Origin of the sequence: Clostridium sp. ZS2-4, assembly GCF_026719745.1 — a bacterium.
Taxonomy (GTDB): domain Bacteria; phylum Bacillota; class Clostridia; order Clostridiales; family Clostridiaceae; genus Clostridium_H.
Window position 1 is genome coordinate 1 of record NZ_JAPPRQ010000046.1, and the last position, 43,661, is coordinate 43,661.

At 30.3% G+C, this 43,661-nt stretch carries 44 protein-coding genes, 1 pseudogene and 1 riboswitch; of the genes and pseudogenes, 32 read left to right on the forward strand and 13 right to left on the reverse strand.

All coding sequences use genetic code 11. From position 1 onward, the window contains the following. The first annotated feature begins 115 nt into the window (after window positions 1–115). Together OIO11_RS08315 and OIO11_RS08320 are read left to right on the forward strand one after the other, a co-directional pair. Window positions 116–550 (forward strand): LytR/AlgR family response regulator transcription factor, encoded by a 435-nt coding sequence (locus tag OIO11_RS08315; RefSeq protein ID WP_268070985.1) that lies wholly within the window; start codon window positions 116–118, stop codon window positions 548–550. 41 nt (window positions 551–591) lie between these two features. Next, the gene (locus OIO11_RS08320) at window positions 592–1,857 is read left to right on the forward strand and encodes a sensor histidine kinase (RefSeq protein WP_268070986.1); all 1,266 of its coding nucleotides are present in this window, start codon (window positions 592–594) and stop codon (window positions 1,855–1,857) included. On the opposite strand, the gene OIO11_RS08325 is transcribed toward OIO11_RS08320, so the two are convergent. Then, window positions 1,846–1,983: an AgrD family cyclic lactone autoinducer peptide gene (locus OIO11_RS08325; RefSeq protein WP_268070987.1), complete on the reverse strand. Its 138-nt coding sequence runs from the start codon at window positions 1,981–1,983 to the stop codon at window positions 1,846–1,848. The two genes, OIO11_RS08320 and OIO11_RS08325, sit on opposite strands and share 12 nt — an antisense overlap. Continuing rightward, window positions 1,973–2,551, reverse strand: coding sequence for an accessory gene regulator ArgB-like protein (locus tag OIO11_RS08330; protein ID WP_268070988.1), 579 nt, complete (start codon window positions 2,549–2,551; stop codon window positions 1,973–1,975). Before OIO11_RS08330 ends, OIO11_RS08325 begins: the two co-directional genes overlap by 11 nt. A gap of 622 nt (window positions 2,552–3,173) precedes the next feature. On the opposite strand from OIO11_RS08330, the gene OIO11_RS08335 reads away from it, so the two are divergent. The 5 genes from OIO11_RS08335 (at window position 3,174) to OIO11_RS08355 (ending at window position 7,737) form a co-directional block, all read left to right on the forward strand. Further along, complete coding sequence (locus OIO11_RS08335; protein WP_268070989.1) at window positions 3,174–4,010, forward strand: hypothetical protein; 837 nt, start codon at window positions 3,174–3,176, stop codon at window positions 4,008–4,010. Between the two features lie 150 nt (window positions 4,011–4,160). Next, window positions 4,161–4,709: a hypothetical protein gene (locus OIO11_RS08340; protein ID WP_268070990.1), complete on the forward strand. Its 549-nt coding sequence runs from the start codon at window positions 4,161–4,163 to the stop codon at window positions 4,707–4,709. Window positions 4,710–4,720: 11 nt separating this feature from the next. Continuing rightward, on the forward strand, window positions 4,721–5,143 hold the full coding sequence (locus OIO11_RS08345; protein ID WP_268070991.1) for a hypothetical protein: 423 nt from the start codon (window positions 4,721–4,723) through the stop codon (window positions 5,141–5,143). 214 nt (window positions 5,144–5,357) lie between these two features. Continuing rightward, window positions 5,358–6,284, forward strand: a complete 927-nt coding sequence (locus tag OIO11_RS08350; RefSeq protein ID WP_268070992.1) for a hypothetical protein — start codon at window positions 5,358–5,360, stop codon at window positions 6,282–6,284. 241 nt (window positions 6,285–6,525) lie between these two features. Then, window positions 6,526–7,737 carry a PAS domain-containing methyl-accepting chemotaxis protein gene (locus OIO11_RS08355; protein WP_268070993.1) on the forward strand — a complete coding sequence of 404 codons (1,212 nt, stop codon included), beginning with the start codon at window positions 6,526–6,528 and terminating at the stop codon, window positions 7,735–7,737. A 59-nt stretch (window positions 7,738–7,796) separates the two neighbouring features. Here OIO11_RS08355 and OIO11_RS08360 read toward each other — a convergent pair whose 3' ends face one another. Next, window positions 7,797–8,834 (reverse strand): FAD:protein FMN transferase, encoded by a 1,038-nt coding sequence (locus tag OIO11_RS08360; RefSeq protein ID WP_268070994.1) that lies wholly within the window; start codon window positions 8,832–8,834, stop codon window positions 7,797–7,799. 169 nt (window positions 8,835–9,003) lie between these two features. Here OIO11_RS08360 and OIO11_RS08365 point away from each other — a divergent pair, with 169 nt between their 5' ends. The 6 genes from OIO11_RS08365 (at window position 9,004) to OIO11_RS08390 (ending at window position 13,971) form a co-directional block, all read left to right on the forward strand. Beyond that, window positions 9,004–9,384 (forward strand): NusG domain II-containing protein, encoded by a 381-nt coding sequence (locus OIO11_RS08365; protein WP_268070995.1) that lies wholly within the window; start codon window positions 9,004–9,006, stop codon window positions 9,382–9,384. Between the two features lie 10 nt (window positions 9,385–9,394). Beyond that, a complete protein-coding gene (locus OIO11_RS08370; protein WP_268070996.1) occupies window positions 9,395–9,895 on the forward strand; it encodes a Gx transporter family protein in 501 nt (166 codons plus the stop codon). A gap of 409 nt (window positions 9,896–10,304) precedes the next feature. Beyond that, entirely contained in the window at window positions 10,305–10,958 is a 654-nt protein-coding gene (locus tag OIO11_RS08375) for an aspartate/glutamate racemase family protein (protein WP_268070997.1), read from the forward strand. A gap of 250 nt (window positions 10,959–11,208) precedes the next feature. Then, on the forward strand, window positions 11,209–12,159 hold the full coding sequence (locus tag OIO11_RS08380; protein ID WP_268070998.1) for a DUF6263 family protein: 951 nt from the start codon (window positions 11,209–11,211) through the stop codon (window positions 12,157–12,159). Between the two features lie 166 nt (window positions 12,160–12,325). After that, window positions 12,326–13,558 (forward strand): peptidase T, encoded by a 1,233-nt coding sequence (gene pepT, locus OIO11_RS08385; RefSeq protein ID WP_268070999.1) that lies wholly within the window; start codon window positions 12,326–12,328, stop codon window positions 13,556–13,558. A 74-nt stretch (window positions 13,559–13,632) separates the two neighbouring features. Beyond that, a complete protein-coding gene (locus OIO11_RS08390; RefSeq protein ID WP_268071000.1) occupies window positions 13,633–13,971 on the forward strand; it encodes an arsenate reductase family protein in 339 nt (112 codons plus the stop codon). A gap of 56 nt (window positions 13,972–14,027) precedes the next feature. On the opposite strand, the gene OIO11_RS08395 is transcribed toward OIO11_RS08390, so the two are convergent. The 4 genes from OIO11_RS08395 to OIO11_RS08410 form a co-directional block, all read right to left on the reverse strand. Then, on the reverse strand, window positions 14,028–14,273 hold the full coding sequence (locus OIO11_RS08395; RefSeq protein WP_268071001.1) for a metal-binding protein: 246 nt from the start codon (window positions 14,271–14,273) through the stop codon (window positions 14,028–14,030). Window positions 14,274–14,465: 192 nt separating this feature from the next. Next, a complete protein-coding gene (locus OIO11_RS08400) occupies window positions 14,466–14,657 on the reverse strand; it encodes an H-type small acid-soluble spore protein (RefSeq protein WP_268071002.1) in 192 nt (63 codons plus the stop codon). 203 nt (window positions 14,658–14,860) lie between these two features. Continuing rightward, a complete protein-coding gene (locus tag OIO11_RS08405) occupies window positions 14,861–15,325 on the reverse strand; it encodes a chemotaxis protein CheX (RefSeq protein ID WP_268071003.1) in 465 nt (154 codons plus the stop codon). Further along, window positions 15,316–16,188, reverse strand: a complete 873-nt coding sequence (locus tag OIO11_RS08410) for a response regulator (RefSeq protein ID WP_268071004.1) — start codon at window positions 16,186–16,188, stop codon at window positions 15,316–15,318. The genes OIO11_RS08405 and OIO11_RS08410 overlap by 10 nt, the downstream gene beginning before the upstream one ends. A gap of 219 nt (window positions 16,189–16,407) precedes the next feature. Then, window positions 16,408–16,538, forward strand: a riboswitch (FMN riboswitch). 295 nt (window positions 16,539–16,833) lie between these two features. On the opposite strand from OIO11_RS08410, the gene ribD reads away from it, so the two are divergent. The 11 genes from ribD (at window position 16,834) to OIO11_RS08465 (ending at window position 25,923) form a co-directional block, all read left to right on the forward strand. Beyond that, complete coding sequence (ribD, locus tag OIO11_RS08415) at window positions 16,834–17,937, forward strand: bifunctional diaminohydroxyphosphoribosylaminopyrimidine deaminase/5-amino-6-(5-phosphoribosylamino)uracil reductase RibD (RefSeq protein ID WP_268071005.1); 1,104 nt, start codon at window positions 16,834–16,836, stop codon at window positions 17,935–17,937. A 144-nt stretch (window positions 17,938–18,081) separates the two neighbouring features. Next, window positions 18,082–18,735, forward strand: coding sequence for a riboflavin synthase (ribE, locus tag OIO11_RS08420; protein WP_268071006.1), 654 nt, complete (start codon window positions 18,082–18,084; stop codon window positions 18,733–18,735). Between the two features lie 14 nt (window positions 18,736–18,749). After that, window positions 18,750–19,976: a bifunctional 3,4-dihydroxy-2-butanone-4-phosphate synthase/GTP cyclohydrolase II gene (locus OIO11_RS08425; RefSeq protein WP_268071007.1), complete on the forward strand. Its 1,227-nt coding sequence runs from the start codon at window positions 18,750–18,752 to the stop codon at window positions 19,974–19,976. 1 nt (window position 19,977) lies between these two features. Beyond that, window positions 19,978–20,439: a 6,7-dimethyl-8-ribityllumazine synthase gene (ribH, locus tag OIO11_RS08430; protein ID WP_268071008.1), complete on the forward strand. Its 462-nt coding sequence runs from the start codon at window positions 19,978–19,980 to the stop codon at window positions 20,437–20,439. A 64-nt stretch (window positions 20,440–20,503) separates the two neighbouring features. Then, window positions 20,504–21,163: an HAD family hydrolase gene (locus OIO11_RS08435; RefSeq protein ID WP_268071009.1), complete on the forward strand. Its 660-nt coding sequence runs from the start codon at window positions 20,504–20,506 to the stop codon at window positions 21,161–21,163. A gap of 394 nt (window positions 21,164–21,557) precedes the next feature. After that, window positions 21,558–21,788, forward strand: a complete 231-nt coding sequence (locus tag OIO11_RS08440; RefSeq protein ID WP_268071010.1) for a hypothetical protein — start codon at window positions 21,558–21,560, stop codon at window positions 21,786–21,788. Beyond that, a complete protein-coding gene (locus OIO11_RS08445) occupies window positions 21,769–22,080 on the forward strand; it encodes a YbjQ family protein (protein WP_268071011.1) in 312 nt (103 codons plus the stop codon). Before OIO11_RS08440 ends, OIO11_RS08445 begins: the two co-directional genes overlap by 20 nt. Before the next feature lie 249 nt (window positions 22,081–22,329). After that, entirely contained in the window at window positions 22,330–22,905 is a 576-nt protein-coding gene (locus OIO11_RS08450) for a nucleoside recognition domain-containing protein (protein ID WP_268071012.1), read from the forward strand. Window positions 22,906–22,949: 44 nt separating this feature from the next. Further along, window positions 22,950–23,471, forward strand: a complete 522-nt coding sequence (locus tag OIO11_RS08455) for a spore maturation protein (protein ID WP_268071013.1) — start codon at window positions 22,950–22,952, stop codon at window positions 23,469–23,471. A 60-nt stretch (window positions 23,472–23,531) separates the two neighbouring features. After that, the gene (locus OIO11_RS08460; protein WP_268071014.1) at window positions 23,532–24,257 is read left to right on the forward strand and encodes an ABC transporter ATP-binding protein; all 726 of its coding nucleotides are present in this window, start codon (window positions 23,532–23,534) and stop codon (window positions 24,255–24,257) included. Continuing rightward, window positions 24,250–25,923: a putative ABC transporter permease subunit gene (locus tag OIO11_RS08465; protein ID WP_268071015.1), complete on the forward strand. Its 1,674-nt coding sequence runs from the start codon at window positions 24,250–24,252 to the stop codon at window positions 25,921–25,923. The genes OIO11_RS08460 and OIO11_RS08465 overlap by 8 nt, the downstream gene beginning before the upstream one ends. A 262-nt stretch (window positions 25,924–26,185) precedes the next feature. Here OIO11_RS08465 and OIO11_RS08470 read toward each other — a convergent pair whose 3' ends face one another. The 3 genes from OIO11_RS08470 to OIO11_RS08480 are packed head-to-tail and all read right to left on the reverse strand — an operon-like array spanning window position 26,186 to window position 29,910. Then, window positions 26,186–27,262 (reverse strand): GerAB/ArcD/ProY family transporter, encoded by a 1,077-nt coding sequence (locus OIO11_RS08470; protein WP_268071016.1) that lies wholly within the window; start codon window positions 27,260–27,262, stop codon window positions 26,186–26,188. Window positions 27,263–27,272: 10 nt separating this feature from the next. Continuing rightward, complete coding sequence (locus OIO11_RS08475) at window positions 27,273–28,430, reverse strand: Ger(x)C family spore germination protein (protein ID WP_268071017.1); 1,158 nt, start codon at window positions 28,428–28,430, stop codon at window positions 27,273–27,275. Beyond that, window positions 28,417–29,910, reverse strand: a complete 1,494-nt coding sequence (locus tag OIO11_RS08480) for a spore germination protein (RefSeq protein ID WP_268071018.1) — start codon at window positions 29,908–29,910, stop codon at window positions 28,417–28,419. The genes OIO11_RS08475 and OIO11_RS08480 overlap by 14 nt, the downstream gene beginning before the upstream one ends. 322 nt (window positions 29,911–30,232) lie before the next feature. Here OIO11_RS08480 and thrB point away from each other — a divergent pair, with 322 nt between their 5' ends. Then, a complete protein-coding gene (thrB, locus tag OIO11_RS08485) occupies window positions 30,233–31,123 on the forward strand; it encodes a homoserine kinase (protein ID WP_268071019.1) in 891 nt (296 codons plus the stop codon). Window positions 31,124–31,386: 263 nt separating this feature from the next. On the opposite strand, the gene pdxR is transcribed toward thrB, so the two are convergent. Both pdxR and OIO11_RS08495 read right to left on the reverse strand, forming a co-directional pair. Continuing rightward, window positions 31,387–32,820: a MocR-like pyridoxine biosynthesis transcription factor PdxR gene (gene pdxR, locus OIO11_RS08490; RefSeq protein ID WP_268071020.1), complete on the reverse strand. Its 1,434-nt coding sequence runs from the start codon at window positions 32,818–32,820 to the stop codon at window positions 31,387–31,389. A 31-nt stretch (window positions 32,821–32,851) separates the two neighbouring features. Then, window positions 32,852–33,754 (reverse strand): D-alanine--D-alanine ligase, encoded by a 903-nt coding sequence (locus OIO11_RS08495; protein ID WP_268071027.1) that lies wholly within the window; start codon window positions 33,752–33,754, stop codon window positions 32,852–32,854. 444 nt (window positions 33,755–34,198) lie between these two features. Between OIO11_RS08495 and OIO11_RS08500 the strand changes: the two genes are divergently transcribed. From OIO11_RS08500 to OIO11_RS08510, 3 genes are read left to right on the forward strand one after another with little or no spacing between them, the layout of a single operon-like run. Continuing rightward, window positions 34,199–34,576 (forward strand): GntR family transcriptional regulator, encoded by a 378-nt coding sequence (locus OIO11_RS08500; protein ID WP_268071021.1) that lies wholly within the window; start codon window positions 34,199–34,201, stop codon window positions 34,574–34,576. Between the two features lie 4 nt (window positions 34,577–34,580). Beyond that, window positions 34,581–35,477 (forward strand): ABC transporter ATP-binding protein, encoded by an 897-nt coding sequence (locus OIO11_RS08505; RefSeq protein WP_268071022.1) that lies wholly within the window; start codon window positions 34,581–34,583, stop codon window positions 35,475–35,477. Then, on the forward strand, window positions 35,458–36,570 hold the full coding sequence (locus OIO11_RS08510) for an ABC-2 transporter permease (protein WP_268071023.1): 1,113 nt from the start codon (window positions 35,458–35,460) through the stop codon (window positions 36,568–36,570). The genes OIO11_RS08505 and OIO11_RS08510 overlap by 20 nt, the downstream gene beginning before the upstream one ends. Before the next feature lie 99 nt (window positions 36,571–36,669). Here the strand turns inward: OIO11_RS08510 and OIO11_RS08515 are convergent, their stop codons facing one another. After that, window positions 36,670–38,022 carry an MATE family efflux transporter gene (locus OIO11_RS08515; protein WP_442781256.1) on the reverse strand — a complete coding sequence of 451 codons (1,353 nt, stop codon included), beginning with the start codon at window positions 38,020–38,022 and terminating at the stop codon, window positions 36,670–36,672. A gap of 180 nt (window positions 38,023–38,202) precedes the next feature. On the opposite strand from OIO11_RS08515, the gene OIO11_RS08520 reads away from it, so the two are divergent. The 4 genes and pseudogenes from OIO11_RS08520 to OIO11_RS08535 form a co-directional block, all read left to right on the forward strand. Further along, window positions 38,203–41,421, forward strand: a complete 3,219-nt coding sequence (locus OIO11_RS08520) for an SNF2 helicase associated domain-containing protein (RefSeq protein ID WP_442781258.1) — start codon at window positions 38,203–38,205, stop codon at window positions 41,419–41,421. A gap of 41 nt (window positions 41,422–41,462) precedes the next feature. Then, window positions 41,463–41,924, forward strand: coding sequence for a hypothetical protein (locus OIO11_RS08525; protein ID WP_268071025.1), 462 nt, complete (start codon window positions 41,463–41,465; stop codon window positions 41,922–41,924). A gap of 458 nt (window positions 41,925–42,382) precedes the next feature. Continuing rightward, window positions 42,383–43,522 (forward strand): acyl-CoA dehydrogenase, encoded by a 1,140-nt coding sequence (locus OIO11_RS08530; RefSeq protein WP_268071026.1) that lies wholly within the window; start codon window positions 42,383–42,385, stop codon window positions 43,520–43,522. Between the two features lie 32 nt (window positions 43,523–43,554). Beyond that, a pseudogene (locus OIO11_RS08535) lies at window positions 43,555–43,661 on the forward strand (electron transfer flavoprotein subunit beta); the annotation flags it as partial.

Sequence of the window (43,661 nt, forward strand, 5' to 3'; positions counted from 1 at the left end):
TTATGCCTATAGCTGGTATAACCATCTTAGACCTCATTCCTTCAATAAAGGATTAACTCCTTTTGAAGCTCGGTACAGCTCATAAAAATATTAGGCAAAAGTGTTACAATTTTACTTGACCAGAACAGTTTTAAAACCTTATGATAAAGATCAGGTAATAGCTATGGTAGAAAAGCTAATTTCTCATACTACTAGAAATAGTTCTAATAAACATGAAAGAAAATATGTCATATTTGACTTGAAAAATGGCATCAGTGTAAAGCTGTATATTGATGAGATATTATTTATAGAGGTCAGACTTAGAAACTGTATCATTCATACACCTAAAAAAGCATACACAGTAAATAAATTATCACTTAAAGAGGTTCTTGAATTTATGGATTGTGAGGATATTATTCAGTGCCATAAGTCTTTTGTTGTAAATGTAAAATATATAAGAGAAATAGAAAAAATAGATGGCAAAGTAAGTCAAATTCACTTTGAAAGCTATGATGAAAGAATTCCTTTAGGTTATAAATTTAAAAGCATAGTAATGGACAAGTTTAAATAAATTACTCTATTTTAAATTTATAACAATGAGGAGTGTTAGAAATGTTAAAGATAGTACAAGAATTTTTCATTACTTTTATTGAGCTAACGATAATTATGATTTTATGGAGCAAGTTTTTTCTAAAAGAAAATAATAATTGGTTTAAGAATGTATTCATAATGGCTATTAGCGCATTTATAGCAGTTATGTTGTCTTATACAAAGCTGTATTATGATATGATTATAGTTTATTTTAGTATTATTCTTTTGGTTAAATTTGTGTATAAGAGGTCATTAATTAAAACATTATTGGAATTTTTAGTGATTGCTTGTATGAGTATACTATTACAAGCAGTTAATTTAGTAATTATAAATTTAATTGGAAGTAAATATTCAGATAACTTCATGATTAATATGACTTGTCTTTTAATAGATTTATTTTTAGTTATTTTAACAAGTTTTTTTATTTCTCACAAAAAAACAATAGAAACTCTTAATTTAGATAATAATGCATTATATTATTTTATAGTTAATTTAGGGGTATATGTAATATTATCTAAACTTATATGGGAAAAAAACAAGAACTTGATACTGAATAATCTATTTATATTTATCTTAATCTTTTCATTAATTGTAATATTAAGTTTATCTTTATATTCTTATATAGTTAAAATAACTGAAGAGAAAAAAACTTTAGAAGTGCAGGATAAATATAACCCTATATTAACAGATATAATTGAAGATATAAGACGAAGGCAGCATGATTTTAAGAATTATTTAAACACAATAAATGGAATAGTTGAAGTGACAAGTGAAAAAGAAATTAAACATGAATTGAAGAAGTATATTAAGTCAGTGAATTCTTCAAATAGGATCATAGAAGATATTATGCATATAGATAATATCGTAATTAAATCTATAATATATAATAAGTTATGTGAAGCGGATAGGTTAAATATAAAGTTTTCATTTAATATAAGAAATAACTCTTTAGATGGAATTTTAAATGATTATGAGATTTCAGATATACTTAATAATCTTCTTAATAATGCCTTTGAAGAAGTTAAAAAAGATAGTGACAAGGATAAAATTGTTATATTGAATATACTTACAGAAGAAAATAAAAGTATTTTAGAGGTTAGAAATACTGGTACACCAATACTGGAAGAGAATATAAATAATATATTCAAAAGAGGCTTTTCAACTAAAAAAGGTAAAAACAGGGGATATGGACTTTATAATATAAAGAAAATAGTTGAACGTAATGGAGGCAAAGTTCAACTATTCTTTGAGGATAACTATACTGTTTTTAGAGTATCATTTAAGTAAACTTTCTGGAGGAGTAGGCTCTCCAAGAAAGAAAAGACAAGATGACTTACTTATAGCTCCTGCTAGGACTAGTAAACATAAGCCTAAAATGTGTGTTGCTGATTTGAATTTGATGTTACTTTTCATAATTATTCTCCTTTCTAGTTGGTATGACTTGGATTATTTCTAATATAATAGTTAAAAAGCCACAGTTTAAATAAGCTGTATCTTTTACGTAAAACAATAAAATAATTGACCATGATATAGTAAAGAAAGTAGATAGGTATTTTAAAGTCTGCTTTCTTTTTTGGTTTTTTATAGGTCTATACTTATTTGGAAATGGTGCATTAAATATAACTATAAGTACACTTAATATTGCTGCTAAATAATAAATTAAAATATTCAATTTAGGAAGCAGTGGACCTACTAATGAAGTGATTAAGAACATTATAATGGATGCAAATAAGCAGCTCATTGTAGTATTGCAATGATATCCACCGAGAAAAATTCTTGTAGTAAATAAAATTGCCATGGAGAATAAAAGATAATTTATTCTTCCAATGATCAAAAATAAACTTATTAAAATTACTATTTTAAATGTCTCACCTAAAACAGCTTGCAATGCATAGTTTATTTTCGCTAGATTGTCAGTATCATGGATATTACTATTTTTTTCTATATAACCTGTTATTTTAGAGGATAACGTATTTATCATTTTAAATCACCATATATGTTTTATTATAAGTTAATATAGCATATATTTACAGTTAAATAAACAAAAAATACATGAAAGGTAAAAAAATGAGCATGAAAAGAAATATTAGTAAAATATATTCTTTTCATGCTCAAAATTGGACGTTTTATGTATTTAGTATTGAATTATGATTTTAAAATTATATAATTTAACTTGTAATTGGGATAAACTTAAGTTTTTGGTAGATCTACAAGTATTTAAAAGAACTTAAAATGTCTAGGGTTATTTTCTTTAATAGAAGTTTCCATAGTAATTGAATTCGTGGAGTAATGTTAGTTCGCTAGATAAATTTAATATCTTAATAATAGTTCAATTTCATATATGGAATTATCTTTTGGACTATGAATGAAATTATGATTGAAGAAAGATACTTGTTGTTGGACAAGCACTTAAAGAATAGTAGGTAGTATAGAAGGTTTCAAGAATTAATACTTTTAGGCTAATAGGTTATTCAAATAATTTTATAAATTTAGTTTAGCTATTTCAAAACAGCCTACGACTTCTTAATAAGCATCACAAATGTGAATTTGATTTTTAAAATTAATCATAAAAATGAAAATATTAATATGGGAGTGATAATTTTATGAAAAAGAAATTAATTTGTTCTTTATTAACAGCGATTGTGCTTTTAACACCTACTGCAACTACTTTTGCATCAATAAATACAAATATTTCAAAAGAAACAGTTGTAGAAGAAAATTCTAAAAATGAATCAAAAATTAAATTAAATGAAAGAGAAAAACAGGCTTTATCTGAATTAAATATTTCAGAAGATGATATTATAGTTTTAGACAAAAACAGCGTTTTTTCAAACGAAGATTTGAAGAAAATAGAATCAGCTGAAGCTAAAGATGAAACTGATGGATTTAAAAAAGTTGAGGAGATAACATTTCAATTAAAGAAATCTAGAAGAACTCGTAGATCTGCTTCACATCCAGATGGAATTAAGAGAATAGACAAAGTTAGATTATATGTAGATGGTCCTACTAGAATGAATACAAATAAATATGGAATGAGACATTGGTTAAATGTTGGTTTTACTTTAACAGTTGGTGGTATTAGTCAGAAACTAGGTACAGCAGCTACTATTCTAGGAATAAATGCTTCTGATTTTTTACCGACAGCAATACCAGGAGAGGCGTTGACAAAAACACATACTAAAGTCTATCATGATTATTATTATAAGAAATATAATCCTGTACAAAAAATAGAATGTATCTATGTAAAAACAAGTTCATTAGAAGTAAAAACTACTGTAGATATTTACACAAAAGATAAAAAAAATCATCCTTATACAAATCGTCAAGAGACTATAAAAAACTTTTATACTAAACATTATGGTGATGGCTCTTGGATTTATAGTGAAGTAAATAGAAGATGTAGCACAAATATGCAGGTTTATTATATAGATCAATTTTAACTAAAAATAATATCCTTTTAAATTTTACATAAGGCATTTTAAAAGGATAGTGTTTTTTAATATTAATTAGTATAATGTATTAGAAATAATGTCATCCTATACTAAAATAATTTGTGATCAAACAAATACATCATCAAGGAGAATTTTACTATGAAAAGAGTACGTGCAAGAACTATATTAGTAATCTTATTTGTAGTTTTAGTTTTAGCTTATGTATATATAGCTTTCCCAAGAACATATAATAAGACTTTTCAAGGCATAAAATACAGATTAGGAGAAACTAATAATCAATTTACTGAGAAAGTAACTATTTCAATTAATGGGAAACTATCAAACGACTTTATATTTGGAAAAAAATTTGTAGGAAAAATAAAAATTAATGATTTAGAATTTCCTAAAGAAAACGAATTAAAAGAAATAAAATTAAAATTTGATAAATATAATAGATCTAATATTCAATACTATTTTGTTAATAAGGCACAAACTTTTTCACAAGTAACATACGGGCCAATATACATAAATGATGATTTTAGTCAATTAACTATTAATATAATGGAACCCCAGAATTTATATATACCTAATAAAAAGTGGATTGGAGATAATGGACTAATGATAGCCGCTCCTGCCTCTAATAGAAAAGAGGCTTTGCAAATATCCAACAGTTTAATGAAATATATTTTAAGTAAAGAGTTAGAATAAATAAATCAAAATTGTTAAAAGTACTGTTAGTAATAATAGTAGTATCTATGCTGCATATATATTCAATGGAGTCTAGAGAGTTTGCAATGCAATTTGAAGTAGTACATACATATCAACAAACTCAAAAAGGTAAAAAAATAAAAAAAGATATAATTTCAAATGCAAAAATCAGAGAATTTTATAATGGATTATTAAGTGGAATTAGTGGGGATTTTCTCATAGATGATAAAAATGTTTCATTTAATGCAATAAAGGTTAATTTAAAGGGTAATTTAAATGATAAACAAAATCATTCATACAAGGGAAGTGCTAAATATAAAAATAAGAGATATAATTTAGATATTACTATAAAATGGAATGGGATTGGGGCCACGATATTTGGAACTTTATATGATAAGTCAAACAAAAATCAAATAGAATTTGAAATAAATTAGAAAACAATAACTAGAAGTTTCTGTTTACGTATTTATTTGGTTAAATAGAAGGGACTGTCCCAAAATAAAATTCATGAATTTTATTTTGGGACAGTCCCTTCTATTATCATAAAATATTTAAAATTATAATAAGAATAAATGTATATGATTAATATTTACATAAGCAATATTTTCTAAATATGAATTCTAGAAAAGAAATACAGGAGGAAATATTATGGTAACATCCAACAAAAATCTGGAAGCAACAAATTTGTTAGATCAAGTTAGAATTAATGATGGTATAGAGGAATTAAGCAAAGTTTTTAAGAAAATGGTTATGTGTGATATAAAATATGCCATGGATTTAATCAATGCTGAAGGCTTACAGTTCACTTCATTATTTGTACTGAGAGATGATATAAAGAAGTTATATATTTTTGACAGATTGAACAAGAGAAATCAAATGGCTTTAGATATGGTCAATACTATGTTAGCTAATGACAAAAAAGATGAGTTTGCCTGTTATTGTTCTTGGATACATGATGCTCAGATGGTTATCTTTGTTTTGAGATGGATGATGGAAACAGGAAGCAGTGATGATGGATTTAGTGAAGAGTACACTAAAGTGATGGACAGTACAGCAGCAATTTTAACAACTGTATTTGCAGACAAAGCATCGTTACAGCATACTGTGGACTTAATTTTTCAGCGTTGGGAAAAAGGAAGGTTTATTGACTATCTGGTATGGGCATTTTTTCAAGCAAGGGAGCCCTATAGTTTAGTTATGATTGCAGAGTACCTAAAATCTACAAAAATAAAAGAAAAAGAATTAGCTTGCCGCCTTCTTGCTTTTGCACAATCTGTACAGATAAGTGATGAGATTGATGGAGAAGAACAATATATGATTTTCCAAGAATGGCTTGAAGAGAATAATCTGTATCTGTATTTTCAGGATGAAAGCTTTCAAGAAAGCAGTCATCCAGTACCTTATGTGGTGATATGGAAGGCAAAATACATGGGAAAGACTGTATCGGTTGATTCAGGTGAGATAATAGGTTCCTTGACAGAAGAAGAAGAACTGATATTAGAAGAATTTGAAAGTTTGGATGAAGAGACAAAAATTAGTCTTGCAGAATATTCATCTTTGATGCGTATCAAATAGGTCCTCTAACCTAATGTAATAATTTAAAATTAAGATTCAGGCTGTTGACATATTGTCAGCAGCCTGAGTTTTTCTTTAAAAATATTTAACAAGTATAAATAAGGTTTAGTTACAATTTTGATAAAATAATATATAATGTAGATATTATAGAAAATTAATACATTAAGGGTAAAAATATATATTTAATTTATCTACAAACAATAACTATATTGAAAAAAATACAGGGGGTTAGTAAAATACTATGTTTGACAACAAAAAAATAAAAGAACTAAAAGAAGAATTAAGTGAAAAAGATAAAGAAATTTTAGAATTAAAAAGACAGAATAATATTTTGAAAGGAATTCAATCAGCTATGCCTGATCCATATTATGTTAGAGATATGGATTATAATATAATTTTATGGACAAAAGCTATGGAAAAATTAACAGGCTATAGTGAAGAAGAAGCAAAAAAAATTAAATGTTACGATATATTTAAAGCTGATGTATGCAAGGATTGTGCTACCCAAAAATGTGTATTAAGCAGACAGTTTTTAAAAGATGCTGCTGTAGATATATATAACAAAGATAACGATTCTATTACTACTTTAGTATCAAATGCTGGAGTATACGATGACAATGGAAATCCTGTAGGAGCTGTAGAGATAATAAAGGATAGTACTAGATATAAAGATTTAATAAGTTCAGTAGAAAGTAATTCTGAACAAATAAGTTCTGTGGCTGAACAGCTTGCAGCATCTTCTGAAGAGGTTGTGGCACTATCAAATGAAATAAATGAACAAGCATTAGAAATTAGTAATGAAGCAAAAAAAGGAGTAAATACTGCAGATGAGGTTCAGCATAAGACTAGTAACTGTACTGAATTTGCTAATAATGTTATGCATAATATGCAGACTATTAATAAATCTATGAAAACATCTGTTGCAAAAATAAATGACTTAAAAGAAAAATCAGAACTTATTGTAAGTATAGTAACAACTATACAAGGAATAGCTTCTCAGACCAATTTGCTTGCTTTAAATGCTTCTATTGAAGCAGCCAGAGCTGGTGAACACGGCAAGGGATTTGCAGTTGTAGCAGATGAAATAAGAAAATTAGCAGAAGGGTCAAATGATTCTGCTGGAGAAATAAATAAAACTATTGATGATATCATAAATGTTGTTAAAGAAACAGTAATATTTAGTACAGAAACAGAAAAGAGTTTGGAATCAGGTAGAGCTGATATTGAAAGGCTGCTTCAATTTATAGAAGGTATAAGTCTATCCTCAAATCAGATGCTTCAATTGGTAAAAAATATAGAAGAAGTTACTTCACAAGGTTCTGAAAGTAGTAAAAATCAGAAAATGGCGATGGAGGATATTGCTAGAGCCAGTCAACATTTAGCTGATATTGCACAGACATTAAAAAGTGATTTTGAATCAGAGATTAAGAAAGTAAGTTATGATAAAATGTAACTTTATTAAGATATTTAAAAAGACTATGAAAGAAATCATAGTCTTTTATTTAATGTGACTTAGTTTTTTAACTTAAACTTAGTATTAGTAATTTTAAAATTATCTTTAAGTCCAGAAGTAACATATACATCTGAATCCTTTGTTACAAAAATAGCATCTACATTTTTCAGAGATTCTGTTAGTTTTAAACCCTTCTCTAAGCCTAAAGCAAAGGCAGTAGTAGATAGTGCATCACCATCTATGGATTTATCAGCAATTATGGATACACTGACAAGAGAATTATCAACAGGATATCCATTTTCAGGATTTAAAATGTGGTGATAACGCTTGCCGTCTTTTTCAATAAATCTTTCATAAATACCAGAGGTTATTACTGATTTATCAGATACTTCAACAGTTCCTAGATATTCTCCTCTAGAGTCAAAAGGATTTTGAACTCCCAGCTTCCAAGCTTTGTTGTCAGGCTTTGAACCTAATGCTACAATATTTCCACCTAAGTTTATAATAGCGTGCTTAACACCATTTTCCACAAGAACTTTTTCCACTTCATCACCGGCATAGCCTTTGGCTATAGAACCCAGGTCTATAATCATACCTTTGTTTTTTAACATAACTTTATTTTCTTTTTCATTTAGTAAAATATTTTTGTGATTAATCAAAGGTAATTTATCTTTTATTTCTTCAGGTGAAGGTACTCTTGCCTTATCAGTACCTATATTCCAAAGCTTTACTATAGGTCCTATGGAAATATCAAACTTGCCTTTAGATAATTCAGAATAGTAGTTTCCTTGTTTAATTACATAAAAAGTATCAGGTGATACTTTAACATAATCTAGTCCAGCATTTGAGTTTATATTAATGATTTCACTACTGGCTTTATTAATTGTCATTTTATTTTCAATTTCATTTATTCTGTTAAAAGCCTTTTCTAAAACATCTCTAGAGGATTTATTATATATAGTAATCTTACAGTAGGTTCCTAAGAAAAGTCCTTCTTTCGAGATTGGTTCTGGCTGTTTTCGTGTGCAGCCTGAGAGTAAAAATACTAAAATTAATGATGTAAGAATCAGCGGTAAACCTTTTTTACACTTAAACATTTTCTTCCTCCAATGTTTATTAAATAATAGTTATTTGACTCCCTAATTTTACCCGTTAGATGAATAAAAGTCAATTTGCGACAAAGTTCTCATTGTACAAAAGATTTGTTTAAAGGTATAATACTATTGACAGTTCATAGGCTGTATACTTTTAAAAGGAGTAGATTCTGTGAAAAAATTTGATAAAATAATAGTGGCTTTTTTTATTTGTTTAGCTGTAGGATTAGGGATTTTCTTTAAAGTAAATAAAAAAGCTGATTATTCAAATAAGTATGTGGAGATATATGTAAAGGGTAATTTGTATAAAAAGATAACTCTAACTAAAGAAATGAAAAAAGAAAGAATAGATATTAAGACTGATTTAGGTGAAAATATTGTAGAAATAGAGATGGGTGGAGTTAGAATTATAGATGCAGATTGTCCAGACAAGATATGTGTTAACGATGGTTTTAAAGATAAACCAGGAGATATTCTTGTATGTCTCCCGCATAAGGTTATGATACAAATTAAAGGAGAAAAGAATACAGATATAGATGAAGTTTCCTATTGAGGTGAATCTAATGAAAAAAACACAAAAACTAACATTTATTTCTTTATTTGTAGCACAGGGGTTAGTACTTTATATGGTTGAAAGAATGATACCAGTACCCTTTATTACACCAGGTGCAAAATTAGGGCTTACAAATATAATTGCAGTATTAGCTTTGTATATGTTTGATTTTAAAGATATATTTTTAATTATTGTTTTGAGAATAATTTTATCTACCTTATTAGGAGGAGGTTTATCTAGTTTTTTATACAGTATTGCTGGAGGAATATTAAGCTTTTTGGCAATGTATTCTGTGAAAAAGTTAGGTAAAGATGAGGTAAGTATTATAGGAATAAGCATTATAGGCGCAGTTTTTCATAATATAGGACAGATAATAGTTGCAGCTTTAGTAATAGAAAATGTAATGATAGTTACTTATCTGCCAGTTCTTATAGCAGCGGCATTGGGAACGGGGTTTTTTGTAGGATTAACTTCAAAATACTTGCTGCCGTTTATTAAGAAAATTGCATAGCAATTTTCTTAATAGGTACAAGGAATAAGGTACAAGGGAAAAAAGGTGCTAGGTACTAGGAAAGGAACATTTTCTTCCTTAGGTCAGAAAATATTTGAATATAAATTAAAAGAACAAAAAGCTAGTGAAAAATTTTTCACTAGCTTTTACAATTATTAGCACCTAGTACCTAAAATAAAACTGATTTTCATTAATTAAAAGGTTAATTCATGAAACAAAGGATTACAATAAAACTTATGGAATAATATAATATAAAGTATTAACTGGCAATCTTTTAAGTTGTGGGGACAGCATTAGTTTAATGCTAGATAAAAGATTGGCTATGAAAAATTTTTGTAATATACTGAATTGAAAAAAATTTTCAATCAGTACTAATACTTTTAGTTTAAATTATATAGGGGGCATATATATGAATAGTATTAAAGTTGCAGTTATTGCTGGAACTCCTGTAGATACTCAAATGGGGGTAGATTTTTTAATATCAAAAGGAATTAACGCAGTGGGTTATCCGGTATCTTCATCTCCGGAAGAACAATCAAAGCTGCAAATATTATCTCCTTTTGAACTCAGGGATATAATAAAAAATATGATAAAAAGAATAAAATATGAAAAAAATGATGCAATAATGATATATTGTAATTCTTTAAGTAGTGCAGTAGATATGGACAAACTATCAGAAGAAGAAGATATAATAATTATTACTCCACTTACGGTTTATAAAAAAATAGCTCATAACTATACAACTATTGGGGTACTAACAGCTAATAATCAAAGTTCAGCAGGTATTGAAAAGACTGTACAAAGTGTAAATTCCAATTGTAATGTTATTGGAATGGGAATATTGCCAGTAGTTCTGGATATAGAAAAAGGCATATCAGCCGAAAAGATAGTTCAAAAATTTTCATTGAAAAATATCATAGAATTTTACAACTTCATAAAGGTTGATGTAGTTATTTTGGGATGCACACATTTGCCTTATTTACATAATGAATTGAATAAGTATGCGTCTATTCCTATTCTTGACCCAGCAGAGTTAATGTATAAAATCATATGTAATATTTAATTCTAGTAACCAGTCGCCAATTCCCAGTCACCAGTAAAAGATGTTTTGCTAATGCAAAACTAAAATTAAAATAAAAAATAAAAATGAAATAGACTTAAAAGTAGAGATAATCTATCTTTAAGTTTATTTCATTTTTATTTTATTTAACTTTTTTTAATTCATTTTCTTTATATATTTAATAATTCATGGAACACTAAGTATAAGAGAATATGTTATACAGCAGATAAATAAGTTAGGAGGCAGTTGTAATATGAAGAAAAAAAGAGTGAGTTTTATTATATTTGTTTTAATTAGTATGATATTGTTTAATGGATGTATACAAAAAAAAGTAAAGCTTTCATTGAAATTGAAAAAAGGAGATTCTTTCAAAATTGATATGCTTTTTGAACAGAAGGTTACTCAAGAGATTAAAGATAGAAAAACAGAGGTGGATTCTAGATGTAATATAGGATATTCTTGCTTTGTAACAGATGTTGATGAAAATAAAAATGCTACTGTTCAAGTGAGTTTTGATTCCTTAAATATTAAAAGTATGGCAAATAACGGACAAACTTTGGAATATAATTCTGGAGATCCAACTGCAGATATGAGTGACTTAAGTAAGGTTTATTCTACATTAATAGGTGAAGAATTTACAGTTAAAATAAGTGAAGATGGAAAGATAAAAGAAGTAATGGGAATAGATAAAATTATAGAGAAAGTTTTAAAGGAATTGAACATAAAGAATAGCAAACAACAAGAGGAAATTCAAAAAATGATTGTGGAGCAGTTCGGTGATGAAGCATTAACGAAACAAGTTCAGAATATTACAAGTGTTTATCCTGATGAACCAGTTAAGTCTGGAGATACATGGGAAAAGAAAACAGATGTATCATCAGAATATCCTCTTCAAGCGGAAAGTAAATATACTTTAGTGGAAAGCAAGGACAAAATGTCAGAAATAACGGTAGATTCTAAGGTTAAGACAAAAGATAATGCTGAACCATTAATTTTAGGAAATATAAAAATTAGTTATGATATTGAAGGAACACAGAAGGGTACATTAAATGTGGATGAAGAGAGCGGCATAACTAAACATGTTGAAATGACTCATAAATATTCAGGAAAGATTAAATTTACTTCTGAAGATCCTAACATAGGAGCGCAAACCTTTCCTATGACTGCAGAAGGCAGAACAGTAATAAGCATATCTGGAAAATAATCTAGTACATTGCAATAATGTGCATTATAATGATAATAGTAGAATAATTAAAATTAGTCCCCAGTAACCAATCCCCAGTAACTAGTTTTAACATGTTCTGTTTTTATGGTGATTGGTGACTGGGGATTGGAGATTACATATATGACGTGAAGGGAGAAGATTGAGGATGGAAGCAGTAGTAGAAAAGTTTCTTAAATATGTTAAATTTGATACTAAATCAGATGAGGAAAGTGGAGTTACTCCAAGTACAGAAGGACAGAGAGTTCTTGCACAAGAATTGGTAAAAGAATTAAATGAAATGGGTATGAGCGAGGTATTTTTAGATGACAAAGGATATGTTATGGCGACTTTACCGGCTAATACGGATAAAGAAATTCCTACAATCGGTTTTATAGCTCATATGGATACAGCTCCAGATATGAGTGGAAAAGATGTTAAACCTAAAATTATTGAAAATTATGATGGAAAAGATATAGTACTTAATGAGGAACAAAATGTAATGTTAAAGGTAGAAGATTTTCCAGAAATTAAGGAATATGTGGGAAAAACTTTGATAACTACAGATGGAACAACTCTTTTAGGTGCTGATGATAAGGCTGGAGTAGCAGAGATTATGACTGCTGTGGAATATTTAATAAATAATCCAGAAATAGAGCATGGAACTATTAAAATTGCATTTACGCCAGATGAAGAAATAGGTGAAGGCGCAGACCACTTTAATGTTGAAAAGTTTAATTCAGACTTTGCATATACTGTGGATGGTGGAGCTATTGGAGAGCTTGAATATGAAAACTTTAATGCTGCAGGAGCTAAAATAACCATAAAAGGAAGAAATGTACATCCAGGCAGTGCAAAGAATAAAATGATTAACTCTATGATAATCGCAAATGAACTTATTTTCATGCTTCCAGATGAGGAAACTCCAAGTCATACAGAAGGGTATGAGGGTTTTTATCACCTTACTTCAATAAAGGGAGAAGTTGAAGAGACAAAGCTTAGCTATATAATAAGAGACTTTGATAAAGATAAATTTGAAGAAAGAAAGTATTTGCTAGATGTTATAGTTAAAAGTTTAAATAAAAAATATGGAGAAGGTACTGTAGAACTAGATTTGAAAGATCAATACTATAACATGAAGGAAAAGGTTGAGCCGGTAAAATATATTGTAGATACTGCATTTAAGGCTATGAAAGAGTGTGACGTAGTTCCAAAGGTAGTTCCAATAAGAGGCGGTACAGATGGAGCAAGACTTTCATTTATGGGACTTCCAACACCAAATTTATTTACTGGTGGACACAATTTCCACGGAAAGTATGAATTTATTCCTACTTTTGCAATGGAAAGGGCAGTTGATGTTATTCTTAAAATAGTAGAATTATATAAGAATGGTATAATGTAGGATTCTTGGTTTAGCGTTATAGAGAATAGTTTATGGCTAAGGTATATTACTAAATTTTAAGGAGAACATGAACAATGAATATTCAAATTTATGGAGTTAAAAAGTGTTTTGATACAAAAAAGGCTGAGCGCTATTTTAAAGAGAGAAGAATTAAATATCAATTTATTGATTTAACTATAAAGGAACTAAGCAAGGGAGAATTACAAAGTGTTAAATCAGCAGTAGGTCTAACGAATTTAATTGATAAAGAATCAAAGGAATATGAAAGATTAAATATTCAACACATTATGAACAGCAGTGTCAAGGAAGAGCTACTGTTAAATAATCCAAAGCTTTATAAAACACCTATAGTGCGTAATGGAAAAAAAGCAACAGTAGGATATGAACCTGAGGTTTGGAAGACTTGGGAATAATGCATATACAAAAAATCCTAATGAGAAGTAAGCTTTTCATTAGGATTTTTTATTCTTTACTGCATACTCTGTTTTGCCAGTCTAAGTACTTCTTGGTCTTGCGCAAAGGGAGCACAAAAGGTGAATATTTTTTCGTGTCCACATTCAGGACAAACACAGATACAAACATCATAAGGAACATCATCTATTATATGAATTTCTAAATCCTCAGCTATATATGAACCTCCGCAAATTGGGCAAGGAGTAGAATTAATGATTCCATATTCACTTTCAATGTATTTCATAATATCACGTAATACCATTTTATTCCTCCATAATCTAATGATAGGATAACTTAACATAGATAATGGTATCATTACAGAAGGTTATTTTCAACTATAACTAATGTTAGATTTTCGAAGTTAGCTATCCAAATAAAAAAACTGCCTCTTTCTAGTTTAGAAAGGGAAGTTTTTTAAAAAAGGAGTTGTTTGATTACAAAGAATATTTAGTTATCAAAGAATTCTTCCCGTTTCAGTCAAATCAGAAACAGGTACTACCATGCAGTTATTATCTCTCAAATTTCTAACTTGAGCTGTGTTTCTTTTATCATTTATATCTTCAATCCATACAGGAACATTACTATATATAACTTCAAGATTTGAATTAGACTCCATTATTTTTCTTGCTCTATCTATGCTTAACAAAATAAACACCTCCATACAGTTAGTATTTATATTAATTGATGAAATATACATACTGGAAAAATGTTGCGACGCAACATTTTTCCAATTGAGAATTGAAAATTGACAATGTTGGATTTTTAAACTTGGTTATATACATTGTTATTTAAGAAAAGAGGCATTTTAAAAAAAGATATAGTCTGTTTTACTATAGACAATCCTTTATTTTAAATATTTTCCAAAGCGATATTCATTTCGATAAGTATACCATCTATCTCAATACCTATACATAAAATTGAATTTGTATTCATCTTAGCTTCAAAATCACTTCCATATATCATTGTTGGTGTGGAAATATTAATATTTATCCCATCATTAGAAAAGATAATACTTGCATTAGCTGTTAACATATTTGAAAGTTCTGATAAAGCACTTTGTGCCATGTCATCTAACTCATTAACAGGCATTCCCATCATCATAACAGAAGCAATTTTTTTAGCACCTTCAATATCTAAACAATAAATAACATTTCCTTTAATATCCCCAACTATTCCTAAATTCAACATTACTCCCAAACTTTTTATGTTTTTTTCTTTAATACTTATACCTTGTTTCTTTATTTCTTTAAAACCAAGCTGAGGCATTACATTTAAAATAGAATTAACAAAAGGGTTTATATATCTTACATCCATTCTGAATCCCCCCTTGTAAAGCCTATATTTATATATATATCGCCAAAAATAGTTTCTGCAACTACTGATTGAGAATTAACTATAGTTTTTGATATTTTTAAAGAATTACCATGGAATATAGCTGGTGGAGCTACACGTAGTCCAAAAGCTTTATTTTTCCTATTTAATAAAGAACAAGCATTTCCTGCTATAATATTAGCAAACTCAGCCATCATAGCTAGTCCCTCTTCTTTATTCTTTAGATTTCTTTTTAATATATGTTTTGCTAAATCATCTACCGTTTCATAAGAAGCATCAATAACCATACTTCCACAATGTCTTCCTATAATTCCTACAATGATAGAAACACCTCTTGAGTCTATTGATTTTTCATTGATATCTAATTTAGTTTCAGTGGAGAGATTAGGAAGCGTTTTTGTCATTCTATTTATATTATCTAAAAATGTTTCTTTAAATATGTCGAAATAAATACCTTCTAATTCATGAAACATCTCTTCGCCTGACATTATTCTTTGTATTAATATTGACAATTCATCAGAATCTACAGGCTTTTGTATGTATCCAGATACTTTATTTTGTTTTGCTTTTTTAACAATTTCATCGTCCATCATAGAACTTACAACAACTACTTTAATATTTGGATCTATTTCATGAATTGCTCTAGTACATTCAAGTCCATCTGTTCCTGGAAGAGTCATGTCCATTGTTACTAAATCTGGTTTTTTATTTTTAACAACTTCTATAGTTTCTTCTAAAGAAGATGCATCTCCAATCACCTCAAATCCTTTTTCTGTTAATGTATCTCTAAGAATACTTATTGAAAAAGGTGAATCATCTACTATTACAATTTTAATATTTTTCATTTAAAATCATCTCCTTAATATTTTAATAAATTAACTACAAAAATTATGGCATTTTTTATCATATTGTAAAAATATTCGTTGTTTTTTGAAAAAACTAAATATTTTTATTGAAATTTATTTCAATAATGTTCATTTAATTAGAATAGTTTTATATTGACAATAAGCTAAAAAAATGATAATCTTTACATGTAAATGATTTAAAATTTAATAGAGGATAACTTAATCCTTCAGGGCAGGGTGAAATTCCCGACCGGCGGTTATAGTCCGCGAGTAATAGTACAAGCTGTATTATTGCTGATCTGGTGTAACTCCAGAACCGACAGTAAAGTCTGGATGGAAGAATGGATTAATGGATTTATATGTATATACAGCTTTTACAGCTGTGTGTTAATTCATGTATTTTTATTTGTATATTTGAGCCCTGAAAATATTATTTTCAGGGCTTTTGTTTATGGATAAAAGTGTGGATAAGTTAACAATTTTAAATCCTAGGTGTTAATATTTATGCCCATACATTTTAAACTTTTAATATGGGTATCATATCTAATAATCAATTAATTATTTTTCCATCAAAAAAATTCCCTAAATTAAAGTTATTTATTCTTATTTGATATAAGTTAATTTCATAAAATACGAGGTGATTTAATGGATCAAGAGTACATGAGAAGAGCCATTGAATTAGCAAAAAAAGGTGAAGGATATACCAAGCCTAATCCTTTGGTTGGTGCTGTTATTGTAAAAGATAATAAAGTTATTGCAGAAGGGTATCATCAATTCTATGGAGGACCTCATGCAGAAATAAATGCCTTTAGAAATGCTTTAGAAGATGTTAAGGGCGGAAAAATGTACGTTACTTTAGAGCCATGCTCTCACTATGGAAAGACACCACCTTGTGCACTGGCTATTGTTGAAAGTGGAATAAAGGAAGTAGTAATTGGAATGAAGGACCCAAATCCACTGGTGGCTGGACGAGGCATAAGGATAATGGAAGAAGCAGGTATAAAGGTAACTTGTGGTGTACTTGAAGATGAAGTAAAAGAGTTAAATGAGATTTTTATAAAATATATAACTAAAAAGCTGCCTTTTGTAATAATGAAAACTGCTATGACACTGGATGGAAAAATAGCGGCGCATACAGGAGATTCAAAGTGGATTACAAATGAGTTATCAAGGCAGTATGTTCACAGAATAAGAAATAAGGTATCAGCAATAATGGTTGGTATTGGAACAGTATTGGAAGATGACCCTATGCTTACTACAAGATTGGAAGACAAAGAAGGAGCTGACCCAATAAGAGTAATCGTGGATAGTCGTGGAAGAATACCATTAGAATCAAAGGTTTTAAATATTGATTCAGAAGTAAAAACTATTATTGCAGTTACAGAAAAGGCTAGTAAAGAAAAAATTAGGGAAATAGAGAACAAAGGAGCAGAAGTCTTAATAATACCTGAAAGAAATGACAAGGTAGACCTTAAATATCTGATGAAGGAATTAGGAGAAAGAGACATTGACAGTATTCTGTTAGAAGGCGGAAGCACTCTCAATTACTCAGCTTTAAATGAAGGGATTGTGGATAAGGTAATCTCTTTCATAGCTCCTAAAATCATCGGAGGAGAAAAAGCCAAAACACCTGTAGGTGGAGAAGGTAGAGAATACATGAAGGATGCTATTGCTCTTGAAAATATAAAAGTATCAAGATTCGGAGAAGACGTTGTGATTGAAGGAAGTATAAAAAACAGTAGCCAGTAACTAGTGACCAGTAACCAGAAAATAAGTATAGTTATTGAGAGTATTGTTATAGAAAAGGTATTAAAAGTTTAGCATTAGCAAAACATCAATAACTGGCTACTGGCTACTGCAAACTGGTTACTGAAAAAAGGGTGGTGATTGGAGATGTTTACAGGATTAGTAGAAGAAATAGGCACAATTGATACTGTAACTAGGGGAGTTACTTCTGCAAAGATTAAGATAAAGGCAGAGAAAGTGCTTGAAGGTGTCAAGCTGGGAGACAGTATAAGTACCAATGGAGTATGCCTTACAGTAACTCAGTTTACTAAGGATAGTTTTGTAGTAGATGTTATGGCTGAAACTATGAGGAGAAGCAGTTTGGATGGCTTGAAAAAAGGAGATAAGGTAAATCTTGAAAGAGCCCTAAGTGTTGGAGACAGACTGGGAGGACACTTGGTTAGCGGGCATATAGATGGAACTGGTGCAATAAGTAAATTTGAAGATGAAGATAATGCTACATGGGTAAGCATAGATGCACCTGAGAGTATTCTAAAATACATAGTTATGAAAGGATCAATAGCAATTGACGGGGTAAGCTTAACAGTTGCTTATGTGGATAATAAAATCTTTAAGGTGTCCATAATTCCTCATACTAAGGATGAAACAACTCTTTTGAAAAAGAAAGTAGGAGATACAGTTAATCTTGAATGCGATATGATTGGAAAATATGTCGCAAAATTCTTAGGTATCAGTGAAGAACAGGAAAAACCAAAAAAATCAATTGATATGAATTTTTTAAAAGAAAATGGATTCTTATAAGAGGGGTGTATAAAATGCAAGAAGTTAAATTTAATACTATTGAAGAAGCGATAGAAGATATAAAAAATGGAAAAATAGTAGTTGTGGTAGATGATGAGGACAGGGAAAATGAAGGCGACTTATTGATGGCCGCTGAAAAAGCAACTCCTGAAACTATAAACTTTATGGCTGCCTATGGAAGAGGGCTAATATGTATGCCTATGACAGGTGAAAGATTGGCAGAATTAGATTTAAATCAGATGGTATCTAATAACACAGATGCAAAAGGAACTGCTTTTACTGTATCTATAGATGCTGTGGGAACAACGACAGGAATATCAGCTCATGAAAGAGCTATGACTATTGTAAAGGCAATAGAGGATGATGCAAAACCAGGGGATTTTCAAAGACCAGGTCATATATTTCCACTTCAAGCTAGAGAAGGTGGAGTGCTAAAAAGAGCAGGACATACTGAAGCTGCTGTAGACCTTGCAAGACTAGCAGGACTGAAGCCAGCAGGGGTTATATGTGAGATTATGAACGAAGATGGAACTATGGCAAGAGTTCCTCACCTTATGGAATATGTTGAAAAACACGACTTAAAGATTATAACTATTGCTGATTTAATTGCATACAGAAGAAGAAAGGAAACTCTAATAGAAAGAGAAGGTGAAGCGAATTTACCTACAAAATATGGAGAGTTTAAATTAGTAGGATATAGAGAAAAGTTAACTGGAAAAGAACATGTTGCTTTAGTTAAAGGTGATGTAGAAAATGGGCAACCAGTACTGATAAGAGTACACTCAGAATGTTTGACAGGAGATGTTTTAGGATCTCTAAGATGTGATTGTGGAGATCAGTTAGCAGCAGCTTTAAATGCTATTGATGAAGAAGGAAGAGGAATACTTCTATATATGAGACAAGAAGGAAGAGGAATAGGTCTTCTTAATAAAATAAAAGCTTATGCACTTCAAGATAAAGGGATGGATACTGTAGAAGCTAATGTAGCATTAGGTTTTGCTCCAGATTTAAGAGATTATGGAATTGGAGCACAAATACTTGAAGACCTTGGCGTTAAAGAAGCAAGACTTATGACTAATAATCCTAAAAAAATGTCAGGAATATCAGGTTATGGCATAGAGATCGTTGAAAGAGTTCCTATACAAATGAATCACAATGAAAGAAATGAATTTTATTTAAGAACTAAAAAAGAAAAAATGGAACATATGTTATGTTTCGATAAAATAGAGGAGGAAAAGTAAGATGAGAGTTTATGAAGGAAATTTAATTGCAGAAGGTTTAAAATTTGGAATAATAGTAGGAAGATTTAATGAATTTATAGGTGGAAAATTATTAGATGGAGCATTAGATGGTCTAAAACGTCACGGAGTTAAAGAAGAAGACATAGAGCTTACATGGGTACCAGGAGCTTTTGAAATGCCTCTTGTTGCAAAAAAAATGGCTAAAACTAAAAAATATGATGGAGTTATATGTTTAGGAGCTGTTATCAGAGGTTCTACTCCACACTTTGATTTTGTATCTAGTGAAGTATCAAAAGGAATTGCAAATGTATCATTAGAAACAGAACTACCTATAATCTTTGGAGTACTTACAACAGATAGCATAGAGCAAGCAATAGAAAGAGCAGGAACTAAAGCTGGAAATAAAGGATATGATGCAGCAGTAACTGCAATAGAAATGGCTAACGTATTAAAGGAAATCTAGTATAATATAAACTGACTGTATATTTACAGTCAGTTTATTATTTTAATAGGAGGAAAAAATATCTATGGATAAGTTCAAAAACATTAAGACAATCTTTTTTGATTATGATGGAACCCTTCATGACAGTATGTACATTTATAAACCTGCTTTAAAGAAAGCACACTCATATTTAGTAAATGAGGGCTTGGCAGAAGCAAGAGAATTACCAGATGAAGAAATTAAATATTGGCTAGGGTTTAACAGTATAGATATGTGGCAAAATTTTATGCCAGAGCTTTCTAAAGAAATGCAGCAAAAAGCTAGAAAAATGGTTGGAGAAGAAATGAAATTTCTAGTTAAAGAAAAAAAAGCGGCTTTATACGAGGGGGCCATAGAAATTTTAGAATATCTAAAAGCAAAAGGTTACAATCTAGTTTTTGTAAGTAACTGCAGCTACTACTATAAAGACATTCATAATGAAGTATTTGGTCTGGATAAATATTTTAAAGAACTGGCTTGTGCAGAAGAGTATGATTATATACCTAAATATGAGTTTTTAAAAGAGGTTATGAAAAAATATCCAAAAGACATGGTGATAGTAGGAGATAGACACCATGACATGAAGGCAGGAAAAATAAACAATATATGCACTATTGGATGCGATTATGGTTTTGGTGAAGAAGAAGAGCTTGAAGAAGCAGATTTAATTATAAAAGATATAAGAGAGTTAAAGGAATACTTATAAGATTAGGTATGTATCTAAACTTTGTAATTTGCAGGACAGTGCCTAGCATTAGTATATATGTTAAAAGGTATTATTAACCATTGATAATAAATGGAATAAAGGATATTGTTTATTAAGGATAGCTTTCAATTGCTAACAGAGATTGAGAACTATCCTTATGTTTTTATTTATTACCTTAAACCATCCTTAAATATTCCTTAAATTAGATATAATAATATTTAAATACTTATATTATTGAGTATAATAATATATAATCCAACATTTTTGAATTAATGTAATTAATAGTTATAAGGCTGTTTTTAATAAATAGTCTTATGGAGGTATGACTAAATTAAGGTTACTAATAGGTAATAATTAAATTTAAGTTGATAAATTTTTGTGGAGGATACTAAGAATGAAGAGAAAAATAGTATCTGTGGTAGTTATAACCATAATTGTGGCTGCAATAATACTGCTGTATGCATCAGGAATTATTATTGGAGTACAGGAAGCACATATAAATTCTATGTTTTTGCTATTGGTTGTAGGTGCTACTTTAGCAGTAGTAGGCGCATTAATCTATAATTTAATAGAAAGAATTAAGGAAATTAAGGAGGAAGATGAAGATGATATTGGTAAATACTGATTATATTGCAGGGAAAGATCTTGAAACTTTATCTATAGTGAAAGGTTCAACTGTTCATTCAAAAAATGTAGGGAAGGATATTCTAAGTGGTCTTAAGACACTAGTTGGTGGAGAAATTGCAGCTTACACTGAAATGATGAATGAGGCTAGAGCTATTGCCACAAAACGTATGGTTCAGGAAGCAGAAGCTTTAGGAGCAGACGGGGTTATAAATATCAGATATGCAACCAGTGCAATAATGCAGGGTTCAGCAGAAGTTATAGTTTACGGAACGGCAGTAAAGTTTAAGTAACCAGCAAGCAGTAAACAGTAACCAGTAACCAGTAGCCAGTAACCAGTGACTAGGTAGACATGAGTAACTAGTAATTTTTTAGCGGTTGATTATTGAATATTGAATATTGATAATTGCAATACAGGGGACAGTTTGTGATTTTACTTAATTTGGTATGAATTTTAAAACTGTCCTCTTATTCTGCCATACATCTTAATTATTTATCATATATATAATTAATGAATTCCATATAAGGATAGGGTGATATATATGATAAACATTATTTGGTTCTTTTTATTAATTTTTGGGATAATATTTGGACTTGCTACTGGCAAAGGGGATATTATATCAAAATCTATAATAGATTCAACAGAAAATTCTGTTCAACTTTTGATAGGGCTAATAGGAATGATGTGCCTTTGGAGCGGGGTTATGAAGATTGCACAAAGAAGCGGGATAACAGGAAAATTAGCCAAGCTTTTGAAGCCTTTATTAAATCTGCTTTTTAAAGATGTTTCAAAAAATGAAAATGCCATGGGAAGCATATTGCTAAACTTAACATCAAATATGTTGGGACTTTCTAATGCAGCGACTCCTTTTGGAATAAAAGCAATGGAAGAGCTTCAAAAGGTAAATTCAAATAAGGATACTGCAACCAATGACATGGCTCTATTCTTAGTAATCAATGCAGCATGTATTCAGATTATACCAACGTCTATTATTTCTATGAGAGCGGCTTGTGGTTCTAAAAATCCAGGAATTATAATTGTACCTGCAATAATAGCAACAGGAATTGCAGCCATTATGGGAATAATATATTGCAAAGTGCTGGAAAAGTTCTTTTAATTTAGTGAATATATAAACTAAAATTTAATTGGGAGGGATTTTCAGTGCATTATATTATTATTTCTATAATTCCTATATTGCTAAGTTCCATAGTGATTTATGGGATGACTAAAGGAGTAAAGGTTTATGAATGTTTTGTAGAAGGAGCAAAGGAAGGGCTTGATGTATGTTTTAATATATATCCATATTTATTGGCAATGCTTTTGGCTGTAGGAGTATTTAGAGAGTCAGGGGCATTAGGATATTTCATAGAGATTATAAAGCCTGTAGTTAAATTTATAGGACTTCCACCAGAGGTTGTACCTCTTGTAATGGTAAAACCCTTGTCAGGCAGTGGAGCTCAAGGAATTTATATGGACCTTTTAAACAGGTATGGGGCAGATACATATATAGGACTTGTAGCTTCAATAATAATTGGTTCTACGGAAACTATATTTTATACATTGACAGTTTACTTTGGTGCAGTAAATATAAAAAAAATAAGACATACCCTTTGGGCGGCTGTAATGGCAGATTTAACAGCTGTAATTGCTGCGGTAACTATAGCTAAAATTATGTTTAAGTAATTGATTAAGTTACTGATAAGATGAAGATTAATTCATATGAGAAAGGTAAGGGGAGAAAGTATGATTGAAATAACAAATGTAAGTAAGAGCTACAATGGAAAAACAAAAGCTGTAGATGATATCAACCTAACTATTGAGGATGGAGAAATATTTGGTTTTTTAGGACCAAATGGAGCTGGTAAAACTACAACTATAAAAATGATTACAGGAATTTCTGAGGTTGATTGTGGAAGCATTAAAATTAATGGAATAGATATTGAGAATAATCCTCTTGAAGTAAAAAAACAGTTTGGTTTTGTTCCTGATAATCCAGATATGTTTTTAAGACTTAAAGGAATAGAATACTTGAATTTTATGGGAGATATATATGGAGTACCAAAAGAAGCAAGAAAACAAAGAATTGAAAGTCTTGCAGAAAGATTTGAAATGACATCTGCTTTAGGAGATCAAATTCAAAGTTACTCTCATGGGATGAGACAGAAAATAATAATAATGGGTGTTTTGATACATGAACCTCCAGTTTGGATTTTAGATGAACCTATGACAGGACTTGATCCAAAATCATCTTACACATTAAAACAAATGATGAGAGAACATGCGGATAGTGGAAAAACTGTGTTTTTCTCAACTCATGTTTTAGAGGTTGCAGAAAAGCTTTGTGACAAGGTTGCTATTATTAATAAAGGTAAAATATTATTCTGTGGAAGTATAGAGGAAATGAGAACGCATGCTAAAGAAAATCAATCATTAGAAAAAATGTTCTTGGAGATGACTGAAAATGAGTAGAGTTATAGCATTAACAAAGATATTGTTAAAAACCAGTGGAGATTTATTTGGAAGTAAAAAAGATAAAAAGGGCAGCAAATTAAAGCCTGCGTTACTTGCAATATTACTAATAGTGTGTTTCCTGCCTTTGGGAATAATGATAGGAGCGTTTGTTTCAGAACTTTACGATATACTTTCCATGATTGAACAACAGGGTGTTATTTTAAGTTTAGGATTTGTTTTGGTAAGCTTAATTATATTTTTCTTTGGTATATTTTATGTTATGGGAACCTTTTATTTTTCTATGGATATAGATAATTTACTGCCACTGCCTTTTAAACCTTCAGAAATATTAGCAGCTAAATTTGTAGTAGTTTTGATTTATGAATATGTTACAGAATTATTGTTTCTGCTTCCAGTTATAATAGCATATGGTATGAAAAGCAGTGCAGGAGTTTTATATTATATATACAGCATATTGATATATGCAGTATTACCAGTAATACCTCTTGTTTTAGCTTCTATAATAGTTATGGTTATTATGAGATTTACAGGCTTTACTAAAAATAAGGATAGATTTAAGCTGATAGGTGGTTCTCTGGCAATATTTTTAAGTTTAGGATTAAATGTATTGATTCAAAGGTCTTCAAGAGCTGCGATGAATCCTGAGCAAATTGAAAAAATGTTTATGGAAGGCAATAACTCTTTTGTGAATATAATCTCAAAAATGTTTCCAAGTACTAAAATGGCATCAATAGCTGTTCTTGAAAGTGGTAATATGACGGGAATAATGAATATGCTAATATTTATAGGTATATCACTTTTGGCAGTAGGTATATTCTTAGTTTTAGGAGAGGGACTTTACCTAAAGGGAGTCGTTGGAATTTCTGAAACCACATCAAAGAGAAAAGCATTGAGCAAAGAGCAGTTTAGTAAAGAAATAGTAGAAAATTCATTATTGAAATCTTATTTAATGAAGGAAATGAAAATTCTATTAAGAACACCTGCCTATTTCATGAATTGCGTATTTGTTAATTTGTTATGGCCTTTGTTTTTACTTATACCATTTTTAGCAGGTGGAGAAGGATTGGGTGATTTAAAAGCAATGGGTGAAATGATAGACAATCCTAAAACTGCAGCAATAGTAGTTGCAGCAGGTTTTGCATTAATAGTATTTGTTACTTCAAACAATGCTGTAGCATCAACGGCTATCTCAAGAGAAGGAAAGAATTTTTACATTAACAAGTATCTGCCTGTTAGCTATGAAAAACAAATAATAGCTAAAGTAATAACAGCCTTCAGTATGGGAACTGTAAGTATGGCTTCATTGCTTTTAGTGGCATCAATAATATTTAAACCTCCAGTGATAATACTGTTTTTGATTGTAGTAGTAGGAGTATTTGGAACTTTATTTAGCAATTTAGTAGGTATATTTGTTGATATAACCAGGCCAAAATTAGATTGGGACAATGAGCAGAAGGCTGTAAAGCAGAACATGAATGTATTCATAAATGGACTACCCTGCGCTGCATTAGCAGCTCTTACAGTGTTTATTGTGTTTAAGGCAAAACTAGAATTAATAGCAGCAGTAGCATTGATTATAGTAGTATTTGGAGCTATAGATTTTATACTTTATAAAATGCTTATGACTAAAGGGATTGAAAGATACAATAGTATAAATGAATAACAGAATAAAATTGTGAAGCAATTTTATTCTAGTAACCAGTCGCCAGTAGCCAGTAACCAGTCGCCAGTAGCCAGTAACCAGTAGCCAGTAACCAGTAGTTTAAGTAAAAGAAAGAACAAGAACATAGGGATTTTCTATATTCTTGTTCTTTTTTATGTTTATTTTTACTGAATTTAAATTCTTTAATTTTCTTTTCTTTTTTCTTTCTGGTTACTAGTTACTGGTCACTGGCTACTGAAAAGTGCTTCGCACTTTTCTTATATTAACCTTTAATCCTAATTGATAATGCTATAGAAGTTGCATATATTATTGAAAATATTACTGCTATAGGAGTTACTTTTCCTAAAAAGTTTCTTCTTACTATTTCATTAGAAAGAAATAGTGGCAAATAAGCTAATACAGGATAAATAAAAAAACAAATTTTTTTCGTACTGACTCCTTTCATAAAATCTTTTAGAATATTAAGCAGAACAAAATTCATTATAGATATGATTTTAAGCATAATAAAAATCCATGAAAGTATAAAAACATATCTGAAATTGTTTATGATAGGTATGTCTATAATCTCTGATGCACCTAAAACAGGCCACAAATTTTTACTTGTTACATCTAATGAAAAATAATATATTGTTATAAATACAATCCAAACATATATAAGCATAGTTAGAAATACTCCTTTAAGTGAGGAGCTTTTTATTTTACTTTTATCATTTATGTAAGGATATATTAAGAATAAAACTTCTATACCTGTGTATGAAAATGCTGTTTCTATACTTGCTTTTAACACATTGCTAAAACCTGAGCCTAGAATAGGAAGTAAATTCAAAACTGTTGACTTCCCCATAGAAAATATTGGGAGGAATATAAAGGGTAAAGTGATATAAAAAATAATTTCACTTATTTTCCCTATTAAATTTATTCCCTTGTATGCAGCATACATGCAAACAGCAGTTATGAAAACTGATAATTTTAGAGGGCTTAAAAACTCTACAGAAAATACTCTCATCATATTAATATATCCTGAAGTTATAGATGTTATATATAATACAGACTCAATTAAAAATAAGAAATTCAATACATTTCCTAAAAAGTTTCCAAAATATTTTTTACTTAAAAAAAGTATATTATTGTTAGGGTATTTTTTGCTTATATATATGCATATAAAACTAATATACAATGGATATACTGCTCCTATGACAGTGGATATCCATGAATCTTGTCGTGAAATTTTTACTAGACTATTAGGTAAACTTAAAATTCCAATACCCAGCATTGAGCCTAATATTGTAAAAACAAACTGACTGGGAGTTAAAATTTGATTTTCTGATTTAGTTATCATAATTATTCTCCTAAAAATTTCCTCTTCCATACCTGTCTATATTAACTTTTACGTTAACTTTTATGTCAGAATTAGAAACAATTTCATTCCAATCTACTCCTGTATTTCTTCCATATGTAGCAGCAGCTACTCTTCCTAACTCAAGACAATCTAATTTGTAATCCTTTTGCATTTTTTCTAAAAAAATATAGCACATTTTTTTTAGTTTCTTTTCCATGTCACTTCGGAATTTTTTGTTTTCACCAGGTTTATCTAAGAAATCTCCATATAATTCATTGCACATTATATCACCTGTAAAATCTAAGTCTATAGTAAATGTATATTTGTCTTCAATCTTATTGCAAGTGGCTGTTCTTTTAACCTCTGTTATATAATCTATAGATTGTTTTGGGTTTTCTTCAATAGAAAGTGTGCCTTTAGATTTTTTTTCTTTTAAAATGTTCAAAATTTTAGCATCTTCTAAACCAACTTTAGTTACCATTTTATCTTTTTTAAATAAAGCCATACCAGTAATTTCAATATTGTCATTTTTTATTTCGATATATGGTGCAACAAGTTCTCTGCCTTCCTCATCAATTCGTACATATGAATCTATCAACCTGTAATTTTGTGGAAAGAAATTAAGGGATTTAGAGTTTTCTATAATACCTTCTATATAATCAGCAGAACTTGGATATCCTATAACTTTAAATTTTAATAGATCAATAGCTTTTCCCTTACAAACAATTACCCATATTTTGTCATTGGCATGAGGGTTTGCGAAGGTTGTATTTATAACATTTCTTATACTATATCTTGCAAAATCTTCACTAAAAATAATTATTTTTTCAAGTCCAGCCACAAATTTTTTGTTGCTTTTTCTTTGTCTTTCATCTCTTGTAGCGATAATAGTTTTACCAGTACCATCAATTACATTACTAAAGGTTTTATCTTCTTTAAAAATATGATTACTTAGAGATATCTTATATAAAATGTTATCTTTTGATATCTCTTCAATATCACAGCCATAACCTGTTACAACGTCAATCTCTTCCACGGGGCTGAAAGCTACTCCAGTATTTAAATATATAATAATAAGTAAAATTAACACAGGTACTATTAATATCTTGAACCTGTTAATTATGTTCATAGTTTTGAAAGTGAAAGTAGTGTTTTCAGTTTTGTTCATTATTATCCTCCTGGAAGGTATTTCTAAAGTTTGTCTGTCTTACAGGATTAATATTAGGTAGAGATTCTGGACGTTTATTCAGTTTCCATAAAGGAGCTCTTATAAACATATCTTTTATGTCGTTTTTATTAAATTGAAGATATGGAACACCAAAACTATCTAGTGAACATAGATGAACTATTAATAAAAACCAGCCTATACCTATACCAAATATACCCATATAGTTTGCGAGCAAAAGCATAGGATACTCCACAAGTCTTATTACAAGGGCCATATCATAGCTAGGTATTAAAAATGTAGCTATTACAGTAATTCCTATTATAAGAAGTGTAGTGGGACTGACTACTTTTGACTTTATAGCAGTATCGCCTATGATAATACCACCTACCAAGCTTAAAGTCTGACCGATTTTATTTGGAAGTCTAAGACCGCCCTCACGTAAAAACTCAACTATAATTTCCATAGACAAAATCTCTAAAAAAGGAGTAAGAGATATACCTACTCTTGATGCTATAATAGGAGTAATAAATTTTATTGGTATAAGTTCTACATTGAATTTTAATAATGTTAAATATATAGGAGCAAGTGTTATAACTATAAAAACTGCTATAATCCTAAGTATTCTTGTAAAAGATGTAATTGCAGTTCTTTGATTATAATCTTCAACTGCCTGAAAAAATTCAACAAATAAAGTAGGAACTGTGAATACATAAGGTGTTCCATCTGTTATAACAGCAGCTCTTCCATCCATTAAATTGGCTTCAATTATATCGGGTCTTTCACTGCCAAAGGTTTGTGGAAATGGTGTATAAACATAGTTTTCGATATATTGCTGAATTTGACCTGATCCAGTAATACAATCTACATCTATGGCACTTATTCTTTTCCTTAACTCGTCTACAATATTTTTATCTATAAGATCTCCTAAATAAATAATAGCTATATCTGTTTGAGAACGTCTTCCAACCGTTAACTTTTCGATAATCAGACTCTTATCCTTTATCCTCCTTCTAAGAATACTCACGTTAGTTTCCAAATTTTCTATAAATCCATCTTTGGCACCTCTTATGGAGGTTTCAGATTCAGGTTCTGATATTGAGCGATATTCTCCACCTTTAGTATCTACTACTATGTATTCATGTGAATTGCATATGAGTATGATAGTTTTCCCTTTTTTTAGTTCTTCACAAGCTTTATTTATGTCTGTTACTACAGTAGTATTACTGGAAGAAATATATCTTTTACAAAGATATAAACAAATATCTCCTGTACCTGTTAAATCTTCATTTACATGATGCATTAAAGGTTTTAATATATCTCTGTTTATAGTGTCTTTATTTGCCAAACCAGTTATATATAAAATAACACCATCTAAGGGGTGCTTTATACCTATAAAAAGTTCTTTTGTTATCAAGTTACTTTTTGAACCTATAATGTTAATAATTTTGTTTATCTTTATTTCAAGGTTTTCACGCTGCATAACAGTTGCCCCACTTTTAGATAAATTTACTTATGTATAGGTTTTGCGATTTTAATTTTATTATTAGTAGAAAATATTTCTAATAAGGGGGGAGTATTACTGTACTGTCTAACTTCTTTAAATAAATGCTGACTCTGTTATGTATCAAGTTAAATCAAGCATTGAAAAATTGTAAAATGTAATATATAATATTCTTTAAAATACGTACAGTACAAACAAATGTTTTTAAATGAAAAACAAGGGGCAATGTAAAGCGTTAATAAGAGATTAGTACAAATGATATTTATAATTGATTATGGGATATTAAAAAGGGGGATATGTTGTGATAAAAATTAGAATACCTGCTACTACTGCAAATATGGGGCCTGGCTTTGATTCTTTTGGAATGGCATTAAGACTTTATAATGAAGTTTGGATAGAGGAAATTCCAGAAGGAGTTGAAGTTATACAAGAGGGAGAGCCTTCTGAAATACCACTTGAAGATAATCTTATATATACAAGTCTTATAAGAACACTGGACAGACATGGATATAAATATAGAGGATTAAGAATAGATGTGAAAGTAGGGAATGTACCTGTTTCCAGAGGACTCGGAAGTAGTGCTACTTGTATAGTTGCAGGAATTACTGGGGCTAATGTATTGATGGGAAATATATTAAGTACTGATGATATTATAAAGGAAGCAGTAGAAATTGAAGGACATCCAGATAACATTGTACCTGCAGTTGTAGGGGGAATGGTTGTATCCTTGATGGATGGAGATAAGGTTATATACTCAAAGGTAAATATTCCAGAGAATTTAAGAATGTTTGTTATGATTCCAAATTTTAAATTAAGTACAGAAGCAGCAAGAGAGGTGCTTCCATCAAATTACAGCAGAGAAGACTGCATATTTAACCTTTCAAGAGCGGCCATGCTGGTTAATGCAATGAATAATGGAGAACTAGACAAACTTAGAGCAGCAACTCAGGATAGAGTACATCAAATTTACAGAATAGGGCTAATAAAAGATGCGGAGAAAATATTCAAAGCAGCAGAAAAATACGGTTCCTTAGCCGAATGTATAAGCGGTTCAGGGTCTACTCTTATGGCATTAGTTGATTCAAACAATAAGGAGTTTGAGAAAAACATGGTTAACTTCTTAAGTGAACTTGAAGATGAATGGGAAGTGCACTTGCTGGAAGCAGATGGTGAAGGGGTTACTTTATTATAAAAGAAGTGGGTAATATAAGAATGTTGCGACGCAACATTCTTATATTACCCAGTAGCCAATCACCAATCCCCAGAGTAAAGAAAAAAGATAAAAACAATTAAGAACAATTAGATAAAAATAAATTAAAATAGACTTAAAGATAGATTATATCTACTTTAAGTCTATTTTAATTTATTCTAATTTTAGTTTTGCATTAGCAAAATGTCATTGTCTGGTGACTGGGGATTGGCGACTGGTTACTAGAATAAAATTGTTACACAATTTTATTCTTTTATGCATTCTCCAATTATCCTAAATCCTTTTTCCATATCTTCTTCACTTACTCTTGAGAAGCCTAGTCTCAAGGTGTTTTCACCAGAATTATCAGTATAAAATATATCTCCAGGGGTGAAAAGCACACCTTTTTTATAACACTTTTTCAATACTTCCCTGGAATTAATGCCCCTTAATTTTATGAATATATGAAGGCCTCCGTCACCTAAAATGGCTTCATAGGGTATATATTTTTCAGCTAACTCCATGGCAAGATTATATTTTTCTTTATAGAAGTTTCTTACCTTTTTTAAATATTTCTCAAAGCTTCCACTTTTCAAATATTCGTAAAGGAGTGCTTGATCTAAGAAGGAAGTGTGGATATTTCGGCTTCTTTTTACACTTTCTAAGGTGTTTATAAGCCCTTTATCTGCAAGAACCCATCCAATCCTTATACCGGGAAAAAGTATTTTTGAGAAACTCCCAATATATATAATACCGTTTCCTTCTCCACAAAAGGCTGCCATAGGAGCAATGTGGGAGCTTAGATGAAGTAGTTCTTCATTAAATCCGTCTTCAATTATAGGAACATTATATTCTTTAAATATATTATATATCTTTTCTCTTTTTTCCGATGGCATCACAATTCCAGTAGGATTGTGATAAGAAGGAACCAGATATGCCATTTTAACTTGGTTTTGCTGAAGAACTTTCTCTAATTCCTGTGCATTTAAGCCATCTTGTTCCATAGTTATGCCGATAATGTCTATACCCTTAAGTCTCATAATCTTTAAGGCAGTATTATGAGTAGGATTTTCACATATGACTTTATCGCCTTTTTCCGTAAGAGAAGACAATACTATGTCAAAACCTTCTGTAAAGCCATTAGTTATTAATATATCTTTGTTAGCTATATTTACACCTTTACTTTTCATATACTCCATCAGATAATCTATTAAAGGTTTATAGCCTTGGGCATATCCGTAGTTTAGAATTTTTTCACCTTCTATGGAAATTCTGTTCATAAAGGCTCTTTTGAATTCTTCAATATCAAACAAAGTTTCATCTGGAGCTATGCTTTTAAAGGATATCATTCCTTTTTTATATTTTAATTCCGTTTTTATTATATCAAGTTCTTCAGAAGCTATTGCATAGTCATTAATTTTGTTTTGCCAATCAATAGTCCATCTATCTTCTGAGATTATTTTAACATCTGATACAAAGGTGCCTTTGCCTTTTAGAGTATAAACCAAGCCGCTATCCTCTAGAGATTCATATGCCTTTATTACTGAATTACGGCTTACATTAAGGATTTTTCCAAGCTCTCTGCTAGAAGGAAGCTTACTTCCAGTAGGAAGCATTCCTTTCTCTATCATTTCTTTTATATGATTATTAATCTGTATATAAATTGGAATTTCTCCCTTTAGGCATATATCTGCAAACATATTAGCACCTCTGTTTTAAAAACTTATTTCATTAATCTTCATTTTCCATGGAATACTCTATAATATAGTCTAATAATTGACTAAAGTCTATACCTTTTGCTTGTGCGCTTTTAGGGAAAAGACTATTTGGGGTCATTCCAGGCAAAGTATTTATTTCAAGGACATAAACTTCATCATTTTTTACAATAACGTCAACTCTAGCATATGCCTTACATTTAAATATATTCCAGCATTCCTTTGATATATCCTCTATTTTTTTTTGTAATATATCAGGCAATTGAACAATATTTTCTTCTGCTCCGTCATTATCATACTTGGAATTATAATCAAAAAACTCAGATTTAGGTTTTATTGAAATTATAGGCAGTGTTTCTCCGTTCAAAATACAGCAGGTCATCTCTTCACCTTGTACATATTCTTCAATCATGATTTCAGAATCGTACTTTAGTGCTTCACAAACAGCTTTTTCTACTTCTTCGTTATTTTTTACTATAAAGATTCCAATACTTGAACCTCCACAGTTAGGTTTTACTACTAATGGATATCCCATTTCTTCTAATATATTATAATTTATATCTTCTAATTTTTTAACCATAACCCACTTAGGCGTTTTAATTCCTTCATATTTTAACATTTTCTTGCTCATATTCTTGTCCATACATACTGCGCTGGACAAAACACCACTACCTGAATATGGTATATCAATGGTTTCCAATACAGATTGAACCTTTCCATCTTCACCAAAAGTACCGTGCAGAGCAATAAAAGCAAAATCTAAGCATTTAACTTTATCTATAAGCTCATACCTGGTTGTTATAGGTATAGGCAAAACTTCATATTTATTTCTATCAAGGTTTTTTATAATTTCTTTTCCAGTAAGAAGAGATATTTCTCTTTCTGATGAGGTTCCCCCCATTATAACTCCTACCATCATCATAGTACATTCCTCCAAAAAAGTATCCTTCACGTTATATTGTACATTATCTACACAAATAAAAAAGAACCACAGTAATTTAGATTAAGTTTGGGAGTGGTCATTATGAGAATGTTGCGACACAACATTCTTGTATTCCCCAGTCGCCAATCACCAATCCCCAGAGTAAAGAAAAAAGATAAAAGCACTTAAGAACAATTAGATAAAAATAAATTAAAATAGACTTAAAGATAGATTATATCTACTTTAAGTCTATTTTGCTTTATTTTAATTTTAGTTTTGCATTAGCAAAACATCCTTCTCTGGTGACTGGGGATTGGGGATTGGTTACTAGAATAAAATTGTTACACAATTTTATTCAGTGTTGACAAATTAACCCAAAAGAGGTATATTACTAGTGTACTATATAAACTAGTACACTTAATACAGTTAGGAGGTGACCATGTGATTAATATAGACAGCAGAAGCAGTAAACCTATTTATGAACAGGTTGTAGATGGGGTGAAAGAAAACATTATAAAAGGTATTTTGCAGCCGGGAGATAAATTGCCTTCTGTTAGAGAACTGTCAGCTATGCTTACAACTAATCCTAATACTATCAGCAAAGCCTATAAAGAGCTGGAAAGGCAGAAGGCTATTGAAACAATAAAAGGAAAGGGTACTTATGTGGCTAGTGATTATAAGCCAAAGATTGATGAAGATAAGTTAGAAATACTGAAAAAGAAGATAAAAGAAATATTAATAGAAGCTCATTATATGGGGCTGGGAAAAGGTGAAATTATAGAGTTATTGGAAAAAATTCATAGGGAGTTAAAGGAGTGATAACATGATTGAAACAAATGGTGTATGTAAGAGTTTAGGAAATAAGCAGGTACTAAAAAACATAAACCTTCATGTGAAAAAGGGAAGCATATTTGGACTGATTGGTGAAAATGGAGCAGGTAAAACAACTTTAATAAGATGTTTAACTGGGATTTTTAAAGTTGATGATGGAGGAATAAAAATAGATGGTCAGCAGGTTTTTGAAAATCCAGAAGTAAAACAGAAAATAGGATATGTGGCAGATCAAAATCAGTACTTTTCTTCTTTTAAAATAAAAGAATTGGTTGATTTTTATGAAATGACCTATCCAAGCTTTTCTTTAGAAAGGTTTAAAGAGCTCAATCAAATTTTTAGTATTCCAGAGGGAAAAAGAATAAGAGAACTTTCAAAAGGAATGAAAATGAGGGTATCATTAATGCTTAATTTAAGCATATATCCAGAAGTTTTAATTTTGGATGAGCCTACATCAGGTTTGGACCCCATTATAAAGAAAAAGGTAATGAGTCTTTTAGTAGAAGAAGTAGCAGATAGAGATGTAACTGTTTTTATTTCGTCCCATCATTTAAATGATTTAGAGAGAGTTTGTGACAGTATTGCAATTATGGATAAGGGTGAAATAAAATATGTAAACAATATTGAAGATATGAAGGATAATATTAAAAAGCTTCAGGTAGTATTTAAGGATAAGATTTCAGTAGACTTTTCTTCTTGGAATGAGATAATGACTGTAGAAAAATTAGGAAGGGTCAATTATGTTATTACAAAGAATTATTCTAAAGAATTGGAGCAAAAGCTTCTTAATCATGGAGCTATGTTTGTAGAAGAAATAGATTTAAGTTTAGAAGATATGTTTATTTATTCTATGGAGGAGGGACGAGATTATGAAAAAAATTTGGCGTAATCCTTTAGTTTATAAGGAATGGAAAAGTGTAAGATGGATTACATTACTTATGACTTTGAGTATATTCTTTACAAAGATAATGTCAGTTATGAGTCGGTTAAAATGGATTAAAGAAATTGAAACTAGTGGAGAAATTTTCGGTAGACCAATAGCTCCAAAAGATTTTCCATTATATACAAAGTATTGGTTTAATCAAGCTTTATTAGATTATGATAATGAAATGTTTGTTTTTTCTACAATAGGCTGCTTAGTTCTACTTGTTGTTGTCCTTTTTAGAAGTGAAAGACAGAACAAAACCTATGAACTTTTAGCTTCTATGCCTTTTAAAAGAAAAGATATAATAGTAACTAAATGGTATATGGGTATGCTGAGTATATTCATTAGTTGTTTTATTGGATTTATTGCACTTTCTATGTTTTATACAAGCAATATTAAATATATTCAGGATTCCTATAGTATTGTTTTTAAGTGGTCACTACTTCATATGCTTATGTATATGAGCATTTTTACTATACTGTTTTTTATTCAGAGTGTAATGGGACAGAATATTGCAGGGTCTATAGTGGGAGCTATTATAATAGTTGTGCCATTTTTTATACTAACAATGATTTCAGAACTAATACGAGTTTATGCTGGATTGTCATGGAAAGATAAAATTATCAGAGATATAGATGCAGTGGCTAATAATCTGAATTTGTATGATTTTAGTAGAACTGAATGGATACAAGTAGGCAATTACAAAATCAGGGAAGAGCTGGGCTGCTATGCTGATCATTATTGTATTTATAACAACTATAATTTAAAAATTATAGCCTTGTTGATAATAATGTGCATATTCTTTGCACTATCAGTTTATGCATATAAGAGAAATGCCTTTGAAAAGAATGGAAACTTAATTTTGTTTTCTGCTTTAGAATCAGTATTTAAGTGGGGAGTGGCCATTTGTTTAGGACTTTTACTTTGTGGTGTGTTTGGAATTGGGTATGCAGATAACGATAAAATTGTAACAGGTATTTTCTTAGTTATAGGAACAGCTCTAGGGTACTTTACAGCTAACAAAGCTATTAAGATTTGTGCTAGTAGTAATAAATGATTCAACTTGATTAGTGGAGTTGAGATATGGGAAAATAAAAAATGTGAGAGAATATAAAAAATTACTAAAGTAAAGAAGGCATATAGTACGGGGAGGGTACTATATGCCTTCTTTTTCATGTTTGAATTTTCTTTTAAACAGAATAAACATGGTTACTCCTTCAAATATCCATTGAACAGCAGTTATCCACCAAACATATACTACGGATACTTTTAACACATATACAAAGTAGAACATTAGAGGAAGGCGTATAAACCAGCTGGAAATCAAAGAGACTTTAAAAGGTGTTTGGGTATTTCCTGCGCCTTTCAGTGCTCCTCCAAGGATAAGAGAAACTGCCATAGGAATTTGCTCAACAGAAGCTACCATAAGGCATAAGGCTCCAAGGCGTATAACTTCTTTTTCAGTAGTATCAATAAACGGTTTTATCAAAAACTCTGGACAAACCAAGAAAAATAATGCACATATAGCCATAAACAAGGCTCCTAAAAATGTACAGGCAAAAGCATATTCCTTAGCTTTTTCATAATTTTTTTCACCTATTTTGTGTCCAACTAAAGTAGTTGCAGCAACGCCAAAGCCCCATCCAGGCATAAAGGATATGGACTCAATTGTGGTAGTTATCTGGTTTGCTGCAAAGGCGGTAGCTCCAATATGCATTATAATAAATGAGCTTAAAAGTCTGCTTAGTGAGAACGATCCTTCCTGCATACCGGAAGGAATAGATAACTTCAACAGGGTTGAAAGTTTATTAGTATTTAAAGCCTTTATATATTTAGGTCTAATTTTAATCTTAGATTTTTTAAAGGTATAAAGTGCTGCAAAAATGAAGCCTGTTATTTGAGCTATGGAAGTGGCAATAGCTGCTCCCTTTACTCCAAGTTCAGGAAATCCAAATCTACCGAATATTAAAACCCAGTCCAAGCTTAGATTTACTACATTTATAAGGAATGATATTAAAAGAGGAATTTTTGTATTGCCATATCCTCGTAGTATTCCATTTATCATACTAGTTAACATATTAAAGAACAGACCAAAAGAGATTATCCTCATATAGGTAACCCCAAGATTTATAACATCACCTTTTGCTTGTGCAAGTATAAGGATATTTTTTGAAAAAGCAAACATTGCTATTGATATAAATAAAGAAATTATTGCTCCTATAAAGATACCTATGGATGCATATTCTTCGGCAGAATCATACTTTTTAGCCCCATATTTTCTGGCTACTAATGAAGTTATTCCAACGGCTATACCTACTGATATAAACATATTGATAAAGGTATATAAAATTTCAGAACTTAATCCTACAGCACTTACAGCAATTTTTCCTCCGTACTTACCTACCATCATGGTGTCTAGGACCCATATCATCATGTACAAAGTCATTTCACCAACAGCAGGCAGAGCCAGGGACAGAACGTCTTTAATTATGTTTTTATTAAACATGATTTTACCCCTTTTGCAAATATATTACTTCTCATTTATATTAATGTATTAAATAAAATAAAACAACCCTTCTTTTATTTTGCTTGAATTTTGGCTAAAATAGTAGGTATATGAATTCAGGCCGAGGTGAATATATTGATCAATATAACTGAAAGAACGATAAAAAACTTAACAAGTGAAATAATGTATATGAGAGGAGAAAAATATTATCTTCAAGGCAATGTAGTGGATGTAGATACAGCTGTAATAAATAATAATAATCTTGATGGGGAGATAACTATTATTAAAGGCAAGATTAAATCGGATAATGAAATTAAAATATACAATGCTTATGCTGCCATTAATAAGTATGGTGGAATTACTAATGTTAATTGTGAATGTCAGGCATTTATGAATTACTTTCCAGCAGTTGGAGTGTGTAAACACGTTATTGCCCTTCTTTTAAAATATGTAAGAGAAAAAGACCTGATTATGAATCCAAGAGGTTCAAGACAAGTAAAACAGCTTATAAAGGCTTTAGGATATGCCCATTTGGACAGTATGAGTGGTAAAAAGCAAATAAAAATAGAATACAGATATCAGCATGAAAGCTGGAACGGAGGAGTATCTGCACTGGAGTTAAAAGCTGGAGAAAGTCAAATGTATGTTGTAAAGGACCTAAAGGAATTTATCGAAGCTATTAAAAATAAGGATAGAACTATTTACTTTGGACAAAAATTCACCTTTGATCCTTCTATTCACCAGTTTAAAGAAGAGGATGAGAACATAATCAACATTCTTATGGAAGTATATGATATGAATGATAAGGTTAGATATTTAGATAATTATAGCTATGCTTCAAATAGATTTTTAAAAGGAAAAAAAGCATATTTTATTGAGAGTCAAATAAAGAGAGTATTTCAGCATTTAAAAGGAAGAACTATAGAGATAAACATTGATGGGCAAAATAGTGTTAAAGGAAAGATATTGGAAGAGGATATGCCTTTGGAATTCAGTCTTATGAAAGAGAGAAAAGATATAGTTTTAGAGCAAAAAGGAGTATTGCCTGTGCCTATTACAGTAGATGGAGAGTATTTTATTTATAAGGACAATATTTATAGACCTTCTGATGAGCAGAGAGAGATTTATTTACCTTTCTATGATGCTTTTATACACAATAGACATAGAGTTATAAGATTTGACAATGAAGACAGTGAAGAACTGGCTTCATATATAGTACCAAATCTAAAGAAAGTCAGCTCAAATATTAATATGGATTCCAGTTTAACAAATAATTTTTATGAAGAACCCCTTAAAATATCTATATATCTTGATAAACAGGATACTGGAGTAAGTGCTCAGGTGAAATACAATTATGGAGAAATAGAAATAAATCCTCTGAAGGATGAAGATGTACGAAAAGATAAAAAAATTCTGGTTAGAGATATAAGAGAAGAAGTGAAGCCTATAAATGCTATTCTTAACTTTGGATTTGAAAAGAGAAAAGAAAAATTTGTATTAATGGATGAAGATAGACTTATAGAGTTTCTGATTAAAGGTATTGAAGCACTTCAACAATTTGGAGAAGTGTATTATTCAGAAGCTTTTAAAAATGTCAAGGTACATACTTCTTCCAACGTAACTTCAAGTATTAGAATAAATAATGAAGATTTATTAGAGTTTACTTTTGATATTGAAGGTGTAGAGAAAGAAGAGCTTAGGAATATTTTTGAAGCTTTGAGGGAGAAAAAAAAATACTACAAGCTGAAAAAGGGAGGATTTATCCCGTTGGACAATGATGAACTCAGCAGCTTTGCAAGTATGATTGATTATTTAAACATAAAGGATTCTGATTTAGGTAAGGAAAAGGTACTGCTTTCTCGATACAATGCTTTATATATAGAGCAGAGTACAAAAGATAAGGGATTAAAGATAGAAAAGGATAAAAAATTCAAAGAGCTTATAAGTAATGTGAATGAAATAAAGGATGAAGAATTAGAACCTAAAGAAGAAATAAATAAAATAATGAGAGACTATCAAAAATTTGGATTCAAGTGGCTTAAAACCCTTGCAAAATGCGGTTTTGGTGGAATACTTGCGGATGAAATGGGACTTGGAAAAACGCTTCAAGCCATATCATTTATTCAGTCAGAGGTGGAACAGGGTGAAAAACAGACTTGTTTGGTCGTAGCGCCTACTTCCTTGGTGTACAACTGGAAGGATGAGATTGAAAAATTTGCACCGGATCTTAAAACCTTAGTTATATCGGGAAGTAAGAAAGAAAGAAGAGATAAACTAAAAGAAATTTATGAGTACGATGTTATCCTTACTTCATATCCACTTATAAGGAGAGATATAGAGGATTATGAAGAAATTAATTTTAAATACTGCTTTTTAGATGAAGCACAGCATATAAAGAATCCTAATTCTATAAATTCAAAAGCTGTGAAGGAATTAAAAGCAAAGGGATACTTTGCGCTGACAGGAACACCAATAGAAAATTCTCTTACAGAGCTTTGGTCTATATTTGATTTTATTATGCCTGGGTATTTAATGAGTCACAGTAAATTTTCACACAAATATGAAGGCCCTATAGTTAAAGATAATAATGCTGAAGCGTTAAAGGAACTTAATAAGCATATAAAGCCTTTTATATTAAGAAGAGTGAAAAAGGATGTTATAAAAGAGCTTCCTTCAAAGATAGAGCATAAGGTAGTGGTTGAAATGACTAAAGAGCAGAAAAAACTTTATGCTGCGTATCTAACACAATCGAAGGAGGAAATAGACACAGAAATACGAGAAAAAGGGTTTAAAAACAGTAGATTTAAGATTTTATCTATTCTTACAAGGTTAAGACAAATCTGCTGTGATCCTACTACTTTTATAGATAATTTTAAAGGTGAAAGCGGTAAGATGGAAGCCTTGGACGATTTGTTAGAGGACAGTATAAAATCGGGACACAGAATATTGTTGTTTTCTCAATTTACTTCTGTATTAAAAAACATAGAAAAAAGGTTAAAAAAGAATAAAATAGAATATATGTATTTAGATGGTCAAACCCATATGGAAGATAGAGGCGAGCTGGTTAAGAGTTTTAACGAAGGAGAAGGAAAAGTATTCTTAATTTCCCTAAAAGCAGGAGGGACAGGACTGAATCTAACTGGAGCAGATACGGTAATTCACTTTGATCCTTGGTGGAATCCGGCAGTTGAAGAACAAGCTTCAGACAGAGCGCATAGAATTGGGCAGGAAAAGACGGTTCAGGTTATAAAGCTGATAGCTAGAGGAAGTATCGAAGAAAAAATTTATAAATTGCAGCAAAAGAAAAAAGAAATAATAAAAAATGTAATGGATTCAGAAATTAAAGAGGAAAGTTTGATTTCACAGATGAATGAAGAGGAAATTAAAGAACTGTTTATTTAGTAACTAGTGACTGGTTACTAGAAAAAATGGGAGGGATTATTATGCTTAGTAAGCTGATAGGATTTTTCACTAAGAGAAAGAGAACTATACCGGAGCAAAGCTTGATCTATACAAGAAACAGGCTGAAACAGCTGCTCTATAATGATGGAAAGATTTTAGACATAGCGATAAATGAGAGACTTATTGAATTGGAAAAAAAGCTGGAATATTTAATAGAAAAAGAATATCATATACACATTTTGGATGAATTGAATGGTGTTCTGCTGGCACTAATAGAGAGCAGTATTAATAAGAATAAGATATTACCTGGTTCTGTTGAAAAAATAAAGGAAGCTTTAGAACAGTATGAAAATTTTATAGATAATATGATTAAACAGCATGAAGAGGAAGAAAACAAGGAAATAGAAATGACAGAAAAGGTTATAAATATGGAATTGGATAAGTTTAGTAGTGTTGTAAAAAGTATGAGTGATGATATTAAAAAAAGTAAAGGAAATACATGATGAATTTTATTTATTTTTCATACAATAATATGGAAATTAACCATTTTATGTAATTAAGCAACGAATGGTGTTAATTTTTTACAAATGAATATTATTGCAAAAATAACATAAATTACAAGTATAAAAGTTGTCAAAAAAGCACAATTTATATATATAAACGTACTTTGATAATTATATATAAGGTCGTTGCGAGAATAGGGGAATATAGTTAAAAGCAAGATACTAGAGCCTCCAGTTTATTGCAAGTAAGTGTTAAGAAGTTCACAAATTTCTGCGTTTTATCAGCTGAGTATATAAATATAAACTAAATGAATAAAAATACAGTTAGTATACAAAAAGAAACTAAAAAACAAAAAAGTGCATACTTAAAAAAAAGATGCAAATATATTAAAATTAAGTTGTAAATGGAGTGAAACTTAGTTTAAAATAAAACATTAAGGTTTATAGGAGGTAAGAAAATGAACTTTGAATTAACTAAAGAGCAAAAATTAGTAGTACAAGCAGTTAGAGAGTTTGCACAAAACGAAGTAAAACCTATAGCAGCGGAAGCAGACCAAACTTGTATTTTCCCAATGGAACAATACAAAAAAATGGGACAAATGGGATTAATAGGTTTACCTTTTGCAACTGAATATCAAGGAGCAGGTGGAGATTATCTATCATACATCCTTGCTGTTGAAGAAATTTCAAAAGTAGATGGATCTCTTGGAATATCTTATTCGGTTCAAACTTCTCTTTGCATGGGAGCACTAAATGCATTTGGTACTGAAGAACAAAAGAAAAAATACCTTCCAGATTTATGTACTGGTAAAAAAATAGGTTCTTTTGGATTAACTGAACCAAACGCTGGAACAGATGCTTCAGGACAACAAACAATAGCTGTTAAAGATGGCGATGATTATATATTAAACGGACAAAAATGTTTCATAACAAACAGTCCAATTGCAGACACTTTTGTAATATTTGCTATGACAGATAGATCAAAAGGTACAAAAGGAATAACTGCATTTATAGTTGAGAAGGAGTTCCCTGGAATTTCAATAGGAAAAATCGAAGACAAAATGGGAATAAGATCATCTCAAGTAGGTGAAGTTATATTTGAAGATTGTAGAGTACCAGCTGAAAACATGCTTGGAAAAGAAGGAAAAGGTTTTGGTATAGCAATGAAAACTCTTGACGGAGGAAGAATTGGTGTAGCAGCTCAAGCATTAGGTATAGCTGAAGGTGCTGTAGAAGAAACAGTAGCATACATGAAAGAAAGAAAACAATTTGGAAAACAACTTCACAAATTCCAATACTTAGCTTTCAGAATGGCTGATTTAAAAGCTAGAATAGAACAAGCAAGATACCTAGTATATAAAGCTGCAATGGATAAAAATAACGGAAAACCATATTCAGTATCAGCTGCTTTAGCTAAAATGACAGCTTCAGATTGCGCTATGTACGTAACAACTAACTGTGTTCAAATGTTAGGTGGATATGGATTCATTAAAGATTATCCATTAGAAAGAATGATGAGAGATGCTAAGATAACTCAAATCTACGAAGGAACTAACGAAGTTCAAAGAATGGTTATTTCAGGAGACATGTTCAGATAGTATACAAACTGATAATGAGGAGGATTTAGATAATGAAGATAGTTGTTTGTTTAAAACAAGTTCCAGATACAAACGAAGTTAAAATAGATCCAGTAAAAGGAACACTTATAAGAGAAGGAGTTCCATCAATCATCAACCC

Bases quoted from the DNA above. Each gene is read 5' to 3' on its own strand.
- OIO11_RS08320 (WP_268070986.1), top strand. From the start codon at position 592: ATGTTAAAGATAGTACAAGAATTTTTCATTACTTTTATTGAGCTAACG.
- OIO11_RS08325 (WP_268070987.1), bottom strand. From the start codon at position 1,983: ATGAAAAGTAACATCAAATTCAAATCAGCAACACACATTTTAGGCTTA.
- OIO11_RS08330 (WP_268070988.1), bottom strand. From the start codon at position 2,551: ATGATAAATACGTTATCCTCTAAAATAACAGGTTATATAGAAAAAAAT.
- OIO11_RS08335 (WP_268070989.1), top strand. From the start codon at position 3,174: ATGAAAAAGAAATTAATTTGTTCTTTATTAACAGCGATTGTGCTTTTA.
- OIO11_RS08340 (WP_268070990.1), top strand. From the start codon at position 4,161: ATGAAAAGAGTACGTGCAAGAACTATATTAGTAATCTTATTTGTAGTT.
- OIO11_RS08350 (WP_268070992.1), top strand. From the start codon at position 5,358: ATGGTAACATCCAACAAAAATCTGGAAGCAACAAATTTGTTAGATCAA.
- OIO11_RS08355 (WP_268070993.1), top strand. From the start codon at position 6,526: ATGTTTGACAACAAAAAAATAAAAGAACTAAAAGAAGAATTAAGTGAA.
- OIO11_RS08360 (WP_268070994.1), bottom strand. From the start codon at position 8,834: ATGTTTAAGTGTAAAAAAGGTTTACCGCTGATTCTTACATCATTAATT.
- OIO11_RS08370 (WP_268070996.1), top strand. From the start codon at position 9,395: ATGAAAAAAACACAAAAACTAACATTTATTTCTTTATTTGTAGCACAG.
- OIO11_RS08375 (WP_268070997.1), top strand. From the start codon at position 10,305: ATGAATAGTATTAAAGTTGCAGTTATTGCTGGAACTCCTGTAGATACT.
- OIO11_RS08380 (WP_268070998.1), top strand. From the start codon at position 11,209: ATGAAGAAAAAAAGAGTGAGTTTTATTATATTTGTTTTAATTAGTATG.
- pepT (WP_268070999.1), top strand. From the start codon at position 12,326: ATGGAAGCAGTAGTAGAAAAGTTTCTTAAATATGTTAAATTTGATACT.
- OIO11_RS08390 (WP_268071000.1), top strand. From the start codon at position 13,633: ATGAATATTCAAATTTATGGAGTTAAAAAGTGTTTTGATACAAAAAAG.
- OIO11_RS08395 (WP_268071001.1), bottom strand. From the start codon at position 14,273: ATGGTATTACGTGATATTATGAAATACATTGAAAGTGAATATGGAATC.
- OIO11_RS08405 (WP_268071003.1), bottom strand. From the start codon at position 15,325: ATGGATGTAAGATATATAAACCCTTTTGTTAATTCTATTTTAAATGTA.
- OIO11_RS08410 (WP_268071004.1), bottom strand. From the start codon at position 16,188: ATGAAAAATATTAAAATTGTAATAGTAGATGATTCACCTTTTTCAATA.
- ribD (WP_268071005.1), top strand. From the start codon at position 16,834: ATGGATCAAGAGTACATGAGAAGAGCCATTGAATTAGCAAAAAAAGGT.
- ribE (WP_268071006.1), top strand. From the start codon at position 18,082: ATGTTTACAGGATTAGTAGAAGAAATAGGCACAATTGATACTGTAACT.
- OIO11_RS08425 (WP_268071007.1), top strand. From the start codon at position 18,750: ATGCAAGAAGTTAAATTTAATACTATTGAAGAAGCGATAGAAGATATA.
- ribH (WP_268071008.1), top strand. From the start codon at position 19,978: ATGAGAGTTTATGAAGGAAATTTAATTGCAGAAGGTTTAAAATTTGGA.
- OIO11_RS08435 (WP_268071009.1), top strand. From the start codon at position 20,504: ATGGATAAGTTCAAAAACATTAAGACAATCTTTTTTGATTATGATGGA.
- OIO11_RS08440 (WP_268071010.1), top strand. From the start codon at position 21,558: ATGAAGAGAAAAATAGTATCTGTGGTAGTTATAACCATAATTGTGGCT.
- OIO11_RS08445 (WP_268071011.1), top strand. From the start codon at position 21,769: ATGATATTGGTAAATACTGATTATATTGCAGGGAAAGATCTTGAAACT.
- OIO11_RS08450 (WP_268071012.1), top strand. From the start codon at position 22,330: ATGATAAACATTATTTGGTTCTTTTTATTAATTTTTGGGATAATATTT.
- OIO11_RS08460 (WP_268071014.1), top strand. From the start codon at position 23,532: ATGATTGAAATAACAAATGTAAGTAAGAGCTACAATGGAAAAACAAAA.
- OIO11_RS08465 (WP_268071015.1), top strand. From the start codon at position 24,250: ATGAGTAGAGTTATAGCATTAACAAAGATATTGTTAAAAACCAGTGGA.
- OIO11_RS08470 (WP_268071016.1), bottom strand. From the start codon at position 27,262: ATGATAACTAAATCAGAAAATCAAATTTTAACTCCCAGTCAGTTTGTT.
- OIO11_RS08475 (WP_268071017.1), bottom strand. From the start codon at position 28,430: ATGAACAAAACTGAAAACACTACTTTCACTTTCAAAACTATGAACATA.
- OIO11_RS08480 (WP_268071018.1), bottom strand. From the start codon at position 29,910: ATGCAGCGTGAAAACCTTGAAATAAAGATAAACAAAATTATTAACATT.
- pdxR (WP_268071020.1), bottom strand. From the start codon at position 32,820: ATGTTTGCAGATATATGCCTAAAGGGAGAAATTCCAATTTATATACAG.
- OIO11_RS08495 (WP_268071027.1), bottom strand. From the start codon at position 33,754: ATGATGGTAGGAGTTATAATGGGGGGAACCTCATCAGAAAGAGAAATA.
- OIO11_RS08505 (WP_268071022.1), top strand. From the start codon at position 34,581: ATGATTGAAACAAATGGTGTATGTAAGAGTTTAGGAAATAAGCAGGTA.
- OIO11_RS08510 (WP_268071023.1), top strand. From the start codon at position 35,458: ATGAAAAAAATTTGGCGTAATCCTTTAGTTTATAAGGAATGGAAAAGT.
- OIO11_RS08520 (WP_442781258.1), top strand. From the start codon at position 38,203: ATGTATATGAGAGGAGAAAAATATTATCTTCAAGGCAATGTAGTGGAT.
- OIO11_RS08525 (WP_268071025.1), top strand. From the start codon at position 41,463: ATGCTTAGTAAGCTGATAGGATTTTTCACTAAGAGAAAGAGAACTATA.
- OIO11_RS08530 (WP_268071026.1), top strand. From the start codon at position 42,383: ATGAACTTTGAATTAACTAAAGAGCAAAAATTAGTAGTACAAGCAGTT.